General features: G+C 44.6%; 50 protein-coding genes and 2 tRNA genes (2 of these 52 only partly in view). 19 read left to right on the top strand and 33 right to left on the bottom strand.

Features of this window, described 5'->3' with window-relative positions:
* From PPO43_RS07805 to PPO43_RS07785, 5 genes are all read right to left on the bottom strand, one after another.
* Window positions 1-62: the 5' end (the start) of an epimerase gene (locus PPO43_RS07805; RefSeq protein ID WP_272621246.1), read on the bottom strand. It extends 766 nt beyond the left edge of the window; only the first 62 of its 828 coding nucleotides appear in the window; it begins with the start codon at window positions 60-62; the stop codon falls past the left edge of the window.
* Window positions 52-900 carry a toxin-antitoxin system YwqK family antitoxin gene (locus PPO43_RS07800; RefSeq protein WP_272621245.1) on the bottom strand — a complete coding sequence of 283 codons (849 nt, stop codon included), beginning with the start codon at window positions 898-900 and terminating at the stop codon, window positions 52-54. Before PPO43_RS07800 ends, PPO43_RS07805 begins: the two co-directional genes overlap by 11 nt.
* A gap of 148 nt (window positions 901-1048) precedes the next feature.
* Window positions 1049-1639 carry a nitroreductase family protein gene (locus tag PPO43_RS07795; protein ID WP_272621244.1) on the bottom strand — a complete coding sequence of 197 codons (591 nt, stop codon included), beginning with the start codon at window positions 1637-1639 and terminating at the stop codon, window positions 1049-1051.
* A 138-nt stretch (window positions 1640-1777) separates the two neighbouring features.
* Window positions 1778-2857, bottom strand: a complete 1080-nt coding sequence (locus PPO43_RS07790) for a peptidoglycan-binding domain-containing protein (RefSeq protein WP_272621243.1) — start codon at window positions 2855-2857, stop codon at window positions 1778-1780.
* 482 nt (window positions 2858-3339) lie between these two features.
* Complete coding sequence (locus PPO43_RS07785) at window positions 3340-4560, bottom strand: HD domain-containing protein (RefSeq protein ID WP_272621242.1); 1221 nt, start codon at window positions 4558-4560, stop codon at window positions 3340-3342.
* A 393-nt stretch (window positions 4561-4953) separates the two neighbouring features.
* Between PPO43_RS07785 and PPO43_RS07780 the strand changes: the two genes are divergently transcribed.
* The 3 genes from PPO43_RS07780 to PPO43_RS07770 all read left to right on the top strand — a co-directional run bounded on the left by PPO43_RS07780 (window position 4954) and on the right by PPO43_RS07770 (window position 8659).
* The gene (locus PPO43_RS07780; protein ID WP_272621241.1) at window positions 4954-6192 is read left to right on the top strand and encodes a M16 family metallopeptidase; all 1239 of its coding nucleotides are present in this window, start codon (window positions 4954-4956) and stop codon (window positions 6190-6192) included.
* 170 nt (window positions 6193-6362) lie between these two features.
* A complete protein-coding gene (locus PPO43_RS07775) occupies window positions 6363-6584 on the top strand; it encodes a Sec-independent protein translocase subunit TatA/TatB (protein ID WP_272621240.1) in 222 nt (73 codons plus the stop codon).
* Window positions 6585-6853: 269 nt separating this feature from the next.
* Window positions 6854-8659, top strand: a complete 1806-nt coding sequence (locus PPO43_RS07770; RefSeq protein WP_272621239.1) for a lytic transglycosylase domain-containing protein — start codon at window positions 6854-6856, stop codon at window positions 8657-8659.
* A 313-nt stretch (window positions 8660-8972) separates the two neighbouring features.
* Here PPO43_RS07770 and PPO43_RS07765 read toward each other — a convergent pair whose 3' ends face one another.
* The 15 genes from PPO43_RS07765 to PPO43_RS07695 all read right to left on the bottom strand — a co-directional run bounded on the left by PPO43_RS07765 (window position 8973) and on the right by PPO43_RS07695 (window position 28337).
* Entirely contained in the window at window positions 8973-9788 is an 816-nt protein-coding gene (locus PPO43_RS07765) for a 2,3,4,5-tetrahydropyridine-2,6-dicarboxylate N-succinyltransferase (RefSeq protein WP_272621238.1), read from the bottom strand.
* A gap of 112 nt (window positions 9789-9900) precedes the next feature.
* Window positions 9901-10767, bottom strand: coding sequence for an outer membrane beta-barrel protein (locus PPO43_RS07760; protein WP_272621237.1), 867 nt, complete (start codon window positions 10765-10767; stop codon window positions 9901-9903).
* A gap of 285 nt (window positions 10768-11052) precedes the next feature.
* The gene (gene greA, locus PPO43_RS07755) at window positions 11053-11535 is read right to left on the bottom strand and encodes a transcription elongation factor GreA (RefSeq protein ID WP_272621236.1); all 483 of its coding nucleotides are present in this window, start codon (window positions 11533-11535) and stop codon (window positions 11053-11055) included.
* 599 nt (window positions 11536-12134) lie between these two features.
* Window positions 12135-15311, bottom strand: a complete 3177-nt coding sequence (gene secDF / locus PPO43_RS07750) for a protein translocase subunit SecDF (protein ID WP_272621235.1) — start codon at window positions 15309-15311, stop codon at window positions 12135-12137.
* Between the two features lie 550 nt (window positions 15312-15861).
* Window positions 15862-17805, bottom strand: a complete 1944-nt coding sequence (locus PPO43_RS07745; protein ID WP_272621234.1) for an OstA-like protein — start codon at window positions 17803-17805, stop codon at window positions 15862-15864.
* A 262-nt stretch (window positions 17806-18067) separates the two neighbouring features.
* Window positions 18068-19135, bottom strand: a complete 1068-nt coding sequence (locus PPO43_RS07740; protein WP_272621233.1) for an MlaD family protein — start codon at window positions 19133-19135, stop codon at window positions 18068-18070.
* A 4-nt stretch (window positions 19136-19139) separates the two neighbouring features.
* A complete protein-coding gene (locus PPO43_RS07735; protein ID WP_272621232.1) occupies window positions 19140-20108 on the bottom strand; it encodes an MlaD family protein in 969 nt (322 codons plus the stop codon).
* A 225-nt stretch (window positions 20109-20333) separates the two neighbouring features.
* Window positions 20334-21437, bottom strand: coding sequence for an N-acetylmuramoyl-L-alanine amidase family protein (locus tag PPO43_RS07730; protein ID WP_272621231.1), 1104 nt, complete (start codon window positions 21435-21437; stop codon window positions 20334-20336).
* 88 nt (window positions 21438-21525) lie between these two features.
* Window positions 21526-22029: a DUF1622 domain-containing protein gene (locus PPO43_RS07725; protein ID WP_272621230.1), complete on the bottom strand. Its 504-nt coding sequence runs from the start codon at window positions 22027-22029 to the stop codon at window positions 21526-21528.
* A gap of 22 nt (window positions 22030-22051) precedes the next feature.
* Window positions 22052-22279, bottom strand: a complete 228-nt coding sequence (locus PPO43_RS07720) for a hypothetical protein (protein ID WP_272621229.1) — start codon at window positions 22277-22279, stop codon at window positions 22052-22054.
* Window positions 22272-22724: a YbjN domain-containing protein gene (locus PPO43_RS07715; RefSeq protein ID WP_272621228.1), complete on the bottom strand. Its 453-nt coding sequence runs from the start codon at window positions 22722-22724 to the stop codon at window positions 22272-22274. The genes PPO43_RS07720 and PPO43_RS07715 overlap by 8 nt, the downstream gene beginning before the upstream one ends.
* Before the next feature lie 299 nt (window positions 22725-23023).
* Window positions 23024-23797, bottom strand: a complete 774-nt coding sequence (locus PPO43_RS07710; RefSeq protein ID WP_272621227.1) for a zinc ribbon domain-containing protein — start codon at window positions 23795-23797, stop codon at window positions 23024-23026.
* Between the two features lie 2 nt (window positions 23798-23799).
* Window positions 23800-24897, bottom strand: coding sequence for a Nif3-like dinuclear metal center hexameric protein (locus tag PPO43_RS07705; protein WP_272621226.1), 1098 nt, complete (start codon window positions 24895-24897; stop codon window positions 23800-23802).
* 254 nt (window positions 24898-25151) lie between these two features.
* A complete protein-coding gene (locus tag PPO43_RS07700) occupies window positions 25152-26924 on the bottom strand; it encodes an OmpA family protein (protein WP_272621225.1) in 1773 nt (590 codons plus the stop codon).
* A gap of 183 nt (window positions 26925-27107) precedes the next feature.
* Window positions 27108-28337 (bottom strand): Glu/Leu/Phe/Val dehydrogenase dimerization domain-containing protein, encoded by a 1230-nt coding sequence (locus tag PPO43_RS07695; RefSeq protein WP_272621224.1) that lies wholly within the window; start codon window positions 28335-28337, stop codon window positions 27108-27110.
* Window positions 28338-28616: 279 nt separating this feature from the next.
* On the opposite strand from PPO43_RS07695, the gene PPO43_RS07690 reads away from it, so the two are divergent.
* The gene (locus tag PPO43_RS07690) at window positions 28617-29666 is read left to right on the top strand and encodes an arginase (protein ID WP_272621223.1); all 1050 of its coding nucleotides are present in this window, start codon (window positions 28617-28619) and stop codon (window positions 29664-29666) included.
* Window positions 29667-29896: 230 nt separating this feature from the next.
* Here the strand turns inward: PPO43_RS07690 and PPO43_RS07685 are convergent, their stop codons facing one another.
* From PPO43_RS07685 to PPO43_RS07670, 4 genes are all read right to left on the bottom strand, one after another.
* Complete coding sequence (locus PPO43_RS07685) at window positions 29897-30694, bottom strand: M48 family metalloprotease (protein ID WP_272621222.1); 798 nt, start codon at window positions 30692-30694, stop codon at window positions 29897-29899.
* 104 nt (window positions 30695-30798) lie between these two features.
* Window positions 30799-31752, bottom strand: coding sequence for a transketolase family protein (locus PPO43_RS07680; RefSeq protein WP_272621221.1), 954 nt, complete (start codon window positions 31750-31752; stop codon window positions 30799-30801).
* A 37-nt stretch (window positions 31753-31789) separates the two neighbouring features.
* A complete protein-coding gene (locus tag PPO43_RS07675) occupies window positions 31790-32635 on the bottom strand; it encodes a transketolase (protein ID WP_272621220.1) in 846 nt (281 codons plus the stop codon).
* 59 nt (window positions 32636-32694) lie between these two features.
* Window positions 32695-33345 carry an SOS response-associated peptidase gene (locus PPO43_RS07670; RefSeq protein WP_272621219.1) on the bottom strand — a complete coding sequence of 217 codons (651 nt, stop codon included), beginning with the start codon at window positions 33343-33345 and terminating at the stop codon, window positions 32695-32697.
* A gap of 1436 nt (window positions 33346-34781) precedes the next feature.
* Here PPO43_RS07670 and PPO43_RS07665 point away from each other — a divergent pair.
* On the top strand, window positions 34782-35930 hold the full coding sequence (locus PPO43_RS07665; RefSeq protein WP_272621218.1) for a COX15/CtaA family protein: 1149 nt from the start codon (window positions 34782-34784) through the stop codon (window positions 35928-35930).
* A gap of 84 nt (window positions 35931-36014) precedes the next feature.
* Window positions 36015-36695: a ComF family protein gene (locus tag PPO43_RS07660; protein ID WP_272621217.1), complete on the top strand. Its 681-nt coding sequence runs from the start codon at window positions 36015-36017 to the stop codon at window positions 36693-36695.
* Here PPO43_RS07660 and PPO43_RS07655 read toward each other — a convergent pair.
* The 3 genes from PPO43_RS07655 to PPO43_RS07645 form a co-directional block, all read right to left on the bottom strand.
* Entirely contained in the window at window positions 36692-37309 is a 618-nt protein-coding gene (locus PPO43_RS07655) for an FMN-binding negative transcriptional regulator (RefSeq protein WP_272621216.1), read from the bottom strand. The genes PPO43_RS07660 and PPO43_RS07655 overlap by 4 nt on opposite strands.
* A gap of 212 nt (window positions 37310-37521) precedes the next feature.
* On the bottom strand, window positions 37522-39786 hold the full coding sequence (locus tag PPO43_RS07650) for a M1 family metallopeptidase (RefSeq protein WP_272621215.1): 2265 nt from the start codon (window positions 39784-39786) through the stop codon (window positions 37522-37524).
* Window positions 39787-39961: 175 nt separating this feature from the next.
* Window positions 39962-40558, bottom strand: a complete 597-nt coding sequence (locus PPO43_RS07645) for a HupE/UreJ family protein (RefSeq protein ID WP_272621214.1) — start codon at window positions 40556-40558, stop codon at window positions 39962-39964.
* Between the two features lie 91 nt (window positions 40559-40649).
* Here PPO43_RS07645 and PPO43_RS07640 point away from each other — a divergent pair, with 91 nt between their 5' ends.
* Window positions 40650-41192 carry a DUF6702 family protein gene (locus PPO43_RS07640; protein ID WP_272621213.1) on the top strand — a complete coding sequence of 181 codons (543 nt, stop codon included), beginning with the start codon at window positions 40650-40652 and terminating at the stop codon, window positions 41190-41192.
* 776 nt (window positions 41193-41968) lie between these two features.
* On the opposite strand, the gene PPO43_RS07635 is transcribed toward PPO43_RS07640, so the two are convergent.
* Complete coding sequence (locus tag PPO43_RS07635) at window positions 41969-42880, bottom strand: GHMP family kinase ATP-binding protein (protein ID WP_272621212.1); 912 nt, start codon at window positions 42878-42880, stop codon at window positions 41969-41971.
* 112 nt (window positions 42881-42992) lie between these two features.
* On the opposite strand from PPO43_RS07635, the gene PPO43_RS07630 reads away from it, so the two are divergent.
* From PPO43_RS07630 to moeB, 8 genes are all read left to right on the top strand, one after another.
* Window positions 42993-44210 carry an aspartate aminotransferase family protein gene (locus PPO43_RS07630; protein ID WP_272621211.1) on the top strand — a complete coding sequence of 406 codons (1218 nt, stop codon included), beginning with the start codon at window positions 42993-42995 and terminating at the stop codon, window positions 44208-44210.
* A complete protein-coding gene (locus PPO43_RS07625; protein WP_272621210.1) occupies window positions 44194-45096 on the top strand; it encodes a CPBP family intramembrane glutamic endopeptidase in 903 nt (300 codons plus the stop codon). Before PPO43_RS07630 ends, PPO43_RS07625 begins: the two co-directional genes overlap by 17 nt.
* Before the next feature lie 10 nt (window positions 45097-45106).
* Entirely contained in the window at window positions 45107-45967 is an 861-nt protein-coding gene (locus PPO43_RS07620) for a phosphatidate cytidylyltransferase (protein WP_272621209.1), read from the top strand.
* 204 nt (window positions 45968-46171) lie between these two features.
* On the top strand, window positions 46172-46801 hold the full coding sequence (gene mtnB / locus PPO43_RS07615) for a methylthioribulose 1-phosphate dehydratase (RefSeq protein WP_272621208.1): 630 nt from the start codon (window positions 46172-46174) through the stop codon (window positions 46799-46801).
* An 866-nt stretch (window positions 46802-47667) separates the two neighbouring features.
* Entirely contained in the window at window positions 47668-48609 is a 942-nt protein-coding gene (locus tag PPO43_RS07610; RefSeq protein ID WP_272621207.1) for a PLP-dependent cysteine synthase family protein, read from the top strand.
* 11 nt (window positions 48610-48620) lie between these two features.
* Window positions 48621-49088, top strand: a complete 468-nt coding sequence (locus PPO43_RS07605) for a M67 family metallopeptidase (RefSeq protein WP_272621206.1) — start codon at window positions 48621-48623, stop codon at window positions 49086-49088.
* Window positions 49089-49116: 28 nt separating this feature from the next.
* Window positions 49117-49398 (top strand): MoaD/ThiS family protein, encoded by a 282-nt coding sequence (locus PPO43_RS07600; protein WP_272621205.1) that lies wholly within the window; start codon window positions 49117-49119, stop codon window positions 49396-49398.
* 9 nt (window positions 49399-49407) lie between these two features.
* Window positions 49408-50559: a molybdopterin-synthase adenylyltransferase MoeB gene (gene moeB / locus PPO43_RS07595; protein WP_272621204.1), complete on the top strand. Its 1152-nt coding sequence runs from the start codon at window positions 49408-49410 to the stop codon at window positions 50557-50559.
* 102 nt (window positions 50560-50661) lie between these two features.
* On the opposite strand, the gene PPO43_RS07590 is transcribed toward moeB, so the two are convergent.
* The 4 genes from PPO43_RS07590 to PPO43_RS07575 all read right to left on the bottom strand — a co-directional run bounded on the left by PPO43_RS07590 (window position 50662) and on the right by PPO43_RS07575 (window position 54126).
* Window positions 50662-50734 (bottom strand) — tRNA-Arg (locus tag PPO43_RS07590).
* 53 nt (window positions 50735-50787) lie between these two features.
* Window positions 50788-51942, bottom strand: a complete 1155-nt coding sequence (locus PPO43_RS07585; protein WP_272621203.1) for an ArsA family ATPase — start codon at window positions 51940-51942, stop codon at window positions 50788-50790.
* Between the two features lie 178 nt (window positions 51943-52120).
* A complete protein-coding gene (gene recA, locus PPO43_RS07580; RefSeq protein WP_272621202.1) occupies window positions 52121-53236 on the bottom strand; it encodes a recombinase RecA in 1116 nt (371 codons plus the stop codon).
* A 224-nt stretch (window positions 53237-53460) separates the two neighbouring features.
* Entirely contained in the window at window positions 53461-54126 is a 666-nt protein-coding gene (locus PPO43_RS07575) for a uroporphyrinogen-III synthase (RefSeq protein WP_272621201.1), read from the bottom strand.
* Between the two features lie 252 nt (window positions 54127-54378).
* On the opposite strand from PPO43_RS07575, the gene coaE reads away from it, so the two are divergent.
* Both coaE and PPO43_RS07565 read left to right on the top strand, forming a co-directional pair.
* The gene (gene coaE / locus PPO43_RS07570; RefSeq protein WP_272621200.1) at window positions 54379-54990 is read left to right on the top strand and encodes a dephospho-CoA kinase; all 612 of its coding nucleotides are present in this window, start codon (window positions 54379-54381) and stop codon (window positions 54988-54990) included.
* Between the two features lie 64 nt (window positions 54991-55054).
* On the top strand, window positions 55055-55873 hold the full coding sequence (locus PPO43_RS07565; RefSeq protein WP_272621199.1) for a prohibitin family protein: 819 nt from the start codon (window positions 55055-55057) through the stop codon (window positions 55871-55873).
* Window positions 55874-56039: 166 nt separating this feature from the next.
* Here the strand turns inward: PPO43_RS07565 and PPO43_RS07560 are convergent, their stop codons facing one another.
* The gene (locus PPO43_RS07560) at window positions 56040-56675 is read right to left on the bottom strand and encodes an HAD family hydrolase (protein ID WP_272621198.1); all 636 of its coding nucleotides are present in this window, start codon (window positions 56673-56675) and stop codon (window positions 56040-56042) included.
* A 91-nt stretch (window positions 56676-56766) separates the two neighbouring features.
* On the opposite strand from PPO43_RS07560, the gene PPO43_RS07555 reads away from it, so the two are divergent.
* Window positions 56767-56840 (top strand) — tRNA-Ile (locus PPO43_RS07555).
* A 329-nt stretch (window positions 56841-57169) separates the two neighbouring features.
* Window positions 57170-57671, top strand: partial view of a fumarylacetoacetate hydrolase family protein gene (locus PPO43_RS07550; RefSeq protein ID WP_272621197.1) — the 5' portion only. The gene runs 113 nt beyond the window's last position; the window shows 502 of its 615 coding nt (coding positions 1-502); the start codon lies at window positions 57170-57172; its stop codon lies off the right edge, out of view.

Raw genomic sequence — 57671 nt, 5'->3', positions numbered from 1 at the left:
TTTTCGGCTAAGGGAGCTCCTAGCCAGCCACAGCCCATAATGGCAATTTGTTTATTCTTCATCAGTTGAATTTAAGTTCCGCAGACTATCGGCTCTAGCGCTATCGGCTAGGCGTTTTTCGGGATGCATTAGGCCCTCTAAGTAGCGGAGATTTTCTAGTTCATTATAATCATTCTTCCAGGCGATTCCAGCACCGGCTTTAGCGGCGGCGGGATCAACATCGCCCAATACTCTTCGGAAAACAGAATCTTGGCGGATTGCTTCAATAGAATCTTGGACCAAAGAGCGCTCTAAGTAAGCGACCTTATTAAATACATTTTCAAATTCGGCTCTAAAGATCTCAATTCCGACCAATTCATTCTCGGCAAAGATGTGCTGTTCAACCAAAACGCCAGCCGTGTCATAATAATTGATCTTACCTTCTTTTACGCCCTCATTATAGAGAATTGTGTCTGTTTTTAGGCGGCCATTGGGATGAAAATTCACTTCATAACGCGCATATCCTTTTTGGCTATTGTACAATACCTTTCGCTTGAGAGAACCATCATCATAACGCTCAATGCGGTATTCAATAGGCAAGCCTTTATTCCATTGGGCCTCTAAAATAAGAATTCCGTCTTCATTCCATTCTCGCTGAAAGCCATCTCTTTTTTGGCCAATAAAACTCTCCTCTGAGCGCTGGTAAATTGGGCGGCCAGAGCGATCGCTCCAATAACGAACCACATCATTCGTTGTGTCCGTCAATAGAAATTGTACCCGAATGTCTTTAATAGAGGGCACAGCAACCACAGTATCAGCTACAAACTCCTGTTTGCCTGCTCCAAAAAGGTCACTAAAAATACAAGAACTACTAGCCAGGCTAATAGCTAAAATGGGAAGTAAGATATAAAAGGCTCTCATAGTGGATATTCTGAAGAAAAAAATCAGCTGTGGTAGTGCCTTATAAAGGTAAGTTTTTGCTTTTTAACTGCCAATTTTTTTCTAACGAGTCCAAGAGAAAAGTAAAAAGGCCAAAAACTGCAGTTTTTGGCCTTTTTAGCGGCTCAATTTAAATCCAACTCACTTTTTCACTCATTGGTGTTCGGCTAGAAGTAAACTCTACATCTTCTGGCTTACGGCCAATGAAAAGCAAGCCATAGCAGCTTTCCCCTTCCGCCAATTGCAAAAACTCTCGAATTTCGGGACGAGCCACAAAACCTGGGCTTGCCCAATACATCCCAATGCCCATCGCTTCTCCAGCCAACCAAATATTTTGAACAGCCATAGACATAGCCGCTAGCTCTTCCCATTCGGGCAAACTTGCTTTCGGGTCTCGTTGCATACAAATAGCCACCATAAAGCTACTTTTATGGGCCCGCTTGCGCATTTTTCTAGGCTTTTTGGGCAATTGCTTTTCTACGGGAACCGCAGCCTCATAAGCAGCAACCATGGTTTCTACAAAAGCTGTTTTCTGATCCCCGGCAGCAACTTTAAAGCGCCAAGGCTGCGTCAATTTATGATTGGGCGCATAATTCGCCATCTCTAAAAGCTGCTCTAACTCCTCCTTAGTCACTGGCTCATCCGTAAAGACCTCAGGATAAACAGATCGACGGTTTTTAATTGTCTCGAATACCGTCTGTTCTACTTTTATTGTACTCATATTCCCTTCTTTAGATTTATTCTAAACAAATGTAAGCGATAATCTTGATCTCCTGAAAAATAAACTCAAAAACTCTTGTTAAGGTCCCAAAAAAAAGCTCCCTAAAGGAGCTTTTTCTAAATCTTCAAGAGCTTTGACTTAATAAGAAACACCCAAGGCTTTGAGGGTTTCAAAATCAAGTTGCCCTACAGGTAAGCCATTATCTTTTTGAAACTGAATAAGAGCCGTTTTGGTCTTGATCCCAAAAATATTATCTGAGGGACCAGGATCATAGCCCTTGCGACGAAGCGCAGTCTGAATTTCCTGAATTTTCACCTCATCAATCTTATTTTGACAAAGTACCTCGCGCCAATCAGAATAACCACCAGGCGTAACCAAACGACGATTCGTTACGGTCTTAAATTCACTAGGCACTTCCACTATTTTCGTCTGTGCTGGAGCCGTCATAATACGGCGCTTGATGGTTTTGTATTCCGCTGGCAACTCAATCACTCGAGTTTCTGGCGGCTTAACCATAATCGTTTTCTTAATGGTCACATATTCTGCAGGTACTTCAATTTCCTTGGTGGTCGGACCCTCTACCATAACCGTTTTTTTCACGGTTTTATACTCGGCTGGAATCACGGTTTCTTTGGTTGTTGGCGGCGTTTTCAAAACCGTTTTGGTCACCGTTTCATAGGTCGCTGGTACTTCCACCAAACACCAAACCATACAATCTTCTGGATTAGCCGACAAACAGTTTTTATCGCCTTTTCTACGCACCCATTTAGTGGTCGCTGGCGCTACCTGAATTTGCTCGGTTACGGTTTCATATTCAGCCGGTACTTCTTCCAATTTAATCTCTGAAGGACGAATCTCTACCTCTTCTGCAACCTGCTCATAACGAGCAGCAACAGGCTCCAAACGAATGCTGGCCGCCTTGACTTCTACCTTCTCTTCTCGGCTCTCAAATACCGCTGGAATCACCTCTATTCGCGTAGAAGCCGCCTTGACTTCTACCCGCTCTTCCACTTCCTCAAAAGTAGCAGGCACAATTTCTATCCGCTGTGTCGCTTGCTTGACCAAAATCTCTTCCGTAATATTTTCATACTCATCCGGAATCAAACATTTGGCGTAACACTTACCAGGCTCTGCATCAGGAGGATAATCTTGGGCCAATAAAAATTGAGGGAAGGCCAGCAATGCAGCCCACAAAAAGTTGAGGTATAAAGATTTCATATAGTAGCAGTCGCTTAGATTTTAAATGTGTTTACAGTTTACAAAAATAAAAAAACTGTTAAGGCTCTACAATTTAAAATGATTTTGCCCCAAAAAAAATACAAGCACCGCTTTTTCATCCACTTATTCGACCTTCAGCTATTAAACATAAACATTTTTATAATAATAGGCTTTTTTAGGGGCCTCCCGCCTGCGGCGGGCGGTTACTCCCGTTGGTCGTCGAACTGCGGCCTAAAGGCCTTGTTGTCGTTTACTTCATCGAACTGGCGCCTCTTTGAGGCTGGTTGTCGCAGCTCGCTGCTGTTTTGGGGCCTCCGCAGCAAAGCTGCGGCGCTACGTTTCGCAGCTCGCTATTCGCTCGGCCCTGCGCAGGCAAAGCCTGCTTGGTCTGGCCTGCGGCCACTGCTGCACATCGCTAGGCCAAGCCCGATATCGCTGCTCAATCCCCATTTTCCAATTCTTCTGGCCCCAGAAATGCCAAATTAAAGCTTGGGATAAGACAGATAATATTTCCGCAATACTTTGGTGGGCAGCTCCAATTCTGGCCAAGCCGAAAGCGGCAACAATTGATTCGCTTTGTTTTGGACCAAAATTGCTTTTTGCTTAACCGTATAGGCTTTTAGTTCTTGCTGCCCCTGATAAAGCAAAAAGGGCAGTTCTTCTGGACCAATTGGGTATTTTTTCAAGAGCTCCTCTCCTATTTCCGCTAACTGTTCTGGACCAAAGGCCTGGTTTTGCAACTCTATTTTAAATAGCTGCCGATTGAGCAGCCCTTTGGCCAAAAAGGACAAGACAAAATCATCATCTTGGGCAAAACACTTTATCGCCTGATAAATATCGCTATCGTCCAATTGATTGAATTGGGCCAAAATGGGCTTGGGATTGGCCCAAAACTCGGCCTTGCTGCGTTTGTGCTCCAAGAAAAAAGCTAAGGCCGAAGAAATTGGCCAATTTTTGCCCTGCTGTTTGAGCTGCCTTGCTCGCTGCATCATTTTTAGGCATTGTTGGCTGGTCGAAATGCTGTTTTTGTGCAAATAGACCTGCCAATACATCAGTCGGCGAGCCATCAAAAAGCGCTCAATAGAATAAATGGCCTTTTGTTCCAAAACCAGTTGCTCATCCACTACCGTTAATAATTGGCAAAGGCGATCATAGCTCACAATACCATCGGCTACGCCCGTATAAAAGCTATCTCGATTGAGATAATCCATGCGGTCCATATCCAGTTGGCCACTGACCAACTGCTGTAAAAAGGGCCGTTTATATTCTCCTTTAAAAATGGAAATAGCCAAATCTAAACGGCCATCTAACTGCTCATTTAGGGAAAGCATAAGGGCCAGAGAAATTTCTTCATGCGCAATATCGAGCAGTTCGTGTTCTAGGCTATGCGAAAAGGGGCCATGGCCCAAATCATGTAATAAAATGGCGGCAGAGCAAGCCTCAATTTCCGCCTCTGAAAGTTCTACTCCTTTGCGTTCTAAATGGCCCAGGGCTTTCCGCATCAAATAGTAGGCGCCTAAGCAGTGGCTAAATCGGCTGTGGGTGGCGCCGGGATAAACATAATGCGCCCAGCCCAACTGCCCAATGCGCCGCAGGCGTTGATAATAAGGATGCTCGACAAGGTCCAGCAAAAGGCCCTTAGGAAGCTCTATTAATCCATAAAGTGGGTCATTAAATAACTTGGGGTAGGCTTTATTCGTCATTAGTTAAAAATTTAGTCTTACCTTAGATAGAGTAAGATAATCAAACTTTGCTGCTTTTCTTGCGTTATGTTGGGCAGAGCATCAACAAGGGGCCAAGCGGCGGGTTTTTAAAGTTAATGTTGGCTGGTCCTATGGCCTAGCGATGTGCAGCAGTGGCCGCAGGCCAGACCAAGCAGGCTTTGCCTGCGCAGGGCCGAGCGAATAGCGAGCTGCGAAACGTAGCGCCGCAGCTTTGCTGCGGAGGCCCCAAAACAGCAGCGAGCTGCGACAACCAGCCTCGAAGAGGCGCCAGTTCGATGAAGTAAACGACAACAAGGCCTTTAGGCCGCAGTTCGACGACCAACGGGAGTAACCGCCCGCCGCAGGCGGGAGGCCCCAAAAACGATTAAAAAGATGATTAATTATAAACGATATCAGCTAGCGAACGGCTTGCGTGTATTATTGCAGGAAGATCCGAGTAGCCCTATGCTTACGCTTTGTATGAACTATGAAGTGGGGAGCAAGGATGAATTGCCGGGCCGTAGTGGCTTTGCGCATTTATTTGAGCATTTGATGTTTGCGGGTTCTCAGCATGCGCCCAATTTTGATCAATTAATACAATTGGCGGGGGGCGAAAACAATGCCTTTACCAACCAAGATATGACCGTTTTTTATGACATTTTGCCTTATCAAAATCTAGATTTGGGGCTTTGGTTGGAAGCGGACCGCATGCAAAACCTTTGTATTGAGCCGCAGCCTTTGCAAAAGGAAAAGCGAGTTGTGGTGGAGGAATTTAAGGAAAGTTGTTTGGAAGAGCCCTATGGAGATTTGTGGCATATTTTGGGTGATTTAGCCTTTAAGGAACATCCTTATAAGCGGCCCGTTATCGGGGAAAGTTTTGAGCATATTGAGGCGGCTTCCTTGGATGAAGTTCGTGAATTTTATGACAACTACTATTGTCCCAACAATGCCGTTTTATCGATTTCGGGCAACATCAAGGCCGAAGAAGTATTGGAGCGGGTGGAGCATTGGTTTGGGCATATTCCGAGGGGGCCGGTCAAGCGGCCAGCCTATGCGGCCGAGCCGCCACAATTAGTCGCGCGCAAAAAAGTGCATCGGGCCAATGTGACCGATGCGGCCCTTTACATCGCCTTTCCGGCGGCGGCTCGTTTAGAAACGGCCTATTACTTAGAAGATCTTTTATCGGATATATTGGGTTTGAGTGATTCTTCATTGCTGGTTCGGCAATTGGTCAAGCAGCAAAAGCTCTTTAGCGAGTTGGATGTATACATTACGGGCACGGTAGAAGCTGGGCTTTTTGTGATAGAGGGCAAATTGCAAGATGGAGTAGGCATTGAGGAAGCTGAGCAGGCCGTTTGGGCGGCTTTGGAAGAATTTAAGGCTCAGCCGATTAGTGAAGAGCAGCTACAAAAGTTGCAAAACAACACCGAGCACAACCTCTTATTTGGGGAAATTCGGCCATTTCAGAAAGCCTTGAGTTTGGGATATTATGAATTATTGGGTCAGGCGCAGTTAATCAATGAAGAGGCCGATTATTATCAGCAGATAACGGCCAAGCAGCTTCAGTTGCAAGCCCAGTTTCTCTTTCAGCAAGAGAAGGCCTCGGTCCTTTACTATTTGCCTAATAATTAGGTTGATATAGCTTTAACATAGCGAAAAGGGAAGCCTGAGGGGGGAAATTCTTTCAATCAAAAAAAATACTGTACCTTTGCCAAAGTATTGAGCGCCAGAAAATCTAAGGGGGGGGGATTCAACCTTTAGTGGCATTCACTATCTAAGTGCATATAAATCATCATTGCCTTATGAACGCTATATTATTATTGAGCTTCTTCGGTCCAGAAATGATCATCGTTTTAGTGGCCATTCTTCTACTTTTCGGCGGTAAAAAAATTCCTGAACTCATGCGTGGTTTGGGAAGTGGAATCCGCGAGTTCAACGATGCTAAAAATAAAGTATCTAAAGAACTAGAAGCTGGCATTAACGAAGAACCCAAGGAGAACAAAAAAGAGTATGAAAAATCTTAAGTTGATTTTTTCTACTACTCTTTAGGCTTAAAATGGTAACTTTTGCAACAAATTGTTGTGGAAGTTACCATTTCCTATTTATGCTAGGGGCTTTTAAGCTTAAAATCAAGTCATTGCAACTAATTTCTCAAAAAAAATGATAAATTAGACCTGTTTTGATCACCCTACCCCATTTTCAAACGATTTAGTGAATTTTCACTAGAGCTTGCTTGGGCTTTATGTCCTTTTTTCTTTTTGCAAGTTTTTGTTCGATATCAATTTAAGATCTTATGAGACGGACTTTCTACCGCCTATTTATTTTTGCCTTTTTGTTCACCTTTGGACAAGGGCAACTGCAGGCCTCTCCAGACAAGGACCTCATTCCCAATAGTTTTCAAGCAGATGCTCCCTTTGTGGATAGCTTGAGCCAGCTGATGACTAGCTTGCTCAATGACTTTCCAGAGTTTTCGGATACAGAATATCAAGATCGGCTCAAAGCCCTTTCTGGTGCCATTGACTACCGCCTTGATCCTTTGACCAAAGAGCGAATTTTGATTCGCACGGGAAAATACCGCAGCAGTACCGAGGCTATTTTGGGCCGCAGTAAAATGTACTTCCCCATTTTTGAGGAGCATTTGGCTGCCCATGATGTCCCTCACCACTTGAAATATTTAGCCATTGTAGAATCTCATCTGAATCCCACAGCTCGCTCTATTGCTAGTGCGGTGGGACTTTGGCAGTTTATTCCTAGTTCGGGCCGCATTTTCGATTTGCGGATCAATACTTATGTAGATGAGCGCAGCGATACGCATAAAGCCTCTGAGGCAGCGGCTCAATTACTTCGCCGTTTGTATGATCGCTATGGCGATTGGGCCTTGGCCATGGCCGCTTATAACTGTGGGCCTGTCCGAGTAGATCGCGCAGTAAAACGAGCTGGCAGCAAGAATTTCTGGGCTGCTCGTCAATATTTGCCTAGAGAAACGCAGCGTTATGTGCCTTTCTTTATGGCTATGGTTTATGTGGGCGAATATTATCAGGAGCATCAGTTGATTCCTCAAGATATGCCCCAGGATTTAGTCCTTACCGATACTTTACATATTGATGGCGGGCAATCTTTGCGCAAATTGGCTACTGATTTTGACATTAGTTTGGATACCTTGAAGCTGCTCAACCCTTCTTATCGACGCAATTATGTACCTAAGGATAAGGATGCTCAAATTTTGCTCCTTCCCGCCCGCATTGTGGCCCAAGAAAGAGCTTACACTCGCGCTTTTAACCGCGTCCTAGAGATGCAAAAAGAGAATCCGCTCCGTGCCGTTCGCCGTATTCAGTCGCCTCAAGATCTTAAGCGTTTGGCCAAGGCTTACCGCTGTTCTGTGGCCGATATTTTGTTCTGGAACGAATTGCCCGCTGACTATCAACCTTATGCTGGCGACCTAATTGGCCTGAGAGAGCATCGAGTGAATGCGGACCTATTAGTTAGCCAGAAGAAGCAAGTTTCGGGTATTTCTATTGCCGCCCTAAAAGTGGTGGGGCTCAATGAAAAACAAGAGGCTAAAACTTCTTCTGTTTATCTAGGTACAGCCAGTAATACTGAGCTTGCCGCGAAGGTACCTCAGGCTGGTGCTGTAGCCGCTCGCCGCCGCTATACGAATATTGATGGCAAAACGGTTTTGCTTGAAGAGGAAACGATTAGAGCACAACCTAAGGCAGAACAAAAAGCAGAGATGGAAAAACGCCGCCAAGCGATTGAACGTCCCGCTTTGGAGGACCGTAGCCGTGGCCGCCGCCTTAGAAGTTATGGTTTTGTGGGCGCTGCTTCAACAGAACCACTGAATGACGAAAAATCAATAGCTAGCTCGGCACCTATTACGGCCCAGCCTGCGACTAAGTTGGCTAAAGAAGAAATCTCTACCCCCAAGGCTGAATTGCCCAAAACGCCTGAAGCTAGCGCTAAAGGAAGCAGCAGCAAATGGAATGAGGTAGAGCTGCAAAGTACAAATGATATTTTGGACCAAAGCCGCAGCCGCGCTAGAGTAGTTCGTGGTCGCACTGCAGCTCGCCTTCCTCAAGAGGTGTATGAGCAGAATAAATAAGTGATTTTGGAGCTGTAGGAAGGAAAATAGAAACGCCTGAGATAGATATCTCAGGCGTTTTTTTTGGCCAGCCTCCCCAAGGGATTCCTTAAGGAATCCCGCAGAGGGGTGGGTGGGCGGGATCTATGAGCGAATGAGGAGCGCAGCGACGAATACCGCATTGGCGTCCTACAGGCCCGAAGGGCCGCAGGCCTAGGGGCCCAAAAAGGTGGCCGCAGGCCAGACCCAGCGGGCGAAGCCCGCGCAGGGCCGAGCAAGCTTGCGAGCCTTGTAGGGGCCCGGCCGCCGAAGGCGGCAGGCCCCAAAAAAATAATTAAACTGCTACATTATGCTCCCGAAGGGCATCGTTGAGCGAAGTCTTTTTGTCTGTGCTCTCTTTGCGCTTGCCAATAATGAGGGCGCAAGGCACCTGATAGCTGCCTGCGGGGAACTCCTTGGTATAACTACCAGGAATCACGACAGAACGAGCGGGCACACGGCCCTTATAAGTGATAGGTTCGGGACCAGAAACATCAATAATTTTTGTGGATTGCGTAATGACCACATTAGCGCCCAAAACGGCTTCTTCTTCAACATGAACACCTTCTACCACAATAGAGCGAGAACCAATAAAGCAATTGTCCTCAATAATCACGGGAGCCGCTTGTAAGGGCTCTAATACGCCGCCAATGCCCACGCCACCGCTAAGGTGTACATTCTTGCCAATTTGAGCACAAGAGCCCACTGTAGCCCAAGTATCGACCATACTGCCTGCATCTACATAAGCACCAATATTGACATAGCTAGGCATCATGATGACCGAAGGGGCCAAAAAAGCGCCATGGCGAGCAATAGCATGAGGAACCACCCGAACGCCAAGTTCTGCATAGTTGGTTTTGAGTGGAATTTTATCGTGAAACTCGAAGGGAGGCACTTCAATCGTCTCCATTTTCTGAATAGGGAAATAAAGGACCACGGCTTTTTTTACCCAAGTATTGACGGTCCAGCCATCTGCTGTAGGTTCAGCTACGCGCACAACGCCCTTATCGAGTAGATCAATCACCTCGCGAATGAGTTCTTGTGTTTTGGCTTCTTTGAGTAACTCTCTATTGTCCCAGGCGGCCTCAATTGCCTCTTGAAATACTTTCATAACTTATAATTGATTGTAAAATAGTAATGGCTAAAAATAGCTAAGTCTTAGGCAAAAAAAAATAGATGCCCTCTGAAGAAGGCATCTATTTTTAAATTAGGCGAGTAGGAGACTATTCCTCTCCACCACCAAAGCTCATGGCTACTCCAACTTGGATTCCAAAGCTGCTAAAGTTGGTAGATGTTCGAAGTTGTTCGACAGGATCACCCGCATTTCTATTTGCGTTCGTATTTTGATCAATTTCATCTACAAAGTTAATCTGTGTATAGGGATCTACTCTCAAATCCATTACATCAATGATAGTTCTTGTAGTCATATCGGGTTGCATAAGTTCTACAATCTCTGCCTCTTTAGCCCGAATACGTAAGCCCGTATAACGAAGCTCGGCAAAGATGCGCACTTTATCATTAGGTACCTTAAAGTAAACACCAGCAAAAGCTTCATAGCCTAGAGTAAATTGTCCTTTAGACTCTACTTTTTGGGTAGCAGTGCCACTAATTCCTGTATACACATCTTCTGTATTAGAATATGTAGTCCCTGTAACAGGAATAACAAGGCCTAACCCGCCATAAGGTTGTACCATTCCTTCATTGCTTCCACGAACAGTAAAGTTGGGAGATAGGCGCAATTGACGGGTGTAAACTTCTGTCTTTGAAGTTTGCGAAGGATCAGTATACTCATCTCTAGTTACTGTGCTTCCAAATAGATAATCTACCCCTAAACCAAAGCCAAAATTTTGGCTAAAGTTATAGCCCAGATCTAGATTAACATCAAAACCGCCACCATAGGTGCCATAAATATTTGTTTCTGTAAAATCACCATTTGCATCTTCTACATAAGTAGTACCCAGTTGGTCTGTAGTACTTCCCATACCGTAGCCTACGCCCAAACGAGCATAGGGACCAGTTTGTGCCTTAAGGCCAAATCCAGCGAGCAAAAACAAGCTCAAGAAGCTAAAAAGTGCAGTACGCTTCATCATAATAAAGTCAGTTTAGATTGTTTGAAAAAGGCCTCAAAAGTGCTTGAAGCCTATAAGCTGAGAGCAGTTAAGTTGTCAGTCTTGTATCTCTTTTACCTTTCATAATTTAGGCTAGCAGAGATTCTGCATTTCATCCAAATATAAGCGCTTAGCGACTAAATTGCGAAAATAGTTTACACTTTTTTATGCTGCATATAACTTTATTTTAAAATTTTACTCGGTTTTAAAGGCAAAAAAAAGCCGTTTGGATAATTCCAAACGGCTTTTTACATTTTTAATACTGAACTAGAGTTCAATCTTGATATCCAAGATTTCTACCTGCATAATTCCTCCAGGTGTCTGAATATCGGCGATATCCCCTACCGCTTTACCCAATAAGCCCTTACCAATAGGAGAGTTTACAGAGATTTTTTTGGCTTTAAGATCAGCCTCTGACTCAGAAACCAAGGTGTAACTCATGGTCTTTTTAGTCTTGAGATTTTTCATTTTTACCGTAGAAAGCACCACTACCTTAGAAGCATCCAAATCAGCTCCATCAACAATGCGCGCATTGGCCATCACCGCCTCCATTTGGTTAATTTTAAGCTCTAACAAGCCTTGTGCTTCCTTGGCCGCATCATATTCCGCATTCTCCGAAAGATCGCCCTTTTCACGAGCCTCTGCAATTTGCTGAGCCACTTTTTGACGTTCTACAGTTTTGAGTTCTTCCAACTCTTTCTTCAATTTATTATAGCCCTCACGGGTCATATAAGAGATTTGCTTAGACATATTTTTTCAATTTTTAGCTGCCTAGCTTTTACGCTCAACAGTAAATTTCGTTTGTTTTTGACAGAAAAATAAAGGACGTTCCTCCTACTAAGAAACGGCCCCTTCCATAGTTATGTAGTTTTGCCCTACATAAAATAAGCAAAGAACGCCTAACTCCCCTGAGTCAAACGTTCCTACTGTTGTCTACTAACAAATATAGCAGTTTTATTTCGCTCTTGCAAGTTTTTAAAGCCTTACTCCTATTGCCTGCTAAAGGAGTTTTTATTCTTTCAAAACTCGACGCTTTTGGGCCTCCGCCTCGCTTCGCTCCTCGGCGGTTACTCCCTTTGGTCGTCGAACTGCGGCCTGAAGGCCTTGTTGTCGTTTCGCAGCTCGCTGCTGTTTCTGGGGCCTCCGCCTCGCTTCGCTCCTCGGCGCTACGTTTCGCAGCTCGCTATTCGCTCGGCCCTGCGGCGGCCTTGCCGCCTTGGTCTGGCCCTTTGGGCCACTGCTGCACATCGCTAGGCCTGCGGCCCTGACGGGCCTGTACACTCCAAAAGAAAAAAGCCCCTAAGCCAAAATGACCTAGAGACTTTTTACAAACTATATAAGTTAAAAGCTTAAGCTTTTTCTTCTTCGTTTTCCAACTCATCTAGCTCATCGCCAGTGCTGCTTTCAGCATCTTCAGCACCTTCAGCATAGTCAGAAACGTATTCTGTATATTTCAATGAACTAGCATCTTTTGTCGTATCTACTACAATTGGAGATGCAATAAACATAGAAGAGTAAGTACCCACAATTACCCCAATCAACAAGGCAAAAGCAAAACCACTAATGCCATCACCACCAAAGAAGAACAAGATGGCCACTACAAGGAATGTAGTCAATGAAGTAATTGAAGTACGGCTTACAGTACTCTGAATCGCTTGGTTAACGATATCCTTAATTCCCTTGCTATCCCCTTCGTTAGTTGCCGTCTCACGGATACGGTCAAATACAATTACCGTATCGTTAATCGAATAACCAATAATGGTCAAAATAGCCGCAATAAAGGCTTGATCAATCTCCATAGAGAAAGGCATAATACCTTTGAACAAAGAGAAGATACCCAATACCAAAAGTACATCATGGAATAGGGCCGCAATTGCACCTACAGAGAACTGCCATCTGCGGAAGCGAACAAAGATATACCCAAAGATAAAGAGCAATGAAATCAATGAAGCCCAAAAAGCAGACTGGCTAATATCATCTGCAATGGTAGGACCTACTTTAGAAGAAGCTGTCAAGTACAAACCTGCTTCTGTTACATTAGGCGCTTTGCCTGCTGCAAAAGCTTCAAAATCTACATCTGCAGAAGAGTAAGCTTTACAAGCTTGGTGGAGCTTAGTCAATACTTCAGTATCTGCTTCAAGTCCCTCTTTTTCTTGCATGAAAGAAGTAGTAATTTTTACTTGATTACCTTGATTAAAGGTTTTTACTACATTCTTGTCATAGCCATCAAAAGCCTTTACCAACTCTTCTTTTAGTTGGGGAACCTCTACTTGTTGAGGGAACTCTACCGTATAAGAACGACCACCTTGAAAGTCTACACCCAACTCAAAACCTTGAGTTGCCATAGAAGCAATACCAGCAATCAACAAAACAGCAGAAACCGCATAAGCAATCTTACGCTTACCAATAAAATCAAAGCTTACATTAGCCAAAACATTCTTGGTACTTCCTGTCCAAATAGAGACCTCTTTGTTATTGACCAAATAACGATCAAACAACAAACGGCCAAATAACACAGCAGTAAATACCGAACAAGCAACACCAATCATCAATACAGTAGCAAAACCTTTAATAGGTCCTAAACCATATTGGAAGAGGATAAGCGCTGTAACAAATGAAGTAACGTTGGCATCAATAATTGCCGAATAAGAGTGCTGGAACCCTGAAAGAATGGCTTCTTTCCAGTGCTGCCCAGCTCGTAATTCCTCACGAATACGCTCAAAAATAATTACGTTGGCATCCACAGCCATACCAATGGTCAATACGATACCAGCAATACCAGGTAGTGTCAATACAGTACCAAAAGAGGCCAAACAACCCAGGATAAAGAAGATGTTGAGGAAGAGGGCCAATACAGCAAGAATACCTGCCTTAGCATAGTATACCAACATGAAGATAAGCACCAACACGAATCCAATTACTAGTGCAAAAAGACCCGCATTTACAGTAGCTTGTCCCAAGCTAGGACCAACAACCGCTTCTTCAATAATTTCAGGTTTTGCAGGAAGCTTACCAATACTTAAAATATTGGCCAAATCACTTGCATCAGTAGCCGAGAAATCTCCTGAAATACTTGTGCTACCATTAGGAATTGCCTCATTAACACGAGGATAAGAATATACTTTGTTGTCTAGGGTTACCGCTACACAGAAGCCAACATTGTCCTCTGTCATTTTCTTCCATTTACGCGCCCCTTCATTGTCCATGTCGAGAGAAACTGCATAACCAGAGCCAGAAGGATTTTGAGTGGCGCGAGAAGAAACAACCCGTTCACCTGATAAATTTGCCTCAGCTTGACCACGAGTGCGTAATGCAAAAAGCTGCACCAAACGTCCTCCATTTTCTGACTTCTGAACTTTTGAGTCCCAAGCAAAACGAAGATCTTTAGGCAAAAGACGCTTTGCTTCAGCAGAACGAAGCATTTGCATCACTTCTGCAGTATCTTTGACCTGAGTATAGCCTACATAAGGATCCTTTTCTGTCTGAGGTGGAGCAAAGCCCATTACCTTAAATAAAGGACCAGGATTAGTAGAATCAGCTACAGTAGTAGCTGCAAAACTAGCATTGACAGAATCAATTTTTGCTTGCTTAACAGCCTCGTCTAGGCTAGTATCTGCCTTTACTTCTTCAATATAAGCCAAAGCCGAAGAATCAGGCTGAGGAGCAGCTGTACCTACAGCAGGCTCGCTCTTATCGTATTTGCTACCTTTTAGGGCCTCATTGAGGTTAACCAAAGGACCAGCAGTCTGTTGGCCCAATAGCTCAACAGCAGTATACATTTCCCAAAATTCTAGACTAGCTGTAGCTTGCAAGAATTCACGAGCACGTTTAGGACTGCGAACACCAGGCAACTCAACTGTAATTCGGTCGGTAGACTTATCTAGTGAAACAACCGGTTGTGCCACACCAAATTTATCAATACGCTGCTTCAACAAGTTGAAGGTACGCTCTACTGTTTTAGAAGCCTCTAAACGAATTGCAGTCAATACTTCCTCATTTGTAGAGTTAATATCAATGCCTTCCAATTTTTCAGTAGTTCCAAAGAAGCGAGCCAATGGCTTATCACTTACTTTGGCATATTCTTGACCAAACAAGGTCACAAAATCTACCTGAGCCGCAGCTTGAGCAGATTTGGAGTTAGCCAAAGCCTTCTGAAAGTTCTCATCAGAGGTTTGGTTGGCTAAAGTCTTAATTAACTCTTGCAAATCTACTTGAAGGACAACGCTCATACCTCCTTTCAAGTCCAAACCCAAAGCCAATTGGCCGCGCTTGAGCTCTTGATAAGAGTATGATTTGATTCCTAGATTCAAGACGGGCTCCTCAGAAATAGAGTCGAGGAAGTACTGTCTGGCCATATCATACTCTACAGCCTTAAGTTCTTGGTCCTGAATGCTATCCGTTGCCGCTTTAGCAAATTCGCTTGCACTGCGCTCGATACCGCTGGTCGGAATCATCAAAAAGAAGATGTACGAAATGACCAGGACTAACGCAATCGTAAAGAACTTTACGAAACTTTTCCCTTGCATGGTTTTAGCGTAATTCAATAGGTTTTAGAAACTAAAATAAGCTATCTATCTGGCCAATAACTGGCCCAATCATGGGGCTTTTATTTAGTTTCTCAATATAGTTTGTATAAAAAAACATATAGGCGCAGTGCGCCTATTTTGGCTTGCAAATATAGAACTTTTTGCGGGGGATAAAAAAATTATTCTAAGTTAAAAGCATTTCAGCAAATTACTAACTAATCCCCTCATTTAAAAACAACTGCCCCAGCCTAAGCTCCTGAAGGTCTAAAGAAGAAGCTTTGGCCCAAATTACGGCCAAAGGCCGTAAATGGCCTAGCGATGTGCAGCAGTGGCCGTCAGGCCAGACCGAGCCGCTGAAAGCGGCGAAGGGCCGAGCGAATAGCGAGCTGCGAAACGTAGCGCCGACGAGCGTAGCGAGGCGGAGGCCCCAGAAACAGCAGCGAGCTGCGACAACCAGCCTCGAAGAGGCGCCAGTTCGATGAAGTAAACGACAACAAGGCCTTCAGGCCGCAGTTCGACGACTGAAAGGAGTAACGCCCCAAAACCTCCCCTACTTTCTTCCTCCTCGGCGTTTTTGATTAGATAGCTGCTCTTTGGTGAGTGTAGGCTTTTCTTTTTTCTCTTCTACTTTGGGAGTTTCTTCTGGAATTGGCGCTGGATCAACCGCTGGCAAATCTGTCGCTTTTATCCCCCAAGCATAAGGCCCCGTCAAGCTCCAACGATCTTTTGGGCGCTCGGTCTCTAGCCATTTGAAGCCTTTAAGGCTCAGTTTTTTGTGATCGACCTGTCCCATGGGGTATAAAATGGCCTTGGGTTGGCCCATAAACTTGATCCGATCGACATTCCGCTCCTTAAAGCGAACCTGCATATCTGAGCAATCCATATCATTGACGCCCGCATAGCGGCCCTGCTCATCTAGCGCATAATAAACCATTTCGCCATTGTACTGAATATCGGCCCGCTGCAACTCATTGTCTAGAAAATGTGCCCGAATATCTCTGGCCTTAATCTGATTAAAATAAACCTCTTCTTTGCTTGAGGCCATAAAAGCATGATTGAGCAAAAGGAGCTCTTGCAAGGACTGATCCGCCAAGCGGCCCCGCAAAGTATCGGCCGTAAACTGGACCGAATCGAGCCAAAGCCGTGGATTTCCCCGCAGCTCAAAAAGCGAATCGACCTCACTGTAGGTTAAAGAATCGCCCAAAGCTTGAATATCGGACTTAAAGACCTGCACCTGATGGTAAGCCCGCAATTGATAGGCCCCAGCGCTGTCTTTTTCCATCCAAAAGGTATCGGCAGTCATCCAAAGACTGTCGCCATCCAATAACATCAGGGCAATCGGATGATCTTGGGCCAACATCTGTCCCGTCGAATCATTATAATAGACTGAGCCCGCCATCAAACGACTTTGTTCTACCGTATCTTCCAAAATAACTTGGCCCTTAGCCCAAGCTTCTTTACGACTCTCGCTATATTCTAAGGTTTCGGACCGAAGAATTTGGCTGCCTCGCTTGGCCGTCACCCCATCCTGAAACACCATGGCTTCTTTTTCTTCATCATAATAAGAATCTCCCGCCAAAATTTCTTGTTGATCCCCATCTTCTCCCTTGCGCTCAAAACGAGGATGGCCCAAAAACTCAAAACGGCCTTTCATCCCCCGCCGAACAATCGTATCCGCATACACCTTTTGGCTCTCTTCTTCCAAAATGGCATTGCCAATCAAATAATAACTATCCTCACTCCCTACATATAATATAGTATCGGCATAAGCTCGGCGGCTATTTTGGCCCTTGCGCTGCAAATAATAGGGCGAGCCCGTCAACTCGGCCCGCTCCGCCTTATTATCATAATAACCCGATTCGCAATAGACCAAATTTTCATCATCATACATATAGGTAGGCGCCAAAAAATAACTTTTTTCCTCCTCCGTATTAAAGGCCATAGAATCCGTAATCAACTTATATTTAGGGTGATTGAGCCGAACCGAATCTACAAAATAAGCCATTTTGGTCTCCAACTCATAATGTCCCCGCTTACTCTGCAACTGACTAGAATCTGAAACGATCAAAACCCCTTGCGGATAACTGGCCTTCTTTTCCTCCAAATCATAATGTAGATAATCGGTAAATAAGGTCATAGAACTATCCTGCAAAACGACCTGGTTCTTCAATTCTGCCTCTCGCCTTATCCCATCATAACGCAAGCTATCCGAAAAGGCCCGAATGCTATCTTCTTGCAGCATTTCCACATCTCCATAGGCCAAAACTTGGTCATTGGGCGCCTGCTGGGCCGTATCACACCAAAGGTGCATTTCTTTTTGCCTAAAATGAACCTCTCCCTCCAAAAACAAATAGCGGCCATCTGCCCGATTTTCGCCTCTTCCTTTATTACTGTGGAGCAATTGCACCCGACTCGTATCGCTGTTTGTACTATCCCTTTGGGCATAGCTCTCTAGCCCCAAAAACAACAAACAACAGAGCAATAAATAACGCATAGATTGCTTTTTTATCTTATTTTTTGGGGCCTCCCGCCTGCGGCGGGCGCTACGTTTCGCAGCTCGCTATTCGCTCGGCCCTTCGCCGCTTTCAGCGGCTCGGTCTGGCCTGCGGCCACTGCTGCACATCGCTAGGCCAAATGGCCCAACCCTTCTTTTTTGACCCCAAAGATCATTTTTCGCTTGGCTATTTACAAAAAAAGGGCCCAGAGAGCGGCCAAAACCGATTTCTCTGGGCCTTTATCAGACAATTAACCACTGGTTATTTGTTCTTCTCGGCCTCTTTTTCAAGTAGCTTTTGCTCTTTCTTATAGGCTTTGCCCATCCCGTAAGGTTTGTATTTACCACTCAATACGGTGCGGTAACGCTCTGGGTGGCGGCGAATATCTTCCATCAACAGGCTCATTTCTGCAATGGCTTTTTCTACATCTTGCAAAAGGGCCTTATCATGCATCAAAGCAGAAAGCAAGCCTTCTTGGTCCTTAAAATTGGTCAATTCTTGCAATTGGGCCATGAGCTTGTTGGTTTCGGCCAAGGTTCCCTGCATTCCTTCCGCCAATTGACCAAATTCTTCGATGGTGTTTTTGGTTGCCCCCAAGGTCTCCGACAATTTAGCCGATTTCAACTCCTCAGAAAGGGTGGCCAAATTACTCATCAAGGCCGTGATTTGCTCATTGTTTGCTTTCACATTACCTGTAATGGACTCCATATGGCTCATCGTATTGACAAAGCTATTGGTAGAGCGCTCCAACAAAACAGATAGCAACTGACTAATCACTTTGAGATTTTCAATACTTGCTTGTACATCATGTACAGACTTTTTAAGGCCAGATTCCTCACTTTTAGCCAATTCTCTAAAGGCTTGCGTCAAAGAATCAATACGCCCCATATAAGGCTCAATCAGTTCTTGGGCCATATCAATCATACTTCCTGCTTCTCCACGAACCTCATCGCCCGTTTGTAGACAATCTGCTCCAGAACAACTCCCATCAAACTCCATGGCCACCGCTTTCCCACTCATAATACTGAGGGTTACCAATTTTGGCTTTACGGTCTTGGGCACATCTACCCCCTTATAAAGGTGCATCTCAACAAGGACCTCCTTAGGGTTTTTCTGGTCCAAATACATATGGGTGACAGCCCCTACTTGCAAACCGTTAATTGTTACGGGAGCCCCCACTGCCAAACCATCTACAGCCGTAAAACGCCCTGTAATTACCGTATCATTCGATAGGATATTGTTTCCTTTTAGGAAGTTGTACCCCCAGATTAGTAGGAAAATAGAGAAGGTCCCTAGAATTCCTATCTTTACTTCGTTAGAAATTTTCATGGTTTTAATTTAGTTTGATGTAGCGCTCTGGATGTTGGCGAATGTCTTCTATTTGCCTAGCCATCTCGGCGGTTTTGGTCTTGATATCGGCCTTTAATTTGGCATCATGTAATAACCAAGCATAACTGCTGCTATCGGCAGGATTATCTACCTTGTCCAATAGCATTTGTACCGCAATAATCTTGGCGTTAATACTATCTAAGTTGGGAAGGGGAATATCTGTGGGAATCATAGCTGGCAACTTCTGAATAACAGAATCTGCTACTAGTTGGTCGGTTAATTCCTTATAATCAGTGATCTTTTGATTGATTGTGGCCTCTTGAGCATCTACTTTTTCAGCCAAATCTCGCAAATCGAGCAGCACGCCAATAGCGGCTTGCCCTTTTAATTTTAATTCCTTATCCTTAGCTGTCAGCGCTCTAAAATGGGCCAAATCGGCTTGTAGTCCGCGCACTGCTTGGACTAAACTATCTGAGGTGGGGAACCACTCTTGCAGCAAGCTATCTACAGGATCGAGATAAGGTGCGGCCATATCTCGAATATCGGTAAGGTAAGAGCTATTTCGGCCCTTAATCACATCTCCTTCTTTGAGGTAGTCTTCTGGTCCGCAATTTTCTTTATAGGGCTTTTGCAAACGCAGATAAATCATATCCTTAGAAATGGGGCTGGCCCCATGCGAGTAAGCCACTACATTTTTAGGAATTTTTTTGCCTGGGGTAATACCTAAAGTCACTCGAATTTGGCCACTGCCATCCGTGCGCAAAGCAATGGCTTTCACAAAGCCCATTTCCATTCCATGCAAATAAATATATGCCCCGATATCAAGGCTACCCACCTCCTTAAAGTCGGCATAAAGGGTCGTTTCTGGATTGATGCTAGGCACAGACCGCAGGCGTTGGTAAATCACAATAAAGCTAATGATAGACACAAAAGCGATAATGCCGATCCAGATGTATTTTTGTCTATTTTCCAAACTATGGTATCTAATTGGTCCAAAAAATTGGGGCAGTCATTTGGCCTAGCGATGTGCAGCAGTGGCCGCAAGGCCAGACCGAGCCGCTGAAAGCGGCGAAGGGCCGAGCGAATAGCGAGCTGCGGAACGTAGCGCCGCAAGGCAAAGCCGCAGCGGAGGCCCCAAATCTTGAAAGGGCAAAGGTACATAAAAGTTTTTGTGTTTAAATAGCTGAGATGTCGGCAATTAGTTGGCTAGTAGGGTTCGGGCCTCGGCCAAAGAGATGCGTTTGCCATTTTTGTAAGCCACCACAAAGGCGCCATCAAAGCCTTTGCTGCGCCAAAATCGCTGAGCTTTAACGGCTTCGAGCATAGAGGGGTAATTGCCCGTTAAATATTTGTAAAGGCCATCTTCCTGTTCTTCTTCTAGCTCTTCTACGCTGCTCCAAGGCGCTTTATGAACGGCAATAGGTTGGGGCGAAGCGCCCAGCTGCACCCGCAACTGCAAATTATTGGTTTGATAGCCATTGCCTTTATCAATAATTTTTTTGTAGCTGCGAATCGCTCTAAAAATGGCCGAGGCCAAATAGGCCTGCCCTTGGTCCGAATTCAGGTATTTTTCTTCGGCTGCATTGCTCAAAAAGCCCGTTTCGACCAAAACAGAGGGCATATTGCTGGCTCGGAGGACCACAAAACCGGCTTGTTTGACCCCTCGGCTTTTTCGGCCCACTCTTTCCTTAAACTGCTCCTGAATTTTTTCGGCCAAAAGCACACTTTGGCTGATGTACGCATTTTGGTACATCGACAACATAATATGTCCCTCCGGAGAATTGGGATCATAGCCGCCATAACGCTTTTGGTAATTATCTTCGAGCAAAACCACCCGATTTTCTCTTTTGGCCACATCTAGGTTTTCCTTGGCTCGGTGCAAGCCCATGACAAAAGTCTCCGTTCCCTGAATGTTTTTTTTATGCTTGGGCAAAGAATTGCAATGCACAGAGATGAAGAGATCGGCCCCTAGGCGGTTGGCAATTTCAGAGCGCTCGTGCAAGGGCACAAAAACATCGGTGCTCCGGGTATAAACTACCTTGACATCGGGCAGATATTTTTTGATATAGCCCCCCAATTTGAGGGCAATTTTGAGGGCCACTTCTTTTTCCTTGGCCTTAGCGCCAGAAGAGCCATTGTCCTTACCGCCATGTCCCGCATCAATGACAATCGTGCGTAAACCCGACTTTATCGCAGGCCCCTCTTTTTCTAGGGCAATCTGCGGCAAGAAGCAATAAAACAACAATAAAAATAGGCTGAATAAGGGCCGCTGGCCCCCCAAACTAGGCAGTGCAAAAGGCATAAGTCTCTCTTTTTAAGGGGCAAAAATACAGCTTTGTGAGGCGAAAAAAAAGCGCAGGAGCTATTTGCTCCTGCGCTTTTTGCATTCCCTATACCGGATGCTCCTCTTCTTCCTTGAGCTCATGCCGCAATTCTTGCAGCTCTTTGCCCAAAAAGTGGCCAATAGCCGTTCTGAGGACCACGATAATCCCCAAGTTAAAGAGCTCATCGAGCTCTGGACTCACCACCGAATGAACAATATCCGAAACAATCAAAAAATCTAAGGCAATTATAATATAACTGCCCAATACATTCCGAAGCGCAAAAATTTCAGAGGCTTCTTTTCGGCCACGCAAACGATCCCACTCCAATTGTAAAAAGAGCAGAAAGCCACGTAAAAAACCAATGGCCAAAATAGCTATCCCCACTACATCGGCAATGCGTTCTAGCCATTCAAAAATCTCTACCATCAAACTCGGATGATGGCTTTCAGCCTCTGGACTAGCCCAAAGGAGTTGCGGAAGGACCACAAGCAAAAGTAGCCCAAATAATGATTTAGTTTTCACAAGTAGTTTGGCAGTTGATGGTTCAATGACGAAAATAAGACATCTCAAAGGCCAATTTTTGTAGCGAATATCACATAAAAAAACGCGCCTTCAAACTATCCAAATAATCATCAGGATGCTTGTTATCTTCTATGATTTGACGCAAAACCGCATAAAGCTCCTCCCCTAGCAAAGCCACACGCTCCGCCGATTCTTCAACCTCCTCATAAGCCATATAAAGCTCCATTTTAGCCTCATTGCTCTTTTCGTCTACAAAATCTTTCAGTGCTGCTAGACAGTTTGTTTTATACTTAGACATGTTGATCTGGGGCTGCTCCTGGGTTTACATCAAAATATTTATCCATCAACTGGGGCTTAATGTCTGTCGCATAAACCCAAGCACGGCTAATGGTCGCAATCACCTCGCTTTCATCCAAACCACGTACTTCCCGAATGCTCTTGATCGCCAAAAGGTCCTTAAAAATACCAAAGGCCATCCCATACATATTATAGTTAAACTCCAATACCTCCCGATAAAAAGGCACCGTCATCTCCGCTGGAATCTGCAAAATGGGCGTAAGCACCTGAAAATAAGTATCCTTATGATCTTCCTCTTCAATTTCCCAACAGTCAATCCAAATTTCTTGCTGCTCTCGGGCAATCGTCCAAGACCCAGCCTCTTTTCCCTTACATTTTTCAGGCTCCAAACCCAATTTTTCCAAAGCGCCCTCAATCAATTTATAGGCTTCTTCAAGATTTTGCATCTACTTTATTTTTTTACAATGATGAATGGGGCACAAAGATAGGTCTTTTTTTATGCCTCTTCCATTGATTTTTATTTTTTTGGGGCTGCCCCGCCCTGCGGGCGGGTCGGGCTGTTTCGCAGCTCGCTATTCGCTCGGCCCTGCGCCGCCAAAGGCGGCTGGGTCTGGCCCTTCGGGCCACTGCTGTCCATCCCTCAGCCAGTCGCTTCGCTCCTCTGCGGCGGCTTTGCCGCCTTCGCCAAAGGCAAAAAAAGAGCTTGTTCGTTCAGAACAAGCTCTTTTTTTTAAGGACCAAAGATTTACTCTTCGTCTTCCTCTAGCACTTCTACACCGGCCATCACACGATCCACCAAAACACGACCACAGTGCTCACAGATAATAATCCGCTTGCGCTGGTTAATTTCAAGTTGTGTTTGTGGAGGAATATGATTAAAGCAACCACCACAAGAGTTACGCTCTACAGTGACTACCGCCAATTTGTTTTTGTAAGCGCCACGGATACGGTCATAGGCCTTAAGCAAACGCTCTTCTACCTTTTTGCGTGCCCGCTGAATCTTGCGATCCAAGCTCTTTTCTTCTTTCTCCGTTTTAACGATGATTTTTTCAAGCTCGGCCTTTTTGCGATCTAGTGCTTCTTGTTTAAGCTCAAAACGCTTTTGAGCGGCCTCTAGCGTAATCTTCTGGTTAGAGTGTTGGACCTTAGCCTCTTTGATGCGCTTATTAGACAATTGAATGTCCAACTTCTGCAACTCAATTTCTCGGCTGAGGGCATCATACTCTCTATTATTGTTTACATTTTCTTGCTGTTGGCCATACTTTTCAATAAGGACCTCAGCTTCTTTGATGGTATTCTGGTGCTTGCTAATTTTTAGCTCCGTAGCTTTGATATCCTCGCTCAACTTATTGACACGAGTTTCTAGGCCCACGATTTCATCTTCCAACTCGCTCACCTCCATAGGTAGCTCGCCCTTCAGACGCTCAATATCGTGCAGTTTAGAGTCTAGTTCCTGCAGTTCAAATAGATACTGTAGTTTTTCTTCCACAGGGACATTAACAGTCTTTTTCTTGGCCATGCTTATAAATAATTTACAGGATTAGTACGTACGGTCGTTTTGTGAACCGTAAAGTTAGGAAATTTTTGGCTGATTAACTCATAAAACAGTTCAATTGTAAACTGCTCAGACTCATAATGGCCCAAATCAGCTATAATTAGTTGGCCATCGGCATCAAAAAACTCATGATATTTATAATCAGCCGTGACAAATACGTCTGCTCCAGCGCCTTTTGCAGCCCCTAGCAGAAAGCTTCCCGCTCCACCACAAATGGCAATTCGCTGGACCTTAGGCTGATGAATATGGGTATATTTCACACAATCGGTGGCCATACTTTGCTTCAAAGATTTTAGAAAAGCAAGGCTATCTTGGGCCTCGGGCAGCTCACCAACTACCCCAATTCCCACTTCTTGATGGGCATTTTCTAGGGCAATGAGTTCGTAGGCAACTTCTTCATAGGGATGGGCCTTTTTCAAGGCAGCCAAGACCTTATTTTGTAGCTGTTTGGGCAAAATTACTTCTAATTTGTGCTCGGCCTCGTAATGGCGTTGTTCTTTTTGGCCCAAATGCGGCTGGCTCTGGGCATTCCCTTTAAAGCTACCCTGGCCTTTCACTTCAAAGCTGCATTCACTATAATTTCCGATTTGGCCAGCTCCAGCGGCAAAAAGAGCCTCACGAACCGCTTCCAAATTTTGGGCGGGAACATAAGTCTGCAACTTGAGCAACAAGCCCTTTTTGGGCGATAAAATGCGGAGATTTTTGAGGCCCAATTTCTCTGCAATTTTGGTATTTACACCTTGGCGCAGCATACTATCTAAATTTGTGTGCGAGGCATAAATAGCAATATCGGCCTTAATGGCCTTAATCAGAATGCGTTCAATATAGCTATGTCCATTAATTTTCTTGAGGCCAAAAAACACAATGGGATGATGAGCAATAATAAGGTTGCAGCCCTTAGCAATAGCTTCATCCACCACCTCTTCTAGGCTATCTAGGCAAAGAATAGCGCCTGTACAATCCCAGTTTTTTTGGCCCAAAATAAGGCCTGCATTATCGTAAGACTCCTGATAAGCGGGAGGAGCTACTTCTTCTAGGAATTGGACAATTTCGGCAATTTTCATAAATGATCATTTTGCATCAATTCAATAAACAGCAAAAAGGGTAACAGCGAGCTGCTACCCTTTTTGGGATATTCGGAAAATGGTTTTCGGGCTTAGCCGTTTTAAAAGCCCGCAGGGCTTATTGGCCTAGCGATGTGCAGCAGTGGCCGTCAGGCCAGACCGAGCCGCCGAAGGCGGCACAGGGCCGAGCGAACAGCGAGCTGCGAAACGTAGCGCCCGCCGAAGGCGGGAGGCCCCAAAACCACTAAAACAGTCTAGTACTTCCAGTTGCGATTACGTCCGCCATCACCTTCTGGTTTAGGCGCTTCTGTTTCGCCATCTTCCGCGATGTAGAATTCTACACGGCGGTTCATAAAGTGTTCTTGCTCGCCAGCAGCAGAGGGGATCAAGTTAGAGGCCTCTCCGTTGAACTTAGCGATAAAGCGGCTGCGATCAATTTCGTATTGGTTTACAATATAATCAATAGCCGTCATGGCGCGGTTATAAGATAGGCGATCATTGTACTCATCGCTAGCGCGAACGTCGGTATGACCGTGTACAACTACTTTAAGATCGGGATAAGCCTGCATTACGCGAGCGATATGGCGGAGTTGCTCATAGGCTTCTGGGCGCAACTTATACTTATCGAGATCAAAGTGGATCATAGGCAAATACCAATCGTTGAGCATACCTTTTCCGCCACCACCTAAAGGATCAAAAGTTTCGTCACCGATTACGAGGCGTTCGTTATCGCCAAGTACTTTTACATCTTCGGGAGTAAGAGGTTTAGGCACAGCGGCCACCCCATCTTCGTCCACTTTGTATCCGGGAGGAGAGAAAGGTTCTTTATCGAGGTGATCGGGAATATCATCGCCATCAGAATCCATAGTACGTCCCTTAGTATCTACGATAGCATTTTCGGGGGTATCGGGTTCTTCATCAATTTTGTTGGGTACACCATCATTATCATCATCATTGAAAAGATCGTCATCCAACTTCTTTTTAAGATCAGCTACATCAGACATGGGGTAAACCAAGGGGTTCACGAACCAAAGCGGCTGGATGCGCTTATCCTTTTTGCCCAAGTGGAAACCTAGGCGGATAGAAGTGTAGTGAGGAATATCAATATTTGAGGTGAAGTCACCTGTTTCGTTTTTCTGTTTGGCATCGATATAGTCATCTACAGAGATAAACCCTTGATGTTCTAGGGCCAAAGAGAGACGAGGTGTAATGAGATACTCTAGGCTAAGTCCCACATTCATAAAGGGATTTACAGCCATTTTCTTTCCATCTTCGCCAAAAGTAAAGATGTTATTGCTATTCTGTTGTGCAGAAGTTTCGTAATCATCATCTAGGATACCTTTGATGTTGTTACGTACCTCGCGGCGGCCAGAAAGCGTAGACAAATCGATAGGATCGCCATTAGCATCTAATGCTACGCGGCTAAAGTCATAGGCATTGCCGTTTGCATCTAGTGCATTTGTGGTGGTGCGATACATGTTAACCCCCAAACCAATAATTAGGTTAAGGCTCCACTTATTGCTCTTCTTGTGAAACTTGATGTTATTCAAGTTGAAGACCGACTGCAAAGAAAGTGCGTGGTACTGCGGAATTTTATAGTTCGAGTAGAAGACCGTGTTAGGCCCAGCATATTGAGTTGTAAAAGGCTCAATATCTTGGTAGGCATTTTGGCTAGAAGCCTGATAGTTCAAACCACTAGCTTGGCCAAACATATATTCCGCTTTTAGCGACATTACATAGCCTAGTGATTTGCGAACATGAACGCTAGCGCCCCAGCCGAACTGCGATTTAACATCGCCGCTAACGAGGAAGCTACCTGCGCCTACGCCCAATTGCCACATGTCGCGTGGACGACCGGGGAACTGGCTTTCGCCTTTTTTCCACTCAGCATGTTGGCTTTCATATTTTTTAGAGACAAATTGGTCATCTGTCGGGTTCACAGATATTTGTCCCTGAGACGGAGTCCAGACCCCAAAACTTAGGGCAAGGGCCAAGGCTCCTTTCATGAGGTGTTTAGTAATTTGCATATACGTGTTTTTTATCCACAATAATGATATAGAAAATGATTAGCAGATTCGCATGGGGTCAAATCTGCTAACAAATATAATTTGGCTTGTAAAATTAGGCTTTTTCTACTGTTTTTCAAGTGAATAAAACAGAAAAAGCGCAATCTTCATATAATACTATAACGACTTATACGTTAAAAAAGATTAGGTCAGTTTTTCTAGGGCCAAAGTGAGTGCCGTAGTAGAGAGCTGATAAGGCGAATTATTTCTCGCTTTTACCTCTTCTAAGGCCTGACGAATTGTCCAGGAAATGTCCTCAAAAATAGCGGCATCTGTCAAGGCTTCGCGGCTTTTCATCAAGTAGGCAAATACGCGAGCCATTCCACAGTTGGCAATAAAATCAGGAATCAAGCTAAGTTCTTCGTCTGTTTGCTTGGCTGTTGGACCAAAAAAGACCTGATCATCTACAAAGGGAACATTCGCCCCGCAAGACATCACTTTAAGGCCTCCTTTCTGTAGACGCTGCACTTGCTCTGCGGTCACTAATTTTGAAGCTGCACCCGGAATAAAAATATCCGCAGGAACATCCCAAATAGCTTGCTGAGCTTCTTCAAAAGGAATTAGTTGCTCAGATTGTAACTTATTGCCCTTCTTGTTTAGGAATAAGTTGACCACTTCCTCATAACTCAATCCCTCTGGCGCAATTATCCCGCCTGCAACATCAATAATTCCCACAATTTTCGCTCCATTTTTTGCAAAATAGAAGGCTGCAGCCGAGGCAACATTCCCCCAGCCCTGAATAATTACTTTTTTATCTTTTACAGACTCTCCATGATATAAATCATAGTAATGCAAAACGGCCTCTGCAACCCCATAACCAGTAACCATATCAGCAATAGCCAATTTTTCTTCGGTTTCTGGAATATAGTTAGGGTCCTCAATAATTTTTGAAACGCCCAAACGCAATTGGCCCAAAGCCGCAATGCGCTCACCGCCCGTAGGCTGCAAATGCCCATTGACAATCCCTTCTTGTGGGTGCCACAAACCCAAATCTTGCGTAATTGGAATAACATCCTTGAGCTCATCCACATTCAAGTCGCCTCCCGTTCCATAATAGTTTTTCAACAAAGGAATTACGGCCTTATACCAGCGCTTCAAGACTTCTTCTCGTCTAGGGTCATTAGGATCAAAGTTGATTCCCGATTTTGCGCCCCCAATATTAGGCCCACAAACCGAAAATTTAACTTCCATGACCTTGGCCAAAGAAATAACCTCTTCTTTGTTCAAGCCTTTGCGCATGCGAGTTCCGCCCCCAGCAGCGCCCCCTCTCAAGGAGTTAATAACGACCCAGCCTTTGGCTTCGGTTTCTGCATCAGACCACTCAAATACGATTTCGGGGGTCTGCTCTTTGTACTGTTTTAGTAGTTGTTCCATAGCTTCTGAAATTTTCGGCCAAGATAACGATTTCAATAGGCATTCAACTTAACCCCTTCCGATTCTTAATCATATTTTAATTTTATTTTGTTTTTTTAGGGGCCTCCGCAGCAAAGCTGCGGCGCTATGTTGCGGGGCTCGCTCTTCGCTCGGCCCTGCGCGGGCTTCGCCCGCTGGGTCTGCGGCTTCGCCGCCCCCCTTCACAGCGCTAGGCCCGCCCCTCGCCTGGCTTTTTGTTTTTGCCCTTGGCCCATTTTCATCTGCTTACTCATTAATTATATGCTTAGTTCTAGTTGTATCCCCTCCGCTCTTCAAGCCGCTCAATTTTCTGATTGGCAATTGGGCGCCCAAATTCGCCAGCTTTCTTTTTGGACCCAAAAACAACAACCCGCCCCACCTTCATTAATTTTAGTCAGTTTAGGCCAACGCCCCCAACAAGAAGGCTTCCGCAAAGCACTTTATAGTTTGCAGGCTATTTTTCCCAGCCAAAGCCAACTCATTCTAGATTTGGGCTATTTGCCCCATCCGCAGGCGCTCTCTTTTGTACTGGAGCAGCCTTTGGTCCAAAATAGCTGCTTGCTCCTACTCGACCCCGAAGAGCAAGCCTTCCCAACATTAACCAAACAGCTCAACAGCAAGGCCTCTAGCATCATTGACCAAAACCTCATTTATCAAGAAGCGCAAAGCAGTTACCTCAACCAGCTACAAATCAATGGCAATTTTGCCTTTTTGGGCTACCAAAGCCATTATTGCCCAAAAAATAGCTTAATTAGTCTGCAAGAGGCTGGGGCCTGGACCCAACGATTGGGCCTCCTTCAAAGCCAACTTTCTGAAATAGAGCCCAGCTTTAGAGAAAGTCAACAGCTGCTTTTTCGCCTAAATAGTTTGGCCCAAAATGGCTTTTTAAATCCCCAATCTCCAGAGCCAAATGGTTGGACCAATAAAGAGGCCTGCCAAATTATGAGCTATGCTGGCCTTTCAGACAATATTCAGTTGCTCTGTCTCCAAAACTTCCGAGCAGATTATCAGGCCTCTCCCCTAGCGGCAAAACTATTGGCCCAAATGTGCTGGTATTTTTGGTCCGCCTTTAAAGAACGATTGGCGGAGGGAATTCCCCCACTGCATGAACTGAAACGCTATGCCCTACAACTGCCTCAAGACAATCTTCCCCTCTCCTTTTATCAATCTCTTCGTAGTGGTCGCTGGTGGTTTAGTCTAGACAAAGAAGAGGAAAATGCCCGATTGTTAGCCTGCAGCGAAAAAGATTATCTCTTGGCTTGTAAGGGCCAAATTTCGGAACGCATTTTTTGGTCCGCTCGACAGCTTTAAAAAAAATGCGATCAACTGCCTAGAGCAGTTGATCGCATTTTTAGCGTTCCCCACAGCATCGGCTGAGGGATGGAAAGCAGGGCCGCCGAAGGCGGCAGACCTAGCGGGCGAAGCCCGCGCAGGGCCGAGCGACCCGACCAACGGGAGCCGACGCAGCGAAGCAAGTAACAGCGAGCTGCGACACAGCCCGACCCGCCCGAAGGGCGGGGCAGCCCCAAAACATTAATAAATTAAGGCAAAAGTGCTTTAAAAGCAGCGTAACCGGCATTGGCTTTGGGCGTAGTTGAGCAACCTAATTCCGCAGCTCGATCGTTGATATCTTGAACCCGGTTGTCTGGATTCGGGTGCGTGCTCAAAAAAGCAGGCGTAGAGCCCGATTGGCCTTGATCAATTAATTTCTGGAAAAAAGCCGAAGCGCCATTAGAGGCATATTCGGTATCGCAAAGGTAATCCACAGAATGATCATCGGCATCGCGCTCATGGCTACGGCTAAAGCTCAAGCTCGTAAGATTAGTCACAATTTGGGCCAACATACCTGGATCATCTCCAGCTAAAACCGAAAGCAAAGTGCTAATGCCATAGGCTTCCGTCATTTGCTGTGTAGAGTGACGTTGGTCAGCATGGGCAATTTCGTGGCCCAAAACGCCTGCTAAATCATCGGCATCATCTAAAAACTTTATTAATCCAGTGTAGACATAAATGTAACCTCCTGGCGCACAAAAGGCGTTTAGGGTATTATCATCTTGAATGATATAAAGATCCCAGCCAAAGTCGCTGCGATAATTAAGCTCATCCGAAGATAAAATCTCATCTCTCATATCGTAGAGATATTGGTAGGCGGCTTCATTGCCGGCATAGGGAAGCAAGGGATATTCGGCGGGATTTGCGTCAATTTCCGTCTTGAGCTGTGCGCCAAACTCCTTATCTTGTTCTAAGGTAAAAATGTTAATGCCTTGGTCCTTTTTGCAAGCAGAAGAACCCAAGAGCAAGGCCACAAACATTAGGGCCAAAGAAAAATGCTTATACATAGGGTATTGTTTTTGGGCTAAAAAAAAAGACTGAACTCTAGCCAAACTAGAGTTCAATCGACAATTAAGATTGTGCTTAGAAAAGCTCAATAAATATACCGTAATTATTTACGGGCCAAGACCTTTTTAGCAGCTTCGATGACATTTACGGCATCTAGGCCATATTTAGTCATAAGTTCGGCAACGGTACCACTTTCACCAAAGCTATCCTTTACGCCCACCATTTCGATAGGAGTAGGAAGTTTGCGGGCCAAAAGGCCGGCGATGCTCTCGCCCAAGCCACCATAAATGTTATGCTCTTCAGCAGTAACGACGGCCTTAGTTTTGGCTGCAGAAGCCAAAACTGCCTCTTCATCTAGGGGCTTGATCGTATGAATGTTAATTAGTTCGACACTAATGCCTTCTTCAGCTAGGGCTTTGGCGGCCTCTACGGCTTTCCAGACCAGGTGTCCCGTAGCAAAAATGGTCAAATCCGTTCCTTCAGCCATCACCAAAGCCTTACCCAACTCAAAGGGCATATCTTCGGTAAATCGGGGCCAACCTGGGCGGCCAAAACGAAGATAAACGGGACCATCATGATCGGCAATAGCAATAGTTGCGGCCTTGGTTTGGGCATAATCACAAGGATTAACGACCGTCATCCCAGGCAACATCTTCATTAGGCCAATATCTTCTAGAATTTGGTGCGTGGCTCCATCTTCCCCTAGCGTCAATCCCGCATGCGAAGCGCAGATTTTCACATTTTTATGTGAATAAGCAATGGACTGGCGAATTTGGTCATACACTCGGCCAGTGGCAAAGTTGGCAAAAGTAGCCGCATAGGGAATTTTGCCTGCTGTAGCCAAACCAGCCGCTAAGCCCATCATATTGGCCTCGGCAATTCCAACTTGAAAAAAACGCTCAGGATGTTCCTCAATAAAGGCATCCATTTTTAGAGAGCCAATTAGATCAGCGCAAAGGCCCACAACATTGGGATTCGTTTGGCCCAAAGCCTGAAGTCCATCGCCAAAACCGTCGCGGGTCGACTTTTTGCCGATGCTTTTAATATCATTTAGCATAGCTATATATAATTAATAGTACGGTTCTAGAATTTGGTTAATAATCGCCCAAGGTTTCGGGCAATTGGGCCAGTGCATTGGCCAATTGTTCATCAGATGGCGCCTTGCCGTGCCAAGCATGTGTACCCGACATAAAATCGACCCCATGCCCCATATCTGTTTTCAACAAAAGAACAACAGGTTGGCCTTGACCACTTGCCGCTTTGGCCTTGGCCAAATAGTCTAAAACAGCAGCCATATCATTGCCTTTTTCCCCAATCAAGACTTTCCAGCCAAAGCTTTCCCATTTGCTGGGCAAATTACCTAAGCTAAGAACATCATCATTGCTGCCGTCAATTTGCTGGCCGTTCCAGTCTACGGTCAAAATGACGTTATCTTGTTTGTTGTGCGCCGCAAACATAGCCGCTTCCCAAATTTGACCTTCCTGCAATTCGCCATCCCCACAAAGGGCATAGACCAATTTGCTATCGCCATCCATTTTTTTGGCCAAAGCAGTTCCCAAAGCCACAGAAAGACCTTGGCCCAAAGAACCAGATGCTACCCGAATGCCCGGCAAGCCCTCATGCGTAGTGGGATGCCCCTGCAAACGGCAATTAAGATGACGGAAAGTGGCCAATTCTTCAATAGGAAAATAGCCCGAACGAGCCAAAACACTATACCAAACAGGAGAAATATGCCCATTAGACAAAAAGAAGAGATCTTCATTTTTGCCCTCCATAGAAAAGGCTGGATTATGCTCCATTTGCTGGAAGTAAAGGGCCGTAAAAAATTCTGCACAGCCCATAGAACCACCAGGGTGGCCACTTTGCACTGCATGTACCATCCGCAAAATATCACGGCGGACCTGCGTGGCCATCTGCTCTAAATATTGAATATCTGCCATTAATTATTGAGTATGTAGTGAGAGAGTTGTTTGTCTGAATAAATAAAATAGGAGAAAGGCTAGCGCAAAGGCCGCTGCAAATCAGCAAAATCATTCTCTAGCTGATTGATCGCCGCCCCAATTGGATACTGCTGCAAAATCCCCGAAGGCAAAGGCTGCAATAAACGAAGAGCATCTGATAGCTCTTGAGCCACCAACCACTGCCGCAAATCTTCTCCATCCAATAAAAGGACGGGCATTTGCTCTTGCCCCAATGCCTGCAATTCATTATTGGCCGGCACCGTAATCAAGCTAAAAGTTTTCAACAATTGCCCCCCGGCCCCTTCCCAATGTTCCCAAATGCCCGCAAAGGCCATGAGCTCTTGATGAGGCAACAAGATGCGATGCGCCTGACCACTTTTTTCCCAAACGTAAAAACTATCGGCAAAAACTAAACAACGATGCTGCCGTATCGGCATACGGAAAGAATGCCGCTTTTCAATTCCCTCCGCCTTAGCCGTCGGAAAACTCAGCCCAATGCCCGGATCTTTGGCCCCTCTAGGTACCAGCCCCCAGCGATAAATCTGCAGTTTAGTCGATTTATTCGTCAAGACATAAGCATTGTTCCCCGGCCCAATATTATAGGAGGCCTGTAGAGGCTGCGCTACATCTATATTAAATACTCGCTTCATCCGAGTTCGACCGGCACTAAAAGAAAAACGTTCGCACATCTTATTCGTCAGTTTGTTTTGCCCAACAAATATAAACGATTTAGGCTGTTATTAGTATGTAGGCCGAATTTTCTACACTTCTGCTGTTTTTTGGGGCCCGCGGCCGCCCTTTATATTGGGGCGGCCGCCGCTATGCTTCGCAGCTCGCAAGTCTGCTCGGCCCTGCGCGGGCTGCGCCCGCTAGGTCTGGCCTGCGGCCACTGCTGCGCAGCGCTGGGCCATGGCTCGCTTCGCTCACAGGCGGCTCCGCCACCTTATACAGAATAACCCAATTTGGCTTACCCCCTAATTTTTACGCAAATAATTTACAACTTTAAATTTTATAACCAAAAACAGAAATGTTTAAGATTTCACCCTAACAACAAAGCCTTAAAAATGGTTCAAAGCCCGACCTACAGAGTTTCCCACGTTTTTCCACGGACTTTTCCACGACACTCACTTAAAACAAAAAAATGTAGCGCAAAACAACTCCAAACAGCTCCCCCCCAAACAGGGTTATCAACATTAAATAAATAAATATGTTTAGTAAACTAATTTACAATAAATTACAAAATAGGTTTTCCACAAGGGTTTGTGAATAAGTGGGCTATTTATCCACATTTTATCCACAATGCTTTATCTGCCCGTGTATAAAACTTGTGCAAAACTGTTCAAAAGTCTCAAATTGTGAATAAGTGGCATTTTACCCACATAGTTTTCCACAGTAAAATGGGCTATTTTGGACCAAAATAAAATCCACAACCTTAAAATTGTGGATAAGTCTGATTTTCGTGGAAAAGTATCTAAAAAGCCGATCCTAAAACCTTTTTATTTTTTAGTCGCTGTGTATAATTCCGTGGATAAACTCAAAACCTTGTGGAAAAGTTAAATTTAAGCTCTTCTTCACAACTGGAGTTATCCACTTATCCACAGCCCTAATGATAATAAGAGATTTTTTAAAAATTTTTTTTATTTATAATTTATAAGAGGAAAAGCGCTCAAAAATCTGCTGCGACAAAATGTTTTAATTTTTGTTTCTCTGGCCAAGGAAGCGCTAGCAGGATTCAAATTAATTTTAGAGCAGTTTGCTTGACTTCAAATTCAAAAAAATAGCAGACTTATCCTCGATGTGGAAAAGTTTTGTGGAAAAGCGCTCTTTTAGGTTAAAAAATTCAATCTGGGCAAAAGGTAAGAGCAAAGCGATTAGCTTCGCAAGCTGCGGAACGACAACAAAACCTTTAGGTTGCAGTTCGACGACCAAAGGGAGTCACCGCCGCCTCAGAATATCAGCGGAGGCCCCAAAAAAGAAATTAAATCAAAAACTGTTCTTTGGAATAAATCTAAATAGTTGAATTCTCAACTGCTTAGGCGGCGCATTGTTCAAAATGGGGAAGAAGCTCAGAAAAAGACTGTATTTTTGGGCCCCTTCTTATTAAGCTAACAAAAGCATTATTCAGATGGAACATAAAAAATTGCGGCTTCCCAAGGCCGTCAGCCTTTGGTTATTGATTGGGGTAGTAATGGTATTTGCGCAGGTGGTAATTGGTGGAATCACGCGTTTGACGGATTCTGGTTTGTCGATTACCGAGTGGAATGTGATTAAGGGCGTTTTGCCGCCGATAGGAGAGGAGCAGTGGACTGTTGCCTTTGAGAAGTACCAAAAACACACGATTCAGTATGAGAGTATTCATGCGGATATGACGCTTTCGGAATTTAAGTTCATTTATTTTTGGGAGTATTTCCATCGTTTGTGGGCGCGAAGCATGGGCTTTGTTTTTCTGTTTCCCTTTTTGTATTTCTGGCGTAAAAAATGGCTACCTGCAGGCCTAAAGAGAAAGTTGGGTGGGGTGATTGCCTTAGCAGCTTTAGCGGCTGTTTTTGGTTGGATTATGGTTAGTTCTGGCTTGAACACCGAAGAATACGTTTGGGTAAATGCCTATCGATTGACCACACATTTGTCTATTGCAATTAGTTTGTTGGCCTTATTATTTTGGGCCAGTTTAAAAGTTTGGCAGCCAGAGACCCAAGATGCTTATCATCGGGTATTGCGGAAGCGGGCTTGGCAAATCACAGCTTTAATTGGCCTACAATTGGTCCTTGGTGGCTTGATGTCGGGCATGAAAGCAGGTTATGTAGCGCCTCATTTTCCGCATATGGATGTGGCCGCAGATGGGAGTTGGCAGTGGTTCTCAGATGTTTTATATCAATCGGAAGAATGGAAATGGGAAAACCTGTTGCGCTATAACAAAAATGCCTTTGCCCCAGCTTTAATTCAGGTTTTTCATCGCTTTACGGCTTATGCTTTAGCGATATTGATTCCCTTATTGGCTTGGCGGATTCATCGCTCTAAGGTTTCGGCTCGCTTGAGAGGGGCCAATATTCTTTTGTTGTTCGTATTGGCTATGCAGATTGGTCTGGGCATTTTTACCGTGATAAACAGCTTGGGCGGCTCTGAAATTTTCCCAACTCTAGGCGTTTTGCATCAGGCGGGAGGAATGTTGCTCTTGTTGGCGATGTTGTACCTCAATTATCAGTTTAGTGAAGGAGGTTATTTGGCTAAAAAAAGTCTGAAAACGACAAAAACAGAGGCGGAAACAATAGCTTAACAAATTTATATACGAAAAGGCAGGCTGAAAAGTCTGCCTTTTGTTTTTTTATTTATATTTTCGTGTATAAATAAAGTCGACCTCATGTTAGAACCTCTATTGCAGTTATTTTATCCCCGTTTATGTTTAGCTTGTCAGCGGCAGCCCTTGCAGCGGCAGCAGAAGGCCCTTTGTACGGCTTGTCAGTATAAGATTAAGCCTACGAATTATCATTTATTGGAAGAAAACCCCGTGGCTGAGCGCTTTTGGGGGCGCTTACCTATTGCTAGGGCGAGTACGGCCTATCATTTTGTAAAAGGAGGGCTTTTGCAGCGCTTGATACATGAATTAAAATATGGGCATCGGCCAGAGATTGGAGAGGAGTTGGGGCGAACCTATGGGCAATTATTGGTTCAGGAGCCATTTTGGAAGTCAGTGGATTATATTATTCCGGTCCCTTTGCATCCTAAAAAGCGGCATCAGCGGGGCTACAATCAGGCGGCGCGATGGGCGGCAGGTTTATCGGAAAGTTTGGGGGTGCCTTGGTCTGAGAAGTTTTTGTTGCGGGCTAGTTATACCGAAAGTCAAACTAGAAAGAGTCGAGAAGAGCGTTTTGCCAATGTTTCGGAAGCCTTTGTTTTGCGGCAGGCCGATAAGTTGCGGCATAAGCACATTATGCTGGTGGATGATGTGATGACGACTGGGGCCACTATTGAGGCTTGCGCAAAGCATTTATTGCAGGCTCAAATTTCGCTTAGTGTGGTTTGCATTGCTTTGGCGCCTTAGTCTTGAAGGGGTTGGAGTTGGAGAATGGCTTGAGCTAGTTGTTGGTCCATCAGGTGAGCAGAGCTTTGGAGCGCCTTTAAGATGGTTAATTGTTCGGCTTGGCTTTTATTTTGGCTAATTTTCAGGCAAAGGTCAATATCTGTTACTTCAATTTGGAAGGCCAGTAATTCGCCAGCTAAGGCCTCTAAGTATTGATTAGGGAGCTTTTCCCATTGCGTCCAATAGCTGGGCTCAAAAGCCAAAATACTCTCTTCTAGCAGCTGTTTTTGGGCCAATTGGTCCAACACGGATAATTGTCCTCGAACTTGTAGGGCCAAATAGTTCCAAGTGGGGACATTTCGGGCATGTAGATAATGTTTGGGGGAGATATAGGCATAGGGGCCTTGAAAGTGGATCAAAACCTCTTGTTTGTCCTGCTTTAGGAAGCTTTGGGCCTGTGGATTGGCTAGGGCCAGATGGCTTTTGAGTAGGAGAGGACTAGACCAAACAAAGGGCAAGGCAGTAGCCCAAAGTTGGCCCTCTTGCTGAGATTGCAAAAGGCCAAAGGGATATTGCTCTTTCATCCATTGAAGTTGAGCAGGAGAATTGCTCTTGAAGCTTTTGGGAATATACATAGGCAGTAGAATTAAATTTGGAGCGTACAGGCCCGTAGGGCCGCAGGCCTAGCGATGTGCAGGGGTGGCCGAAGGCCAGACCCAGGCGGCTTTGCCGCCGCAGGGCCGAGCGAACAGCGAGCCCCGCAACATAGCGACCCGAGGCCGAAGGCCGAAGGGGCAGCCCCAAAAAAAAAAAAAAGCGCCAGCCCAAAAGGGCCAGCGCTCAAAGCTTATTGACGAGGGCTAAACATCTCGAAGCGAGTTGGTTTGCGACGTCTGGGGAAGTAGTTGTTTTCCCGTTCTACATCGGCAGTTTCTAGGTAAGGATCCAAAATAAATTCCTTGATTTCCTTTTCAGTAACAAAGACTTTAGAGACCTTATCGCTATTGTAGCGCCAAACTTCGGCGGGAATATAGCGGACCTCAGAGCTACCGTCTACATATTTTAGCTCGATGATAATGGGCATCACTAGGCCACCCACATTTTTGAAATCGACCTGATAGTAGTTGTAATCTTTGGCCAAAACTTCTTTTTCTTCGGCGCTAAGATTTTGGTAAGCAAAGAGGGAATTGCGCTGTGTTTCCTCATCTACGCGGTATTTGTCGCGATCATTGTATTTGTCGCGCAGGTCTGGATAACGCTCCATAACCGTTTCTTTGACCGATTCCTTGTTGCGGATATCGCCAATGTAGGTGGGATCATCAGCATCCCAGATTTTTTGCATGCTCATCTCTTGCTCTGGGTTGAAGGTGTTGAGATGGTAGTGCTTGATTTCATCTAGTGAAATATCCACATGATCGGTGCCATAGAACCAACCTCTCCAAAACCAATCGAGATCTACCCCAGAAGCATCTTCCATGGTGCGGAAGAAATCTGCGGGAGTGGGGTGTTTGAACTTCCAGCGGTTAGCATATTCCTTAAAAGCATGATCAAAGAGCTCGCGGCCCATGATGGTTTCGCGCAAAATATTGAGGGCCGTAGCGGGTTTTCCGTAGGCATTATTGCCAAATTGTAGGATCGATTCAGAGTTGGTCATGATGGGAACGATACCATTTTTATCGCCGCCCATGTAATCTGTGATTTTGTAGGCAGGACCACGGCGAGTGGGGTAGTCGCGCTCCCATTCTACCTCGGTGAGGTACTGCAAAAAGGTATTGAGCCCTTCATCCATCCAAGTCCATTGACGCTCATCAGAGTTCACGATCATGGGAAAGTAATTGTGTCCAATTTCGTGGATAATCACGCCAATCATGCCGTATTTTAGGCGCTCTGAGTAGGTTCCATCAGGACGAGGGCGGCCATAGTTGAAGCAAATCATAGGATATTCCATCCCCGTAAAGTTCGCATGGCTAGAAATGGCTACAGGGTAGGGGTAGTCAAAAGTATACTTAGAGTAGGTCTTGAGGGTGTGTACAACCGCACGAGTCGAGTATTTGTCCCAAAGGCCCATACACTCTTTAGGGTAGTAAGAAATGGCTAGCACATTGCGATCGCCAAACTGCACGCCTTGGGCATCCCAAATCAACTTGCGAGAAGCCACAAAAGCTACATCACGCACATTAGAGGCATAGAAGCGCCAGGTTTGACTGCCTTCGCCTTTTTTGCTTTCATTGGCTTTGGCCTCCTCTTCCGTAATAATGAAAACGGGATCTTTGGCCGTTCTAGCTTTTTCAATACGCTCACGTTGTGTTTTGCTCAATACATCTTTGCTGTTTTGCAAAACACCTGTTGCGCCCACGATAAAGTTTTTGGGGACGGTAATCTCTAGGTTGAAATTACCAAAGCTGAGCGTAAATTCGCCACGGCCCAAAAACTGCTTATTTTGCCAACCATCTACAGCGTTGTAAGCACACATCCGAGGATAAAACTGTGCAATATTGTACATGTAGTTATCATCTTCAGGGAAATATTCATAACCTGAGCGGGCACGAGTTTTAATCCCATCATTGATATTATACCACCACTTCACATCAAATTCAAACTTTTCGCCAGGTTTTAGTGGACGGTCAAGATCAATGCGCATCATCGTTTTATTGATGGTATATTTTAGGGTTTCGCCCTTTTTGCCACTTACTTGTTCAATCTTAAAGCCCCCATCAAAATCATTGAATAGCTCCATAACTTGATAGCTATACATTTGAGGGTCAAGCTTTTGACTTTCTGTAATTTGTGCGTCAGAGCCTTTGGCGCGGACATTTTGGTCCAATTGTAACCAAAGGTAGCTTAGTTCATCGGGCGAATTATTGTAGTAAGCAATACGCTCCTTACCATAAATTCGTTGCTTTTCATCATCCAAACGAACCTGAATATTATAGTCCGCTCGCTGCTGCCAGTACTGATGCCCTGGGGCTCCAGCCGCATTATGGTATTGGTTAGGCGTGGGCAACTCCTCATAGAGCTGCTTAAATTTTTCATGAGCACGCTCTTCTTGTGCCCAGCCATACTGCGCCAACAAAAAAAGGCTAAGTATAGCAAGTAGTGATCGTTTTAGCATAATTGGAAATATCTAAATTTAATAAACGAGATGTTCTGTTTTTGGGGCCTCCTGCCTTTGGCAGGCGCTACGTTTCGGGGCTCGCTATTCGCTCGGCCCTGCGGCGGCAAAGCCGCCTGGGTCTGGCCTTCGGCCACCCCTGCACATCGCTAGGCCGTTTGGCCTTCGGCCATATTTAGCCAAAAAATAGCTCTGCGCCTTTTTCTAAACAAAGCAAAAAAGCAATGCCCGCTACGGCCGAAGAAACTACTAAGGTCCAGTCTCTTTGGGCTTTTTGGCCCAATTCTACAAAGATATAGTTAAAGGCAAAACAGGCGGCAACAATCAAAAGTTGTCCAATTTCTAAGCCTAAATTAAAGCCCAAAAGGGGCATCAATAGGCTTTCATTGGCCACTAAAGTCTCTTTGAGAAAGTTGGAAAAGCCCAAACCGTGAATGATTCCAAAGGCGGCAATTAGGCCATAAGCCCAGTTTTTATTGATTTTAGCCCCTCTAGCTGAGGGCGGATAACTGATATTTTGGATACAGCTAGCCATAATACTCACTGGAATCAAGAACTCAATAAGTGCAGACCAAACCGGAACAATTTCAAAGGTGGCCAAAGCCAAGGCAATTGAATGTCCAACAGTAAAGGCCGTAACCAAAATAGCTACGGTCCGCCAATCGCGTATCCGCCAACTAGCACAAATGGCAATGATAAATAGAATATGGTCATAGCCATAGGGGTCTGTGATATGCTCTAACCCTAACTGAAAGTAGAGGCCAAAATTCATGTAGTCGTTTTAAAATGGTGATATATTTGTTCTTCAAGATCAAATTTAATGTACCAAGTTTTTATAAAATACAATCAAAAATACGACTCAGATGCCTAGCTTTTTGACAATTAGTCTAGTTTGTTCGATTTTATGGCCCTTTTCTCTATCTATGCCTGCTGAAATGCCAGAAAATGAAGAGCATCCTATTTATCTCTCTTTTGCCGAAATCGATTATAAAGAGAAGCAACAAGCCCTACAGATCTCAATCAAGCTTTTTGTAGACGACTTTGAACAACTTTTTTCTAAACGCTTAGGAGAAACTGTTGAAATTGGCACCGATCGAGAACATCCTCAGGCCAACCAACTACTAGCCGATTACATTGAACAACATTTTCAGCTGAAGGCCGATGGCCAAACGATAAAGTATAAGTATTTGGGCAAGGAAATGGGCGAGAAGCAAAATATCTATGAATGCTATGTTTTCTTAGAAGCTAAAAATCTATCGCCCTTTGCTCATCTGACAATTAATAACAGCCTATTAATTGATGAGCATTTTAATCAATTGAACTTTGCCGCCTGCCATACCAAAAATAGAGGATTGCAAAAAGTAATTAGCCGAAAAGGGGAGGAGGTCCAAAAAGTGAAATGGTAATTAATTTAATTAATTCCATGAAATGAAATTACTTTTCCACAGAACCTTGCTTGCTGATTTGTGGAAAACTGAATGTGGAAAACTTTTAATAGGGGTTTTCCACATTTTATTTTTGAGGTTTTCCACAATTTGTTCCACGTGGAACATGTTGATAAGTTTTTGTGGAAAATCAGAATTTTGCTCAAATGCAAAATTGTAGACAGGCCGAAACTTACTCACAATTAAGTTGTGGAAAACCCGAATTGATTGTGGAGGAGAATAGTGTTCCACGTGGAACAATCCAGGTCGTGGAAAAACGTGTAACATATCCACAATATTTTTGTGGAAAACCAGTACAGCTGTGGAAAACAAAGCCTGTTCCACGTGGAACATTTTGTTGTCGTGGAAAAACGTGGAACATATCCACAGTTTGCTGTGGATAACTTAGGTTTTTTTGTGGAGAATTACCAGTTTAAAAATGGAGCTGAGCCGATATTCTGTTCAGCTTTTTTTTCTGTGCGATTCTCAGCGTTTTGAATTTTTGGTCCAATTAGCCATTGAGCGAAGTCCTTTTGCCTTAACGTTGATGTTTTCGGCCAGGAGCGAGTCGGCTGAGAAGCTGGAGCAGGGCGGCGAAGCCGCAGACCGAGCAAAATGAGCGCAGCGAAATTTTGCGAAGGGCCGAGCGAACAGCGAGCTGCGACAGAGCCCGACCCGCCCGTAGGGCGGGGCAGCCCCAAAAAAAGAGGAAGCAGATATGATCTACTTCCTCTTATATAATTTCTAGGGCAAAGAGATTATTCAATAATGGCCCCTTCTTGGTCAATGCTTAGGATCCAGCTACTGACTCTTTGTTTTTTTGCTTTATACTGGGCCAAAATAGCGGTTTGCGCTTCTTCAGCTTTTAGTGTATTATTGAAAAGGGCGGCGATTGCGGGGCCTTGGCCACTATAATGGCAGCTAAGTCCACCTTCTGAACGAACAATTTCCTGAACTTCTCTTAAAAAGCTGCCTTCTTCGGCCCAAGCTTGGGGCCAAAGGGCATCCTCCAGCAGTCTAAAGTCGCTATAATTAAAGGCCCAACTCAAGGCAGAGAGGGCTTGTAGGCTGCTTTTCCCCGTTTTGAGTAAAATTTCTTCCACATGGGCTTTATCGGCTTTAATTTTTGGGGCAAAAACCAAGAAATAAAGGCCTTTTGGGAGGGCCATGCGGCGCCATTGGCAGGGCGATTCTTGAACAATGAGGTTCCAGCCTCCATATAAACTAGCCACAAGATCCTCGGCAGCACAGCCCGAAGCTAGGGCAGGAGGCATCAATTCTTTGGGCATTAGTGGACTTTTAAGCTGTTTGTTGAGTCCATATAGGCAAGCAGCCACCAAAGCGGCCTCATTGCCAAGGCCTAAACCAAAAGGAATCTTCTTGCGAACTTCTAATTCAAAGCCCAAATCCTCTGTTTCCACGCCATAATCAGCTAAAAGCGCCCAAAAAGCGAGGGCGGCCTTGCCCATAGCGGTCTCGGCTAGGTTTCGGCTAAGTTGTTTCTGGTCTCCAGTGATTTCAAGGAGCTGCAAACCGACCTTTTGGCTAGGACGGATAATCACTTCATCGGCTAAGCCTTCTAGGGCAACGGCCATGCAGCCAGGCCCAAAAGATAATTGGCTCAAACTTGCGGGCGCCTTGATTTTTACGCCCAATTGTGCTTTAGACATCGATCGATTATATCTTAAATCTCAAAAAATAGGGAGGGCTAGCCTCCCTGAACAATGTACAAAGTTTTCCTAACTTTGTGGACTTAGATTATCATACAAAAGTACAGCTTATATGCTATCCTCCAGACAATTATTTTTACAACATTTGGCCCAAACCTCTGATGCTCCTTTGGCACTAGAGATTGATCGGGCCGAGGGAATTTATATGTATGGCCCTACAGGCAAGTCCTATATCGACCTTATTGCGGGCATTTCGGTCTCTAATTTGGGCCATCGACATCCCAAAGTGATGGCCGCTATTGCCGCTCAATCAGAGCGCTATTTGCATACTTTGGTCTATGGAGAGTTTGTTTTGAGTCCACAGGTACAATTAGCAAAATATTTGGCGGATTTACTGCCCAAGTCTTTGTCTAGCTGCTATTTTGTCAATTCTGGAACAGAAGCGACCGAAGGGGCGATGAAATTGGCCAAGCGCTATACTGGTCGGGCCGAAATTATTGCCTGCGAAACCTCTTATCATGGGAGTAGCCAAGGGGCCTTGAGTTTGATGAGTAGCGATTTTTTTACTGCGCCATTCCGTCCTCTTTTGCCCAATATCAATCATATTGCCTTTAATAGCTGGCCCGATTTGGACAAAATTACAGAAAAAACGGCCGCTGTGATCATTGAACCTGTACGGGCCGAGAAGGGGGTGGAAAAGCCCTTAGAAGGCTATTTAAAGGCCCTTAGAGCGCGTTGTACAGCCGTTGGCGCCCTACTGATATTTGATGAAATTCAGGTAGGCTGTGGCCGTACGGGAAGCTTTTTTGCCTTTGAGCAGTTTGATGTGGTTCCAGATATTCTCCTTTTAGCCAAAGGTTTTGGAGGCGGAATGCCTATTGGTGCTTTTATCGCTAGCCAAGAGATTATGCAGGTGCTTAGTCATAATCCCTTTTTGGGCCATATTACTACTTTTGGCGGGCATCCACTTTGCTGTGCTGCCGCTTTAGCCAACCTTAAAGTACTTAAAGAAGAGTATGAGGAGCTAATTGGGACGGTTAAGGAAAAAGAAGCCCTTTTCTTAAGCTTACTCAAGCACCCTAAAATTAAAACTGTGCGTTCTGCTGGGCTATTGATGGCGGTTCAGCTCTCTAGCTATGAACAAACTAAGGCCGTTATCCTTAATTGTATGGAAAAAGGCTTGATTTCAGACTGGTTCCTCTTTAATGATTCGGCGATCCGAATTGCGCCACCACTTATTATTACTCCTAAACAAATTCATCAGGCGGTAGAGATTGTCTTGGCTGCTATTGATGAGGTAGATGGTCCAACTTATGACGAGAATAACTAAAACTGCAACCCAAGGCTTTTTATACCTTTTGCCCATCTGGGCAATCGGGATGATTTTGGGCCAGTTGGGGCTGCAACTCATTGCTTCAGCTTATGGCGTTAGTGATCTAATGGGCCTAATTGATAGTTTAGCCACTACCGATCCCCAACCCAATGAACTCGCTGGCCTAAAATGGGGTAGCTTGTTTAGCCATTTTTGTGGCTATACTTTGGTGGCTTTGGGCTTTAGCCTGATTTGGAAACCCCAAAAAGCATTGGACTTTTTACTGCTCAATCGCTCTGCTAAGTTTTGGACCTATTTGCTTTTGCCAGTTTTAGCGCTTTGCCTTTATCCTATTGCTATGCAGCTCTATGCACTCAATCAGATGATTACACCAGAAAGCTGGATCGCAAAAGAGACCATTGCTTTGCAAGAAAAGTTGATGAGTATGAATAGCCCCATAGAGCTAATGACTAACTTTTTGTTGGTGGGCTTGGCGGCTGGAATAGGAGAGGAGCTCCTCTTTAGAGGCATTTTGCAACGCCTACTCTCTCAACTCACTAAGAATTTAGACTTAGGCATTTGGATTGCCGCTTTGCTGTTTAGCCTGATTCACTTTCAGCCAGAGGGCTTTATCCCTCGCTTTTTATTGGGGGCACTTTTAGGCTATAGTTTGCGTTGGACGGGCAGTCTTTGGACGCCTATTTTGCTGCATATCGCCTTTAATTCCTCTCAATTGTTGCTCTATTACTATTTTGCAGACCAAATGTCTGAGCAAACCGGCTTAGAGCTACCCACTTATTTAGGCATTTTGGCTTATCCTTTGGCTTTTGCCATTTGTTTTTTACTCTATAAGGGGCATAAAAAACAAGGGGATATTCAGGCCGATGATTATTTACCTTACTAATTTATAGCTTATGAGTTTGCGCTTGCGCACAACTACTGCCCTAGTTTTTGGGGTCGTTATGATTGTCGGCACGCTAGCCCATCCTGTTTCGGCAGCTTTGCTTTACCTTTTGGTGGGCTTTTTATGTGTTCGAGAGCTGGGCCAATTGCTTTTAGAGCAAGATAGTCCACAAAAAATCTATAATCAATTGCGGAAGGGGCTGTTTATTTTGCTCGCTATTTTGCCCGCATTACTCCTTTTCGATGGCTATGTTTCGCCTTTTCCCTTGGTCCTAAATGGGCTCGGACATTGGTTTTTGCCACTTTATTCACTTCCTTTTCTCTTAGAATTGGCGGCTTCAAGCAAAAAACCTTTCCAAAATATAGCCTATAGCTACCTCGGCCTCTTCTATATTGGGCTGCCCACTTTCTTGCTTTGCTTTCTGTCTTTGCAAGATCCCTCGGGCCGATTTCTTATCATGGCGATTATGTTGCTGGTTTGGGCCAATGATGTTTTTGCCTATTTGACGGGCCGCAAGCTCGGAAAACGTAGAATTTCGCCCATTTTATCGCCCAATAAAACGCTCGAAGGCCTAATTGGGGGATTTACAGCGGCTTTGCTTTGGGGGCTCGCTTCTTATTTTATCTGGACCATTCTCGATTTTTCGCTCTCTACTTGGCTAATTCTGGCCGCTGAAGCCTCAATTTTTGCCTTTTGGGGCGACCTTATCGCTTCTATGCTGAAACGATCGCTTAATATTAAGGATACGGGAACAACTTTGCCTGGACATGGTGGACTGATTGATCGCTTTGATGCTTTCCTTTTTGTCTTTCCCGTGATTACGTTTACCATTATTTTTATTCTGAAAATCGCTAGATTTATTCCTTTTTAAGTGAATTTGGGGCCTCCGCTGCGGCTTCGCCTTGCGGCGCTACGTTTCGGGGCTCGCTATTCGCTCGGCCCTTCACAAAATTTCGCTGCGCTCATTTTGCTCGGTCTGGCCTTCGGCCACCCCTTCCCATCGCTAAGCCGCACAACATTTGTGGTTGCTTTGGGCTTTTCGCTTCGGCCTTTTCACCTTTTTAGCTGTTATGATATGTCAATGATACCAAAAGAAACTGCAGAACAACTGGCCCAACTCATCCGAGCTTGGAATGCCAAAGGATTTTCGCCAGCAACTAGCACGAATTATTCTTTTCGTGTTGGACCAAATAGCCTCGCTATCTCTAAATCTGGCCGAGATAAAAGCCAGTTTTCCGCTCAAGATTTTATGCTTGTGGACCTAAAAGGGAAGGCTTTAGCTCCCTTTGAAAATGAACGCTCCTCTGCGGAAACTCTACTTCATACCGTACTTTATGAAGAGAATGAAGCAATCAATGTTGTGCTCCATACACACTCTATTTATGGCACCCTACTCTCTGATTATTACTTAAAAGAGGGGCATTTGCAGCTAAGTCAGTATGAATTACTCAAAGCCTTACCCCAATTTGATACCCATGAAGTAGATTTTAAGCTGCCCATTTTTCCCAATACACAGGATATCGAGCAACTTTCTAAAGATTTTAGACAGCTCTATTTGGCGCAACCCAGGACTATTGCTTACTTGATTGCTGGGCATGGACTCTACACTTGGGGCAAAAGCATTGCTGAAGCAAAGCGACATTTGGAAGCTTTGGAGTTTTTGTTGGAAGTACATTACAAAAAATTGCTTTTGGCTCCACGCTAGTGTTCCACGTGGAACAATTGGTTTTCATTTCCACAAACTGAATTGTAGTTTTTCATTGTTCCACGTGGAACAATTTGATGCTCCACAATTTTTAGTGGAAAAAAAGAGAGCTCCACAATTATGGAGTTCTCTTTTTTTTGTCCAAAAATGGAGTGAAAACCACTTTTTTGTAAGCGCTGAGAATTTAACGGTCCTTGTCGACTACTCAGGATGATTTTTCTGTGCGATTCTCAGGTGCCAGTAAAAAAGCTGTTTTTAAGCTTTTTGCCATCAAAAAAGGCGGGACTAAATTTGGAAACATCGAAATTTATCCTGAATTTTAAACTATGACAAAAACAGAAAACATATTTAAGTCGAATTCATGCTGTTGTTGCTGCTGTCCCTGTTTTGCTCCTCGAGCATCTCAGTGCTAAAGCTATGTATGAATAAAGAGTTAAAATCTGATGTTTTACATAACTAAAGCCTTTTTGAGATGTTCTCTCAAAAAGGCTTTTTCTTTTTTCTAGAATCTAATCTTATGCAGACCAATAATTTTTCTATTTGCTGTTGTTGTTGTTCTCTTTTGCTTGGGCAAAAAGAGGTGCTAGACAATATATGTAGCTTATAGGTTTTTGTCGATCTACATTATTTGTTCAGCTCAGCTTCTTTTGCTTAAAAGAAGCTGAGCTTTTTTTTTGGTCCAGAAGGGCCGAAGGCCCTTGGCTGAGGGATGGACAGCAGTGGCCCGCAGGGCCAGACCGAGCAAAATGAGCGTAGCGAAATTTTGCGAAGGGCCGAGCGAATAGCGAGCTGCGACACAGCCCGACCCGCCCGTAGGGCGGGGCAGCCCCAAAACAATCAAAAAATAAAAAACATAGAGTTCTAATATGCCAGCAACGATTAAAAAATATCAAGAAGCGCTTGAGGCCGTGGAAGGTTTAGTGGGGCATACGCCCTTGGTGGAGCTCAAAAGTTTGAGCCCTTCTCCAAATATTCATATTTATGCCAAATTAGAATGGCATCAATTGGGGGGAAGCGTGAAGACGCGGGCCGCTTATAACATCATCAAAACGGCCATAGAGCGGGGCGAATTGGGCCAAGGAAAGCATCTTTTGGATGCCAGTAGTGGGAATACAGCCATTGCTTATGCGCATATTGCGGCGGCATTGGGGATTCCCTTAACCATTATTTTGCCTGAAAATGCCTCGGTAGAGCGGAAGCGAATTTTGAGAGCATTAGGGACAAACCTCATTTTTAGTTCTCCTTTTGGGGGGACTGATGAGGCCCAGGAAAAGGCCAAAGCGCTTGCTTTAGCCGAGCCAGATAAATATTATTATGCCGATCAGTATAGCAATCCCGCCAACTGGCAGGCGCATTATAAAGGGACCAGTCAAGAAATTTGGGAGCAAACGGCTGGAAAAATCACTCATTTTGTTACTGCATTGGGGACAACAGGGAGTTTTGTAGGCAACTCAAGAGGATTAAAAGAGAAAAATCCAAATATTCAGTTGGCTAGTTTACAACCAGATGGGGCTTTACATGGTTTGGAAGGGTGGAAGCACTTGCCAACGGCACATATTCCGCCTATTTATGATGATAGTTTGGCTCATAAGGAGTTGGCTATTGATAGTTTTCAGGCTTATGATATGTTGAGAAGGTTGGCCAAAGAAGAAGGGCTGTTGGTGAGTCCCTCTGCTGCGGCTAATGTTTTGGGTGCTTATCTCTGGGCGCAGGAACTTCCCCCTGAGCAAGAGGCGCATATTGTGACCCTTTTGCCTGATAGTGCGGACAAGTACGGGGAAGTCATCGAACAAATTTTTCCATATTAAAATCGCTTATTATGTCTTATCAATTGAGTTTAGCCCCTGAGGCAGAGCAATATATACTGCAACAACTAGAAGCAGATTTTCCGAATGAAGGCTGTGGATTCTTTTATGGAACAGAAGAAGAAGATGGCCAATTGCGGCATGTATTATTAGCTGAGGCTGTGATAAACAGTAAGGAAGGGGACCAAAGACGGCGTTTTGAAATTTCTCCTTTGGATTATATGAAGGCTGAAAGAAAGGCCTTGGAATTGGGATTAAATCTTTTGGGGATTTATCATTCTCATCCGAATCATCCCGCAATTCCCTCTATACATGATTTAAAGCAGGCTGTGCCTTATTTCTCCTATATCATTTTGTCGGTACAAAATGGAGAGGCGGCAGAGCTTAGCTCTTGGCGTTTGAATGAAGAGCGGGGCGAGTTTGAGGCGGAGGAAGTCAAGCGCAACAATTTAGAAGCAATACCTAAAAAAGAACTGATCTAATAGCATCATCAAATTAAATCAAAATATTATGGCGACACTAATCATTCCCACACCATTACGCAAATTCACAGACCAGCAGGCGAGCATCAAGGTTGATGGGGCCACAGTACAAGCTGCGGTAGATCGTTTAATTGATCTTTATCCTGCTTTAAAACAGCATTTGTTGGATCAGGAGGGGAATATTCGGGCCTTCGTTCGCATCTTTTTGGAAGATGAGGATATTCTGGCCCTAGATGGTCCTAATACAGCTGTACAAGCAGATAGCACATTGAGTATTATTCCTGCCATTGCTGGTGGGGTTGAACTTTAAACAATCAAGATGGCTAATATTGAATTTTCAAAGGCTGAGTTAGAGCGCTACAGCCGACATATTATTATTCCAGAGTTTAATATTGAAGGGCAGCGAAAGCTAAAAGCGGCTAAGGTCTTAGTTGTTGGATCTGGTGGTTTGGGCAGTCCTCTTTTACTCTATTTGGCTGCTGCAGGAGTGGGCCATATTGGCATTGTCGATTATGATCGAGTAGATGATAGCAATTTGCAGCGGCAAGTATTATTTGGGACCGAAAGTATTGGTAAACTAAAAGCTGAAGCGGCTAAAGAGCGGATACAGGCTTTAAATCCACATATTGAGGTAGCTGTTTACAATGAGTTTTTAAGTTCTGATAATGCTTTAGACATCATTAAGGACTATGATTTGGTTGCTGATGGGACCGATAATTTTCCGACTCGCTACTTAGTGAATGATGCTTGTGTGATTTTAGGCAAAACAAATGTGTATGCCTCTATCTATCGCTTTGATGGACAGGTTTCGGTCTTCAACTATAAGGATGAGGCAGGCAATTTTGGTCCTCATTATCGGGATCTTTTTCCTTCACCACCCCCTCCAGGTTTAGTGCCTTCTTGTGCCGAAGGAGGTGTTTTGGGCGTTTTGCCTGGCATTATTGGGTCTTTGCAAGCGCTTGAGGTAATTAAAGTGATTACTGGGGTAGGAGAGCCTTTGGTGGGCCGTCTCTATCTCTTTGATGCACTGACCTTTAGCCATAGAACCTTGAAGATTCGGAAAAATCCAAATACGCCAGAAATTACAGAACTAATTGATTATGAGCAGTTTTGTGGTGTTTTGGAGGCCAAGGAAGAACAGCCTGCAGCTGCAGTACCCGCTATTAGTGTACAGGAATTAAAGCAATGGCAAGAAGCGAAAACGCCTTTTGTGCTGATAGATGTGCGAGAGCCTTATGAGCAAGAAATTGTAGATATAGGGGGAATATTGATCCCCAAAGGAGAGGTAGAGCAGCATTTGGATCAAATTCCAAAAACGGGAAATGTCGTAGTACATTGTCGTTCTGGAAAGCGAAGTGCTGATGTGATTGAGTTATTGCAAGCGCAATATGGTTATACCAACTTACTCAATTTAGAGGGAGGAATTTTAGCCTATGCCAATGAAGTGGACCAAGAACTCGCCACTTATTAAAGAACTGTCTGTATGCTTTTTAGATGAGCTGGAGCCCCTTTGGGGCTCTGGCTTTTTTATGGGCATAAAAAAGCCCAACAAACAAGATGTTTGTTGGGCGAATACCCACAGCAGGGTTCGAACCTGCAACCTTCGGCTCCGGAAACCGACACTCTTCCAGTTGAGCTATGCGGGCTGTTTCTAAGGAAACAAAAATAGCTAATTTTGCAGAGACTGCCAATTTTGCCTCTATGATTTTTTCAACCACAAACGAAGTTGCCCATCAGCAAAGGCATATTTTTCTAATTGGAGATAGTTGGCAAAGCGAGGCAGAAAGATATTTTTTCTTCGTCCTTTTACGTCAAGGACCAGTTCATCTCCAAATTTTTGGACAGAGAAATCCGTTTCTTGAATAAAGGGGAGTTTGATACTAATCAAATAATATTGACCTCTTTCTTCTACCTCAAAAGGGTTTTCACTATAGAAAAACTGAGAGGGATCTTCTCCTTTATAGAGCAATTGCCCCATTTTTTCTAGTAGTTCTAAACCAAATAGTTCTTGGCCCAAATGGGGGGCTTTAAAAATAGGTAGAGGAGCAAAGCTCTCCTCAATGTCTTCCATATATTGCCTTTGGCTCTTGATATATTGGGCAAAAACTCCTGCGCCCATTTCTTCTGGCAATATTCGATTGACTATAATTCCATCCACTTGATAACCATAGAGTTGTAGGTAAGTATAAGCCCTTTTGGCTTCTTGGATGACCATACGCTCGGGATTGGCCACAATCCGAATAGAGCAAATTTTGGGATTAAGCATGATTTTTTGAACCTGCTCTAATTTTTCAAAGAGCTCTTCAAGTTCTTCAAAGCCTTTATCTAAAGGAACTCCAGAGGCTTTGCGCAAAAACTTCCCAGCAGTTTTGATAGCAAACTTAGGAACGGCTTTATTTACCCAAGATTGCATAACTTGAGGTAAAGAGAGTAAACTCAAGGTTTCTCCAGTGGGGGCGGAGTCAATAATGAGAACATCATATTTACCTTCGCGATAATGCTGCTCAATCCATAAAAAAGCAGAGGCTTCTTCCATTCCAGGCAAAACAGAAAGCTCCTCAGCTACAATATTTTTAACCCCTCGCCAGCGAAAGACCGTCAGCATGAGGTTGCGCATATTATCCCAATGTTTTTTCATGGAATAATAGACATCAAATTCCTGGGCCCATAAATTAGGGGCAACAGCTTTGGGTTCTGGAGCCAGCTCTTGGTCTAAAGCATCTGAAAGGCTGTGAGCGGGGTCTGTAGAGACCACTAATGTTCTATATCCTTGGGCGGCAGCGGCCAAAGCGGTAGCTGCAGCGCTACTCGTTTTGCCCACGCCTCCTTTTCCAGTAAAAAGTAAGATTCTCATTGATGTTGTGGTTTTCTGATTGAAAGTACAGCTTTTCTATATGCCCACAAAAAAAAACTACCCCTCCGCTAGGCGAAGAGGCAGCTACTGGCTAAAAATACAAAAAGAAACCGCAGACTTTGCGTCGAGAGCCAAGGGATTCTCTGGCTTTGCATTTTAGACAAAAAAGGGTATTTGATTAAGCATCGGCTTTTTTGCGGCCGCGTTTGCTTGTTGTTTCTTCAGCATCATCAGCTTCTGCTGTAGTTTCTTCTACATCTTCTGGTTCTTCTTGAGGATTACCAAAAAGGTGCGCTTTGATTTTTTCTTCAATTTCTAGGGCTACCTCAGGATTATCCATCATAAATTGCTTGGCAGCTTCGCGGCCTTGGGCAATTTTTGTCCCCCCATAGCCGTACCAAGCACCGCTTTTGCTCAAGATGTCAAATTCAGCGCCCATATCAACTAGTTCTCCTGTTTTAGAAACACCTTCTCCATACATGATGTCAAATTGGGCAATGCGGAAGGGAGGAGCCAATTTATTTTTGACGACCTTCACCTTAACGTGGTTACCCACTACGTTGCCCTCACGGTCTTTAATGGCTGCTCCAGAGCGACGAATATCCAAACGCTGAGAAGCGTAGAATTTCAAAGCATTACCCCCCGTTGTGGTTTCTGGGTTACCGAACATTACCCCGATTTTTTCCCGCAGCTGGTTGATGAAAATACAGCAACAATTCGTTTTACCGATGGCACTAGTCAATTTACGCATGGCTTGAGACATCAAGCGCGCTTGAAGACCCATTTTAGAATCTCCCATATCGCCTTCAATCTCTGAGCGAGGAACAAGTGCAGCTACTGAATCCACAACCAAAATATCAATGGCGCCAGAGCGAATCAAATTCTCGGCAATTTCCAAAGCTTGCTCTCCATAATCAGGCTGAGCAAATACCAATTCGTCTACATCTACCCCCAATTTTTGAGCATAATAGCGATCAAAAGCATGCTCTGCATCTACAAAAGCGGCAATACCTCCAGCCTTTTGACATTCTGCAATGGCATGAATGGCAATAGTCGTTTTACCAGAAGATTCTGGTCCATAAATCTCTACAATACGCCCTTTGGCAAAACCATTGGTGCCCAAAGCGACATCCAAACCAATTGAACCAGTAGAAATTGCTTCTACTTCTACCATAGGAGCATCGCCCAACTTCATTACACTCCCTTTACCATAGGTCTTTGTCAAGCGATCTAAGGTAGCCTGTAGGGCCTTTTTCTTGCCCTCTAGGGCTGCAGCATCTTTTTTTGTTGCCATCTTATTTTTGTATTTATAGCCAAGTGAAAATCTAAAGTATACGATAAAGTTAAGTTTTTCCAGTAAAAGCCGCAAGCCTGCCCGCAAAAACTTTTATTTCTTTTTGTTATGAACCAAATGTACAGGGCTTTTACTAGTAGTGCAACTTTTTGTTGCAATTTTTAGCTAAAAAAATAAAATAAAAAACAATTTGTGGCGAATTATAAGGCTTTTGCCCCAAATTACTACAATAAATAGCGCAGACAATATTGGGCGAGGGCCTCTTCTTTAGGGGCTGTAGCCAAATGAAAATCGTTATAGCCCATTTCAATTAGTTTTTGGGCTGTGGTTCGACCAATGACTAAAATTTCTTGATTTTCCCTTTTGGGGTAGGCTTTCAAATAGGTTTCGGCATTGAGTGGGCTGGTAAAGACCAAAATATCGGCTTGGCTATCGGCAAATTGGATTTTGGGTTGGTTGCTATAGACAATGCGCTCCTTGGCCAAAATTTCGCCTTTGAGTAGTTGCTGGATAGAGCGTTTAGATTTTTCGGCCCGAAAAAAGCAAACGCTTTTTTGGTCCAGCCATTCTTTAAAGGCTAGGGCTGTGGGGGCTGGTCGGCCAGAGCCAATAAAATCTGCGCTTAGACCAAATTCTTGAAGCACGGCCGCCGTTGCTGGTCCCAAAGCCGCTAAAAGTGGCAATTGCTCCCAAGGTTTTTTCCATTGGGATAAGGCATAGCGCAGTCCTCTGGGGCTATAAAAAAAGTAACAGTCCGTATCTTTGGGCCAACCAAAAGCAGTGGCCTGAAATTCGAGCAAAGAATAACCGATAGGCTCGGCTTTGCCCGCCAACAAGCGTCTAAAGTCGCTCTGTTCAGTTAGTTCTCTGGAAATAAAAATTTTTTGCATCTCCTTCTTTTTTGAAAGCTAAAGCTTTTTATGCCATTTTACAAGAGCAAGGCGTTTTGCCTGCGTTTGGCAGGCGGCAAAGCCGCCGCAAAGGAGCGCAGCGACGCGGCTGAGGGGCTGTAGCAGGGCCGCCGCAGGCGGCAGACCAAAGCGCTGAAAGCGCTGCAGGGCCGAGCAAACCTGCGAGCTGCGCAATGGCCCGACCCAGCCGAAGGCTGGGGCAGCCCCAAATAAACAAAATGAAAAAAAATCATGTTGAAAATTGGAATTACTGGCGGTATTGGAAGTGGAAAAAGCACCGCCGCCCGCTTTTTTGAAGCCTTAGGTGTACCGCTTTATGATGCCGATAGACGGGCGAAATGGCTGATGCAAAATGATCATAAATTGCAGCAAGATTTGATTGCCGCTTTTGGTCCCGATACTTATGATCCCGCTGGAGGGCTCAACCGCCCTTATTTGGCCGAAAAAGTATTTAAGGATAAGGCTGCTTTGGCCCAACTCAATGCCTTGGTGCATCCTGCGGTCAAGCGAGATACGCAGGCTTGGCAGGCGCAAATGCAGCAGGCTGGACATCCTTATTGTCTCAAGGAAGCCGCCCTTATTTTTGAGGCGAATTTGGCCGATCAATTTGATAAAATTATTGTGGTCACGGCTCCGCTTGAACTGCGAATTAGCCGCGTGATGGCCAGAGATAATCTGACAAAAGCCGCCGTTTTGGCCCGTATCAATAACCAATGGCCCGAAGAAGAAAAAATCAAAAGAGCCGATTATATTCTGGAAAATACTAGTTTAGAAGCTTTGCAACTGCAAGTACAAAAGCTAGATCAAGAAATTAGTAAATTGGCCCAATCTAAGCCCAAGTAGCCCATAAAATGGGAATTTTTTTAATTGGATCTCCATTATATCCTCACAACAAATTACAGAAAATATGAACAACAGTCGATTGATTATTTTTGGCGTGATTGGCTTGGTCATCGCCATTTTTACCCTCGTTTTGGTCAATAGTACCTTTCTGACCATTGACGCGGGCTATAGAGGGGTGCTCTTTCAACCCTTCGGAAAAGGAATTGACAAAGAGAAAACTTATGCCCCCGGTTTTCATGTTTTGGCTCCCTGGAACAGCATGTATATTTATGATGTGCGGGAGCAACAACTGGAGGAAAGCATGACGGTTTTGTCGAGCAATGGCCTAAATATCCAACTCGATTTGACGGTCCGAATTAACCCTTCTTTTGATAAAATTGGGCATTTGCACGAGCAATTTGGCGAAAATTATATGAATACTTTGGTCAAGCCTGAGGTGCGTTCTGCGGTGCGGACCATCATCGGCCGCTATAAGCCTGAAGAGCTTTACTCGACCAAAAGAGATGAGGTCCAAGGGCTTATCCAAACCGATTTGGAGAAAATTTTGGCCACTAATTTTATCGATTTACGAGCCGTTTTGATCCGCGATATTGAGCTGCCCGATAAGGTGCGCCGCGCCATTGAAGAAAAAATTGAGGCCGAACAAAAGGCCCTGAAGTATGAATATATTTTGGCCCAAGAACGCAAGGAAAAAGAGCGGATTCTGATCGAGGCTAGCGCCAAGGCCGAGGCCAACCAAATTCTTACTCAAAGTTTGAACGATAAGATTTTGACCGAAAAAGGGATTGAGGCTACGCTCCAATTGGCCAATTCTCCCAACACTAAGGTGATTGTGGTAGGAGGAGGCGATAAGGGCCTCCCCCTGATTTTAGGCGATAAGTAAAGGATTTTGGGGCCTGCCGCCTTTGGCGGCCGCTCCCTTTTGGGGCTCGCAGGTCTGCTCGGCCCTGCAGCGCTAAAGCGCTTTGGTCTGGCCCTTTGGGCCACCCCTACAGGCAGCTAGGCCTGCGGCGGCTTCGCCGCCTGTCCCATCCAAAAAATATGGACCATTATTTTAGGTAATTGGCCATGGCCAGTTCCAAATCGGTATTGCTCAAATGTAATTGCGCCCAGAAGCCTGCTTCTCGGGCGCCTTTTATATTATCGGCATTATCATCTACAAATAAAGTGTCTTGGGCCAAAATGCCCGCATCCTCGGCCAACCACTGATAAGTCGCTATATCTGGTTTGCGCCGCCCGATCTCATGTGAGTAATAGGCTTTTTCAAAGAGGTCATCAAAATTGAGGGCGCCATGTTGCTCTCGAATAATTTTGCGGACCTCCTCCAAATGAATCTCGTTAATATTGCTGAGCAAAAAGAGTCGGTGTCCTTTGGCCCGCAACTTTTGTAGGCTATTGATGCGCTGGGCGGGCAGATCGAGCAGCATAGCATTCCAGGCCATTTTAACTTGATCTTTGTCTATGGGGCGCTCGGCCAACTCAACAAAGCGGACCAAAAAATCATCACCTGAAATTTGGCCTCTTTCAAAACGATCGAAATGTTCCTCTTGGGCCAAAAGGCTAAAAATGCGATTAAATTCTTCCTCGCTGCCCGCTAAGCTTTTAAAACAAGCCATCGTTCGGGGAATATCAAGGTTGAGAATTACCCCGCCAAGGTCAAAAAGAATGTTTTTAGGAAAAAGCATAATATTTTGCATCGTTTTTTAGGTACTAAAAAAATTAGTTCTTACTTTTGTCTTCGCAAACTAATGAAAAAACCGAGGTTTGCGAAAAAATGGTCCTATAGCTCAGTCGGTTAGAGCAACTGACTCATAATCAGTGGGTCCTTGGTTCGAGCCCAAGTGGGACCACCCGCCTCAATGTCCTGCTGGATATTGAGGCTTTTTTTGTTTTAGGCGATAGGCAAAAAAAAAGAGAAGCCGCAAGGCTTCTCTAGACAGACAAATGAGACAACAATTAAAAGACCTACACTAAAACGATAAGAACTTCTTCTATTGAATTGAATAGAACAAAGGCGTCCAGACCTATGTTCTAGGCATAAAATTGAGCGGTGAACTTCCCTTTTCCCGCTGTTTCAAAGGTAAAACAAAAAGGAGTAATTTGAAAACTTTTGCAGCTTTTTGTTTACATTTTTTCAAACAAATAGTTGGCGTTAGCCGCTTTTATCAGCTAAAAGCTTATGAAAATCATTTGTATAGGGCGTAATTATGCCGAGCATGCAGCAGAGTTAAATAATGCTGTCCCCGAGCAGCCACTTATTTTTATGAAGCCCAGTACGGCCTTATTGAAAGACGGCAAAGCCTTTTATTATCCTGAATTTAGCCAAGACATTCACTATGAGTTAGAGTTGGTGGTCAAGATTAGCCGAACGGGCAAATCGGTAGCCCCAAAATTTGCGCATAAATATTATGAGGAAGTGGGTTTGGGGATTGATCTAACGGCTAGGGATTTACAGACTAAATGCAAAGAAAAAGGGCATCCTTGGGAAATAGCCAAGGCTTTTGATCATTCTGCTATTGTGGGGAGCTTTTTGCCCAAGGCCGAGGCCCAAGAAGCGGAGGGCCATTATTGTTTTGAGCTAAAACAAGACGGTAAAAGCGTTCAGCAGGGCGATAGCCGCAACATGATTACGGATATCGATCATTTGATTGCTTATGTCTCTAAGTTTTTCAGTTTGCAAA

It is taken from the genome of Saprospira sp. CCB-QB6 (genome assembly GCF_028464065.1).
Classification (GTDB): Bacteria; Bacteroidota; Bacteroidia; order Chitinophagales; family Saprospiraceae; genus Saprospira.
Note: the sequence above shows the minus strand (reverse complement) of the source record. Positions and strands in the feature narration are given on the sequence as shown.

Excerpts from the sequence above, each read along its gene's own strand:
- PPO43_RS07575 (WP_272621201.1), bottom strand. The coding sequence starts at position 54,126 with ATGCAAAAAATTTTTATTTCCAGAGAACTAACTGAACAGAGCGACTTT.
- greA (WP_272621236.1), bottom strand. The coding sequence starts at position 11,535 with ATGTCTAAGCAAATCTCTTATATGACCCGTGAGGGCTATAATAAATTG.
- PPO43_RS07715 (WP_272621228.1), bottom strand. The coding sequence starts at position 22,724 with ATGCAAAATCTTGAAGAAGCCTATAAATTGATTGAGGGCGCTTTGGAA.
- PPO43_RS07630 (WP_272621211.1), top strand. The coding sequence starts at position 42,993 with ATGCTATCCTCCAGACAATTATTTTTACAACATTTGGCCCAAACCTCT.
- PPO43_RS07710 (WP_272621227.1), bottom strand. The coding sequence starts at position 23,797 with ATGGCCAAGAAAAAGACTGTTAATGTCCCTGTGGAAGAAAAACTACAG.
- PPO43_RS07585 (WP_272621203.1), bottom strand. The coding sequence starts at position 51,942 with ATGAGAATCTTACTTTTTACTGGAAAAGGAGGCGTGGGCAAAACGAGT.
- PPO43_RS07625 (WP_272621210.1), top strand. The coding sequence starts at position 44,194 with ATGACGAGAATAACTAAAACTGCAACCCAAGGCTTTTTATACCTTTTG.
- PPO43_RS07720 (WP_272621229.1), bottom strand. The coding sequence starts at position 22,279 with ATGTCTAAGTATAAAACAAACTGTCTAGCAGCACTGAAAGATTTTGTA.
- secDF (WP_272621235.1), bottom strand. The coding sequence starts at position 15,311 with ATGCAAGGGAAAAGTTTCGTAAAGTTCTTTACGATTGCGTTAGTCCTG.
- PPO43_RS07655 (WP_272621216.1), bottom strand. The coding sequence starts at position 37,309 with ATGTATATTCCCAAAAGCTTCAAGAGCAATTCTCCTGCTCAACTTCAA.
- PPO43_RS07690 (WP_272621223.1), top strand. The coding sequence starts at position 28,617 with ATGCTTAGTTCTAGTTGTATCCCCTCCGCTCTTCAAGCCGCTCAATTT.
- PPO43_RS07645 (WP_272621214.1), bottom strand. The coding sequence starts at position 40,558 with ATGAATTTTGGCCTCTACTTTCAGTTAGGGTTAGAGCATATCACAGAC.
- PPO43_RS07800 (WP_272621245.1), bottom strand. The coding sequence starts at position 900 with ATGAGAGCCTTTTATATCTTACTTCCCATTTTAGCTATTAGCCTGGCT.
- PPO43_RS07695 (WP_272621224.1), bottom strand. The coding sequence starts at position 28,337 with ATGGAACAACTACTAAAACAGTACAAAGAGCAGACCCCCGAAATCGTA.
- PPO43_RS07675 (WP_272621220.1), bottom strand. The coding sequence starts at position 32,635 with ATGGCAGATATTCAATATTTAGAGCAGATGGCCACGCAGGTCCGCCGT.
- PPO43_RS07610 (WP_272621207.1), top strand. The coding sequence starts at position 47,668 with ATGCCAGCAACGATTAAAAAATATCAAGAAGCGCTTGAGGCCGTGGAA.
- recA (WP_272621202.1), bottom strand. The coding sequence starts at position 53,236 with ATGGCAACAAAAAAAGATGCTGCAGCCCTAGAGGGCAAGAAAAAGGCC.
- PPO43_RS07795 (WP_272621244.1), bottom strand. The coding sequence starts at position 1,639 with ATGAGTACAATAAAAGTAGAACAGACGGTATTCGAGACAATTAAAAAC.
- PPO43_RS07790 (WP_272621243.1), bottom strand. The coding sequence starts at position 2,857 with ATGAAATCTTTATACCTCAACTTTTTGTGGGCTGCATTGCTGGCCTTC.
- PPO43_RS07565 (WP_272621199.1), top strand. The coding sequence starts at position 55,055 with ATGAACAACAGTCGATTGATTATTTTTGGCGTGATTGGCTTGGTCATC.
- PPO43_RS07780 (WP_272621241.1), top strand. The coding sequence starts at position 4,954 with ATGATTAATTATAAACGATATCAGCTAGCGAACGGCTTGCGTGTATTA.
- mtnB (WP_272621208.1), top strand. The coding sequence starts at position 46,172 with ATGTCAATGATACCAAAAGAAACTGCAGAACAACTGGCCCAACTCATC.
- PPO43_RS07770 (WP_272621239.1), top strand. The coding sequence starts at position 6,854 with ATGAGACGGACTTTCTACCGCCTATTTATTTTTGCCTTTTTGTTCACC.
- PPO43_RS07765 (WP_272621238.1), bottom strand. The coding sequence starts at position 9,788 with ATGAAAGTATTTCAAGAGGCAATTGAGGCCGCCTGGGACAATAGAGAG.
- PPO43_RS07605 (WP_272621206.1), top strand. The coding sequence starts at position 48,621 with ATGTCTTATCAATTGAGTTTAGCCCCTGAGGCAGAGCAATATATACTG.
- PPO43_RS07650 (WP_272621215.1), bottom strand. The coding sequence starts at position 39,786 with ATGCTAAAACGATCACTACTTGCTATACTTAGCCTTTTTTTGTTGGCG.
- PPO43_RS07745 (WP_272621234.1), bottom strand. The coding sequence starts at position 17,805 with ATGCGTTATTTATTGCTCTGTTGTTTGTTGTTTTTGGGGCTAGAGAGC.
- PPO43_RS07670 (WP_272621219.1), bottom strand. The coding sequence starts at position 33,345 with ATGTGCGAACGTTTTTCTTTTAGTGCCGGTCGAACTCGGATGAAGCGA.
- PPO43_RS07700 (WP_272621225.1), bottom strand. The coding sequence starts at position 26,924 with ATGCAAATTACTAAACACCTCATGAAAGGAGCCTTGGCCCTTGCCCTA.
- PPO43_RS07785 (WP_272621242.1), bottom strand. The coding sequence starts at position 4,560 with ATGACGAATAAAGCCTACCCCAAGTTATTTAATGACCCACTTTATGGA.
- PPO43_RS07740 (WP_272621233.1), bottom strand. The coding sequence starts at position 19,135 with ATGAAAATTTCTAACGAAGTAAAGATAGGAATTCTAGGGACCTTCTCT.
- PPO43_RS07705 (WP_272621226.1), bottom strand. The coding sequence starts at position 24,897 with ATGAAAATTGCCGAAATTGTCCAATTCCTAGAAGAAGTAGCTCCTCCC.
- PPO43_RS07775 (WP_272621240.1), top strand. The coding sequence starts at position 6,363 with ATGAACGCTATATTATTATTGAGCTTCTTCGGTCCAGAAATGATCATC.
- PPO43_RS07730 (WP_272621231.1), bottom strand. The coding sequence starts at position 21,437 with ATGCCTTTTGCACTGCCTAGTTTGGGGGGCCAGCGGCCCTTATTCAGC.
- PPO43_RS07680 (WP_272621221.1), bottom strand. The coding sequence starts at position 31,752 with ATGCTAAATGATATTAAAAGCATCGGCAAAAAGTCGACCCGCGACGGT.
- PPO43_RS07620 (WP_272621209.1), top strand. The coding sequence starts at position 45,107 with ATGAGTTTGCGCTTGCGCACAACTACTGCCCTAGTTTTTGGGGTCGTT.
- PPO43_RS07760 (WP_272621237.1), bottom strand. The coding sequence starts at position 10,767 with ATGATGAAGCGTACTGCACTTTTTAGCTTCTTGAGCTTGTTTTTGCTC.
- coaE (WP_272621200.1), top strand. The coding sequence starts at position 54,379 with ATGTTGAAAATTGGAATTACTGGCGGTATTGGAAGTGGAAAAAGCACC.
- moeB (WP_272621204.1), top strand. The coding sequence starts at position 49,408 with ATGGCTAATATTGAATTTTCAAAGGCTGAGTTAGAGCGCTACAGCCGA.
- PPO43_RS07640 (WP_272621213.1), top strand. The coding sequence starts at position 40,650 with ATGCCTAGCTTTTTGACAATTAGTCTAGTTTGTTCGATTTTATGGCCC.
- PPO43_RS07665 (WP_272621218.1), top strand. The coding sequence starts at position 34,782 with ATGGAACATAAAAAATTGCGGCTTCCCAAGGCCGTCAGCCTTTGGTTA.
- PPO43_RS07635 (WP_272621212.1), bottom strand. The coding sequence starts at position 42,880 with ATGTCTAAAGCACAATTGGGCGTAAAAATCAAGGCGCCCGCAAGTTTG.
- PPO43_RS07685 (WP_272621222.1), bottom strand. The coding sequence starts at position 30,694 with ATGTATAAGCATTTTTCTTTGGCCCTAATGTTTGTGGCCTTGCTCTTG.
- PPO43_RS07560 (WP_272621198.1), bottom strand. The coding sequence starts at position 56,675 with ATGCTTTTTCCTAAAAACATTCTTTTTGACCTTGGCGGGGTAATTCTC.
- PPO43_RS07660 (WP_272621217.1), top strand. The coding sequence starts at position 36,015 with ATGTTAGAACCTCTATTGCAGTTATTTTATCCCCGTTTATGTTTAGCT.
- PPO43_RS07600 (WP_272621205.1), top strand. The coding sequence starts at position 49,117 with ATGGCGACACTAATCATTCCCACACCATTACGCAAATTCACAGACCAG.